The organism is Nocardia sp. 348MFTsu5.1 (genome assembly GCF_000383535.1).
Classification (GTDB): Bacteria; Actinomycetota; Actinomycetes; order Mycobacteriales; family Mycobacteriaceae; genus Williamsia; species Williamsia faeni.
Genome location: NZ_KB911520.1, coordinates 1 through 57671 on the forward strand (window position 1 = coordinate 1; position 57671 = coordinate 57671).

50 protein-coding genes, 1 pseudogene and 1 riboswitch (1 of these 52 running past the window's edge) are annotated in these 57671 nt (G+C 63.7%); of the genes and pseudogenes, 26 read left to right on the forward strand and 25 right to left on the reverse strand.

The window, feature by feature from the left end; genetic code table 11:
* The 3 genes and pseudogenes from H290_RS29340 to H290_RS0120310 form a co-directional block, all read right to left on the reverse strand.
* Positions 1 to 296: pseudogene (locus H290_RS29340) on the reverse strand (hypothetical protein); the annotation flags it as partial.
* Positions 297 to 360: 64 nt separating this feature from the next.
* Positions 361 to 1536 carry a PLP-dependent aminotransferase family protein gene (locus H290_RS0120305; RefSeq protein ID WP_020108669.1) on the reverse strand — a complete coding sequence of 392 codons (1176 nt, stop codon included), beginning with the start codon at positions 1534 to 1536 and terminating at the stop codon, positions 361 to 363.
* 144 nt (positions 1537 to 1680) lie between these two features.
* Positions 1681 to 3099: an NAD(P)H-quinone dehydrogenase gene (locus H290_RS0120310; protein WP_020108670.1), complete on the reverse strand. Its 1419-nt coding sequence runs from the start codon at positions 3097 to 3099 to the stop codon at positions 1681 to 1683.
* A gap of 120 nt (positions 3100 to 3219) precedes the next feature.
* Here H290_RS0120310 and H290_RS0120315 point away from each other — a divergent pair, with 120 nt between their 5' ends.
* Positions 3220 to 3708, forward strand: a complete 489-nt coding sequence (locus tag H290_RS0120315; RefSeq protein WP_020108671.1) for a gamma-glutamylcyclotransferase — start codon at positions 3220 to 3222, stop codon at positions 3706 to 3708.
* On the opposite strand, the gene H290_RS0120320 is transcribed toward H290_RS0120315, so the two are convergent.
* The 3 genes from H290_RS0120320 to H290_RS0120330 are packed head-to-tail and all read right to left on the reverse strand — an operon-like array spanning position 3705 to position 6852.
* A complete protein-coding gene (locus tag H290_RS0120320) occupies positions 3705 to 4901 on the reverse strand; it encodes a M20 family metallopeptidase (RefSeq protein WP_036519726.1) in 1197 nt (398 codons plus the stop codon). The genes H290_RS0120315 and H290_RS0120320 overlap by 4 nt on opposite strands.
* A 14-nt stretch (positions 4902 to 4915) precedes the next feature.
* Complete coding sequence (locus tag H290_RS0120325; RefSeq protein WP_020108673.1) at positions 4916 to 6121, reverse strand: amidohydrolase; 1206 nt, start codon at positions 6119 to 6121, stop codon at positions 4916 to 4918.
* A 41-nt stretch (positions 6122 to 6162) separates the two neighbouring features.
* On the reverse strand, positions 6163 to 6852 hold the full coding sequence (locus H290_RS0120330; RefSeq protein WP_020108674.1) for an enoyl-CoA hydratase/isomerase family protein: 690 nt from the start codon (positions 6850 to 6852) through the stop codon (positions 6163 to 6165).
* Positions 6853 to 6941: 89 nt separating this feature from the next.
* On the opposite strand from H290_RS0120330, the gene H290_RS0120335 reads away from it, so the two are divergent.
* From H290_RS0120335 to H290_RS0120350, 4 genes are read left to right on the forward strand one after another with little or no spacing between them, the layout of a single operon-like run.
* Positions 6942 to 7781, forward strand: a complete 840-nt coding sequence (locus H290_RS0120335) for a purine-nucleoside phosphorylase (protein WP_020108675.1) — start codon at positions 6942 to 6944, stop codon at positions 7779 to 7781.
* Positions 7782 to 7788: 7 nt separating this feature from the next.
* Positions 7789 to 9420, forward strand: a complete 1632-nt coding sequence (locus H290_RS0120340) for a phospho-sugar mutase (protein ID WP_020108676.1) — start codon at positions 7789 to 7791, stop codon at positions 9418 to 9420.
* 9 nt (positions 9421 to 9429) lie between these two features.
* Positions 9430 to 10032 carry a hypothetical protein gene (locus H290_RS0120345; protein WP_028463447.1) on the forward strand — a complete coding sequence of 201 codons (603 nt, stop codon included), beginning with the start codon at positions 9430 to 9432 and terminating at the stop codon, positions 10030 to 10032.
* 32 nt (positions 10033 to 10064) lie between these two features.
* Positions 10065 to 10844, forward strand: coding sequence for an ABC transporter ATP-binding protein (locus tag H290_RS0120350; protein ID WP_028463448.1), 780 nt, complete (start codon positions 10065 to 10067; stop codon positions 10842 to 10844).
* Positions 10845 to 10855: 11 nt separating this feature from the next.
* Here the strand turns inward: H290_RS0120350 and upp are convergent, their stop codons facing one another.
* Entirely contained in the window at positions 10856 to 11479 is a 624-nt protein-coding gene (gene upp / locus H290_RS0120355) for a uracil phosphoribosyltransferase (protein WP_028463449.1), read from the reverse strand.
* Between the two features lie 52 nt (positions 11480 to 11531).
* Here upp and H290_RS29345 point away from each other — a divergent pair, with 52 nt between their 5' ends.
* The 3 genes from H290_RS29345 (at position 11532) to H290_RS0120370 (ending at position 14314) form a co-directional block, all read left to right on the forward strand.
* The gene (locus H290_RS29345) at positions 11532 to 11849 is read left to right on the forward strand and encodes a type VII secretion target (RefSeq protein WP_020108680.1); all 318 of its coding nucleotides are present in this window, start codon (positions 11532 to 11534) and stop codon (positions 11847 to 11849) included.
* Positions 11850 to 12938: a C40 family peptidase gene (locus H290_RS0120365; protein ID WP_020108681.1), complete on the forward strand. Its 1089-nt coding sequence runs from the start codon at positions 11850 to 11852 to the stop codon at positions 12936 to 12938.
* A gap of 89 nt (positions 12939 to 13027) precedes the next feature.
* Positions 13028 to 14314 carry a hypothetical protein gene (locus H290_RS0120370; RefSeq protein WP_020108682.1) on the forward strand — a complete coding sequence of 429 codons (1287 nt, stop codon included), beginning with the start codon at positions 13028 to 13030 and terminating at the stop codon, positions 14312 to 14314.
* 147 nt (positions 14315 to 14461) lie between these two features.
* On the opposite strand, the gene H290_RS0120375 is transcribed toward H290_RS0120370, so the two are convergent.
* From H290_RS0120375 to H290_RS0120385, 3 genes are read right to left on the reverse strand one after another with little or no spacing between them, the layout of a single operon-like run.
* Positions 14462 to 15577, reverse strand: coding sequence for an adenosine deaminase (locus H290_RS0120375; protein ID WP_020108683.1), 1116 nt, complete (start codon positions 15575 to 15577; stop codon positions 14462 to 14464).
* On the reverse strand, positions 15574 to 16884 hold the full coding sequence (locus H290_RS0120380) for a thymidine phosphorylase (protein WP_196809602.1): 1311 nt from the start codon (positions 16882 to 16884) through the stop codon (positions 15574 to 15576). The genes H290_RS0120375 and H290_RS0120380 overlap by 4 nt, the downstream gene beginning before the upstream one ends.
* Positions 16874 to 17296 carry a cytidine deaminase gene (locus tag H290_RS0120385; protein WP_028463450.1) on the reverse strand — a complete coding sequence of 141 codons (423 nt, stop codon included), beginning with the start codon at positions 17294 to 17296 and terminating at the stop codon, positions 16874 to 16876. Before H290_RS0120385 ends, H290_RS0120380 begins: the two co-directional genes overlap by 11 nt.
* A 223-nt stretch (positions 17297 to 17519) precedes the next feature.
* Between H290_RS0120385 and sdhC the strand changes: the two genes are divergently transcribed.
* From sdhC to H290_RS0120405, 4 genes are read left to right on the forward strand one after another with little or no spacing between them, the layout of a single operon-like run.
* Entirely contained in the window at positions 17520 to 17924 is a 405-nt protein-coding gene (gene sdhC / locus H290_RS0120390) for a succinate dehydrogenase, cytochrome b556 subunit (protein WP_081631666.1), read from the forward strand.
* A 13-nt stretch (positions 17925 to 17937) separates the two neighbouring features.
* Positions 17938 to 18390, forward strand: coding sequence for a succinate dehydrogenase hydrophobic membrane anchor subunit (locus tag H290_RS0120395; RefSeq protein WP_020108687.1), 453 nt, complete (start codon positions 17938 to 17940; stop codon positions 18388 to 18390).
* A 28-nt stretch (positions 18391 to 18418) separates the two neighbouring features.
* Positions 18419 to 20173, forward strand: coding sequence for a succinate dehydrogenase flavoprotein subunit (gene sdhA / locus H290_RS0120400; protein ID WP_020108688.1), 1755 nt, complete (start codon positions 18419 to 18421; stop codon positions 20171 to 20173).
* Positions 20173 to 20958, forward strand: a complete 786-nt coding sequence (locus H290_RS0120405) for a succinate dehydrogenase iron-sulfur subunit (protein WP_020108689.1) — start codon at positions 20173 to 20175, stop codon at positions 20956 to 20958. The genes sdhA and H290_RS0120405 overlap by 1 nt, the downstream gene beginning before the upstream one ends.
* Before the next feature lie 79 nt (positions 20959 to 21037).
* Here H290_RS0120405 and H290_RS0120410 read toward each other — a convergent pair whose 3' ends face one another.
* Genes H290_RS0120410 through H290_RS0120420 form a run of 3 tightly spaced genes read right to left on the reverse strand, consistent with a single transcriptional unit; the run spans position 21038 to position 24748 of the window.
* Complete coding sequence (locus H290_RS0120410; RefSeq protein WP_020108690.1) at positions 21038 to 21958, reverse strand: CoA ester lyase; 921 nt, start codon at positions 21956 to 21958, stop codon at positions 21038 to 21040.
* Positions 21959 to 21974: 16 nt separating this feature from the next.
* Complete coding sequence (locus H290_RS0120415; RefSeq protein WP_020108691.1) at positions 21975 to 23402, reverse strand: acyl-CoA reductase; 1428 nt, start codon at positions 23400 to 23402, stop codon at positions 21975 to 21977.
* A complete protein-coding gene (locus tag H290_RS0120420) occupies positions 23399 to 24748 on the reverse strand; it encodes a hypothetical protein (RefSeq protein WP_020108692.1) in 1350 nt (449 codons plus the stop codon). The genes H290_RS0120415 and H290_RS0120420 overlap by 4 nt, the downstream gene beginning before the upstream one ends.
* Positions 24749 to 24829: 81 nt before the next feature.
* Between H290_RS0120420 and H290_RS0120425 the strand changes: the two genes are divergently transcribed.
* The gene (locus H290_RS0120425) at positions 24830 to 25507 is read left to right on the forward strand and encodes a TetR/AcrR family transcriptional regulator (RefSeq protein ID WP_231373783.1); all 678 of its coding nucleotides are present in this window, start codon (positions 24830 to 24832) and stop codon (positions 25505 to 25507) included.
* Positions 25508 to 25527: 20 nt separating this feature from the next.
* The gene (locus H290_RS0120430; RefSeq protein WP_028463453.1) at positions 25528 to 26406 is read left to right on the forward strand and encodes an SDR family NAD(P)-dependent oxidoreductase; all 879 of its coding nucleotides are present in this window, start codon (positions 25528 to 25530) and stop codon (positions 26404 to 26406) included.
* Between the two features lie 19 nt (positions 26407 to 26425).
* On the opposite strand, the gene H290_RS30350 is transcribed toward H290_RS0120430, so the two are convergent.
* Entirely contained in the window at positions 26426 to 28336 is a 1911-nt protein-coding gene (locus tag H290_RS30350; RefSeq protein ID WP_231373784.1) for an HNH endonuclease signature motif containing protein, read from the reverse strand.
* Between the two features lie 333 nt (positions 28337 to 28669).
* Between H290_RS30350 and H290_RS0120440 the strand changes: the two genes are divergently transcribed.
* Together H290_RS0120440 and H290_RS0120445 are read left to right on the forward strand one after the other, a co-directional pair.
* Positions 28670 to 30178 carry an APC family permease gene (locus tag H290_RS0120440; protein ID WP_020108696.1) on the forward strand — a complete coding sequence of 503 codons (1509 nt, stop codon included), beginning with the start codon at positions 28670 to 28672 and terminating at the stop codon, positions 30176 to 30178.
* Entirely contained in the window at positions 30168 to 31049 is an 882-nt protein-coding gene (locus H290_RS0120445) for a universal stress protein (protein WP_028463455.1), read from the forward strand. Before H290_RS0120440 ends, H290_RS0120445 begins: the two co-directional genes overlap by 11 nt.
* A 16-nt stretch (positions 31050 to 31065) precedes the next feature.
* On the opposite strand, the gene H290_RS0120450 is transcribed toward H290_RS0120445, so the two are convergent.
* Positions 31066 to 32502, reverse strand: coding sequence for an FAD-binding oxidoreductase (locus H290_RS0120450; protein ID WP_020108698.1), 1437 nt, complete (start codon positions 32500 to 32502; stop codon positions 31066 to 31068).
* The gene (locus H290_RS0120455) at positions 32499 to 33992 is read right to left on the reverse strand and encodes a gamma-aminobutyraldehyde dehydrogenase (RefSeq protein WP_020108699.1); all 1494 of its coding nucleotides are present in this window, start codon (positions 33990 to 33992) and stop codon (positions 32499 to 32501) included. Before H290_RS0120455 ends, H290_RS0120450 begins: the two co-directional genes overlap by 4 nt.
* A gap of 189 nt (positions 33993 to 34181) precedes the next feature.
* Here H290_RS0120455 and H290_RS0120460 point away from each other — a divergent pair, with 189 nt between their 5' ends.
* The 7 genes from H290_RS0120460 to H290_RS0120490 all read left to right on the forward strand — a co-directional run bounded on the left by H290_RS0120460 (position 34182) and on the right by H290_RS0120490 (position 43879).
* Positions 34182 to 34643 carry an Lrp/AsnC family transcriptional regulator gene (locus H290_RS0120460; protein ID WP_020108700.1) on the forward strand — a complete coding sequence of 154 codons (462 nt, stop codon included), beginning with the start codon at positions 34182 to 34184 and terminating at the stop codon, positions 34641 to 34643.
* Positions 34640 to 36010 (forward strand): aspartate aminotransferase family protein, encoded by a 1371-nt coding sequence (locus H290_RS0120465; protein WP_020108701.1) that lies wholly within the window; start codon positions 34640 to 34642, stop codon positions 36008 to 36010. Before H290_RS0120460 ends, H290_RS0120465 begins: the two co-directional genes overlap by 4 nt.
* Before the next feature lie 83 nt (positions 36011 to 36093).
* Positions 36094 to 37077: a TauD/TfdA family dioxygenase gene (locus tag H290_RS0120470; protein WP_051122157.1), complete on the forward strand. Its 984-nt coding sequence runs from the start codon at positions 36094 to 36096 to the stop codon at positions 37075 to 37077.
* A gap of 130 nt (positions 37078 to 37207) precedes the next feature.
* A complete protein-coding gene (locus H290_RS29360) occupies positions 37208 to 39172 on the forward strand; it encodes a hypothetical protein (protein WP_036519730.1) in 1965 nt (654 codons plus the stop codon).
* A gap of 3 nt (positions 39173 to 39175) precedes the next feature.
* Positions 39176 to 40663: a hypothetical protein gene (locus H290_RS0120480; RefSeq protein ID WP_020108704.1), complete on the forward strand. Its 1488-nt coding sequence runs from the start codon at positions 39176 to 39178 to the stop codon at positions 40661 to 40663.
* A 38-nt stretch (positions 40664 to 40701) separates the two neighbouring features.
* Positions 40702 to 42192, forward strand: a complete 1491-nt coding sequence (locus H290_RS0120485; protein WP_028463456.1) for a glycosyltransferase — start codon at positions 40702 to 40704, stop codon at positions 42190 to 42192.
* Positions 42182 to 43879: a glycosyltransferase family 39 protein gene (locus tag H290_RS0120490; RefSeq protein WP_020108706.1), complete on the forward strand. Its 1698-nt coding sequence runs from the start codon at positions 42182 to 42184 to the stop codon at positions 43877 to 43879. Before H290_RS0120485 ends, H290_RS0120490 begins: the two co-directional genes overlap by 11 nt.
* On the opposite strand, the gene H290_RS0120495 is transcribed toward H290_RS0120490, so the two are convergent.
* The gene (locus H290_RS0120495; protein WP_020108707.1) at positions 43849 to 45030 is read right to left on the reverse strand and encodes a hypothetical protein; all 1182 of its coding nucleotides are present in this window, start codon (positions 45028 to 45030) and stop codon (positions 43849 to 43851) included. The two genes, H290_RS0120490 and H290_RS0120495, sit on opposite strands and share 31 nt — an antisense overlap.
* A 118-nt stretch (positions 45031 to 45148) precedes the next feature.
* Between H290_RS0120495 and H290_RS0120500 the strand changes: the two genes are divergently transcribed.
* Positions 45149 to 46474 carry a D-alanyl-D-alanine carboxypeptidase family protein gene (locus H290_RS0120500; protein WP_231373785.1) on the forward strand — a complete coding sequence of 442 codons (1326 nt, stop codon included), beginning with the start codon at positions 45149 to 45151 and terminating at the stop codon, positions 46472 to 46474.
* Positions 46475 to 46502: 28 nt separating this feature from the next.
* Here H290_RS0120500 and yhjD read toward each other — a convergent pair whose 3' ends face one another.
* The 5 genes from yhjD to H290_RS30355 form a co-directional block, all read right to left on the reverse strand.
* The gene (gene yhjD / locus H290_RS0120505) at positions 46503 to 47531 is read right to left on the reverse strand and encodes an inner membrane protein YhjD (RefSeq protein ID WP_036519757.1); all 1029 of its coding nucleotides are present in this window, start codon (positions 47529 to 47531) and stop codon (positions 46503 to 46505) included.
* A gap of 49 nt (positions 47532 to 47580) precedes the next feature.
* Complete coding sequence (gene trpS, locus H290_RS0120510; protein ID WP_020108710.1) at positions 47581 to 48627, reverse strand: tryptophan--tRNA ligase; 1047 nt, start codon at positions 48625 to 48627, stop codon at positions 47581 to 47583.
* Between the two features lie 70 nt (positions 48628 to 48697).
* Positions 48698 to 49504, reverse strand: a complete 807-nt coding sequence (locus tag H290_RS0120515; protein ID WP_020108711.1) for an exodeoxyribonuclease III — start codon at positions 49502 to 49504, stop codon at positions 48698 to 48700.
* A gap of 11 nt (positions 49505 to 49515) precedes the next feature.
* On the reverse strand, positions 49516 to 50733 hold the full coding sequence (locus H290_RS0120520) for an MFS transporter (RefSeq protein ID WP_020108712.1): 1218 nt from the start codon (positions 50731 to 50733) through the stop codon (positions 49516 to 49518).
* Positions 50734 to 51001: 268 nt separating this feature from the next.
* Positions 51002 to 52450, reverse strand: a complete 1449-nt coding sequence (locus H290_RS30355; protein ID WP_081631662.1) for a PE-PPE domain-containing protein — start codon at positions 52448 to 52450, stop codon at positions 51002 to 51004.
* Between the two features lie 256 nt (positions 52451 to 52706).
* Positions 52707 to 52816: riboswitch (SAM riboswitch) on the forward strand.
* A gap of 56 nt (positions 52817 to 52872) precedes the next feature.
* On the opposite strand from H290_RS30355, the gene H290_RS0120530 reads away from it, so the two are divergent.
* Positions 52873 to 54189, forward strand: coding sequence for a bifunctional o-acetylhomoserine/o-acetylserine sulfhydrylase (locus H290_RS0120530; RefSeq protein WP_020108714.1), 1317 nt, complete (start codon positions 52873 to 52875; stop codon positions 54187 to 54189).
* A 1-nt stretch (position 54190) separates the two neighbouring features.
* Positions 54191 to 55333 (forward strand): homoserine O-acetyltransferase, encoded by a 1143-nt coding sequence (locus H290_RS0120535; RefSeq protein WP_020108715.1) that lies wholly within the window; start codon positions 54191 to 54193, stop codon positions 55331 to 55333.
* A gap of 5 nt (positions 55334 to 55338) precedes the next feature.
* On the opposite strand, the gene H290_RS0120540 is transcribed toward H290_RS0120535, so the two are convergent.
* From H290_RS0120540 to H290_RS0120550, 3 genes are all read right to left on the reverse strand, one after another.
* Positions 55339 to 56799, reverse strand: a complete 1461-nt coding sequence (locus H290_RS0120540; RefSeq protein ID WP_231373786.1) for an Hsp70 family protein — start codon at positions 56797 to 56799, stop codon at positions 55339 to 55341.
* Positions 56800 to 56974: 175 nt separating this feature from the next.
* Positions 56975 to 57331, reverse strand: a complete 357-nt coding sequence (locus tag H290_RS0120545) for a DUF3017 domain-containing protein (protein ID WP_051122142.1) — start codon at positions 57329 to 57331, stop codon at positions 56975 to 56977.
* 6 nt (positions 57332 to 57337) lie between these two features.
* Positions 57338 to 57671, reverse strand: partial view of a bifunctional methylenetetrahydrofolate dehydrogenase/methenyltetrahydrofolate cyclohydrolase gene (locus H290_RS0120550; protein ID WP_196809601.1) — the final stretch only. It continues 539 nt past the right edge of the window; the window shows 334 of its 873 coding nt (coding positions 540–873); the start codon falls outside the window, past its right edge — the gene reads right to left on this strand; its stop codon occupies positions 57338 to 57340.

Genomic DNA, 57671 nt, shown 5'->3' on the forward strand with positions numbered 1-57671 from the left:
CCTTTGGTCAACCGCAACTCTTTGCGCGTGAAACCAAACAAGGAGGAATACCCGGCCTTGGTATACGACGACCGGTCCGACACCTCCAACAACCGACCCAAACCCGCGAACTCCACCTTGCGGGCGACCCTTTCATGCACCCGCACAAGCTCATTCACCTCGGCATCAGACATATCCGACGACGAACAATCCGCAATATCAGCCAGCAGCACCTCCAACTCGAGGTACTTACCCACCAACACCGAAACCGACGAAACATCCCCACCAACATCGTCAACCATCATGCCCCCCAGCACATCTGATCGAAACCTTTCAACCAGCCTACCCGGAGAATCGCGTCTTGTCGAACATTCTTTCGAACTATTTGGAATCGTTTTTCACAGCCACAGCCAATCTCCGAACCGCCTCGTGTAATCCATCCGGCGCCAGCGCAGAGAAACTGAGTCGCAGGCAATCACTGAAGTCGGCATCCACGCCAAAAGCCGTTCCCGGCACAAATGCCACTCCCGCATTCACCGCGTCAACCAGCAACCGCGAGGTATCGATGCCAGGCATCCGGACCCAGCAGAACATGCCACCTTCAGGTTCCGTGAACTGAACCTTGTCGCCCAGTTCGTGGCGAAGCGCACCAGCCAAAGTAGTTGCACGCAAGCGATACTCAGATCGAACGTGATCAACATGAGAATCCAGCCAGGCGCCGTCGTCGAGCAACTCGGCGACGATCAACTGGCTGAAGGTCGATCCACAGAGGTCGGCACCCTGGCGCAGCAGTTCCACCATCTCGATCACTTCTTTCGGACCGCTCATCCAACCAACCCTTAGCGCGGGTGCCAGAATCTTCGATGCCGAGCCCAGGCGAACAACTCGATCACCATGCGCCGCAATCGGCTCGATGTCAGTGCCGGAGAACCGCAATCGTCCATATGGGTCGTCCTCGACAACGATGAATCCGTATCGATCGGCCAACCGCGCGAGTTCGATCCGGGTTGCCGCAGTGGCCGTCACTCCGGCAGGATTGTGAAAGTTGCTGACGGTATGGACTATCCGTGGACGCTCGCCCGCTTCGAGCAATTCTCGCAATGCGTCAACATCGAGCCCAGCTGCGGTGATCGGCAACGCCCGCACTCGCGCCCGCACCGACTGGAATACCTGTAGCGCACCCACGTACACCGGATCGTCGACGACCACCAGGTCGCCGGGATTCACCAGCGTATGGGCCAACAGGAACAACGCCTGTTGCGAACCATGCGTCAACAAGACCCCCACCGGGTCATCGACACCGAGATACCGAGCCACTGCTTCACGGCAGGTGTACACACCCGCACTCACCGTGTACTGCAACGCCTCGGGGTCCGCACTGATTCGAGCGGCCGATTCCGAAATACGCTCAGCGGGAATCAGTTCGGTCGCCGGCAATCCGCCTGCCAAGCTCAACACGTCGGGCTTCTCGGTCAGCTTCAACAGGTCACGGATCGCCGACCCGCGGACATTCGCCAACGCGTGCGACGGTTTGTAAGAGTTTTCGACAACAGACATGGGCAACACTCTCCACAGCAGCAGGAATCAACATGTGTGGTGATGAGAGTGGTCACCAAATCAGGCGCGCCAGTGTGAGTCGCAATGCCCACGCTAACGCGCCTGATGTGAAATATGAAGTTGATTTCCCAAATAATGGGATGATTAGTCCAGATCGTCGTGGCGAACCAGCTGCCGAGCAGCCTCCGTGATCGACCCGGACAGCGACGGATAGACCGAGAACGTCTGAGCCAAGTCGCTGACCATCAGTTTGTTCTGCACCGCGATCGCGATCGGAAGGATCAGCTCAGATGCATTGGGGGCCACCACAACTCCACCGATGACCACACCCGTTGCCGGTCGGCAGAAGATCTTCACGAAGCCACGACGCAAACCGCTCATCTTGGCGCGCGGGTTGGTCGCAAGCGGCAACATGATCGTTCGGGCCGGGTACTCACCGGAGTCGATGGCCTGCTGACTGACGCCGACCGTGGCAATCTCGGGCCGGGTGAAGATCGCGGATGCCACGGTCTTGAGGCGAATCGGTGACACACCTTCGCCCAGCGAGTGATACATCGCAATTCGGCCCTGCATCGCAGCGACCGATGCCAGCGGCAACAGGCCGGTGCAGTCGCCTGCGGCGTAGATCCCGGGCACCGCCGTCCGGGAGACCCGGTCGACTTTCAGGTACCCACCGCGGTCGAGCTCCAGCCCGACATGCTCGAGTCCGAGATCGTTTGTGTTCGGAACCGATCCCACCGTCATCAGGCAATGCGAGCCCTCGACGGTGCGGCCGTCGGCAAGACTGACCTTCACCCCATCGGCGGTGCGCTCGACCTTGTCGGCCCGCGCATGCTTCACCAGGTTCACGCCGCGTTCTGCCAACACATCCTCGAGGACCAGCGCCGCATCCTCGTCCTCGCCGGGCAGCACGCGGTCGCGGCTCGACACCATTGTCACCGGCACACCGAGCTCGGTGTACGCGTGCACGAACTCGGCACCGGTCACGCCGGATCCGACAACGATCAGATGTTCGGGCGATTCGTTGAGGTCGTACATCTGTCGCCACGTCAGGATCCGCTCACCGTCGGGCTGTGCGGCGGGAAGGACGCGGGGCGACGCGCCGGTTGCGACCAACACCACATCGGCGTCGAGAATCTCCACTTCCCCGTCGCTGCCGTCGGCCTCGATGGGTGTTGCGACAACCTTGTGACGGGCGAATCCGACCTCGGGATCAGCAAGACGCCCACGGCCGTGAATGATCCGGACACCCTCGGTCAGAAGCCTCGAGCGGATGTCGGAGGACTGCGCGAAGGCGAGATCTTTGACACGGTCGTGGATCTGCGGCAACGACACGACCGCATCGTCGTATTTCAGGTTGATTCCCAGGTCAACGGCGCGGCGGACGTCGGTCCTGATCCCGGTGGAGGCAATGAAGGTCTTCGAAGGCACACAGTCCCACAGCACACAGGCACCACCCATGCCGTCGCTGTCGACAATGGTGATGTGGGCACCGTAGGTCGATGCAGCAAGGGCTGCTTCGTAGCCGGCGGGTCCTCCACCGAGGATCACAATCTTTGTCATTTTCAGGTCAACTCCCAGGGATGTCGGACGGGCCTGCCGGCGGGGTGGCGCCACTTGAGAATCTAGTCGATCACCCCTCGCACTTTCCCGATGGGGAGCTGACCATCTAGGCTCCTCTCCGTGCCTATCTACGCGGCCTACGGCTCAAACATGCACCCAGAGCAGATGCTCATGCGTGCCCCCCACTCTCCGATGGCGGGCACCGGATGGCTGTACGGGTGGCGACTCACGTTCGGTGGCGGCGACATCGGTTGGGAAGGCGCACTCGCAACTGTCACCGAAGATCGTGACGACCCCGAGGCCCGCGTGTTCGTCGTTTTGTACGACGTGACCGAGGACGATGAATCCAGCCTCGATCGCTGGGAGGGCTCCGAACTCGGGATCCACCGCAAGATCCGGGCCCGCATCACCACGCCCAACGGGCCGAACCTGGCCTGGCTGTACGTCCTGGACGCGTTCGAAGGCGGTCTACCGTCGGCGCGTTACCTCGGCGTCATGGCCGAGGCAGCCGAAATCGCCGGGGCACCAGCCGATTACGTACATCAGCTACGGCTCCGCGAGTCACGCAACGTCGGACCCGGACCGGATAGCCCGGGGCCCGACCACTAGCGGTTGCGCAGGCTCGCCTGCAGAACGACCCCGGCCAGCGTCCGCACGCCCACCGCGAGCGCACGCTCGTCGAGGTCGAAGTTCGGCTGATGCAGATCCACCTGCTGGCCGTGCCCGGACCAGACGCCGAGCCGCGCCATCGCACCGGGGACGTTCTCGAGGTACCACGAAAAGTCTTCTCCACCACCGGATTGCGCGGTGTCTGCCAGCGCGTCGGGGCTCACCGACAAGATCGCGTCGCGGAAGATCTCGGTGGAGATCGAATCGTTGACGACGGGTGGGACGCCGCGCTTGTAGATCATGTCGTAGCGCACGCTCAGTGGCGCCAAGAGTCCCTCGATGATCTCGCGCACCAACGGTTCGAGCAACGCCCAGGTGGCGTGATCACCCGTGCGGACGGTGCCCCGCAGGCGCCCCTCCTGAGGAATCGCATTGGGCGCATCGCCGGCATGGACCGATCCCCACACCATCACCGTGCTGGTCCGCGGATCGATGCGCCGCGACAGTATGCCCGGCAGACCGGTGATCACGGACCCCATCGCATAGACGAGGTCCGCGGTCAGGTGCGGCCGTGAGGTGTGGCCACCGGGTGAGTGCAGGACGAGTTCGACGTGGTCGGCCGCCGACGTGATCGGCCCACGCCGCAAGCCCACTTTGCCGACCTCGAGCTTCGGATCGCAGTGTAGGGCGTAGATCTGCGACACGCCTCGCGTCACACCGGCGGTGACGGCGTCAAGGGCGCCACCGGGCATCACTTCCTCGGCCGCCTGGAATATCAGTCGCACACCGATCGGCAGGTCCTCCATCGACGCCAGCGCCTTGCCCACGCCCAACAGCACCGCCGTGTGCCCGTCGTGCCCACAAGCGTGCGAGACACCCTCTGCGGTGGACGAAAACGGCAGCCCGGTCAGCTCGGCGATCGGCAGCGCGTCCATGTCGGCACGCAGCGCCACCAGCGGTCCGGCCGGGCCGATGTCGCACACCACACCAACACCCTGCGGCAGGATCCGCGGCGACAGTCCGGCCTTCGTCAGTTCGTCGACAACGATGCCGGTGGTACGCAGCTCACTGCGCGACAGTTCCGGATGGCTATGAAAATCCCGGCGCCAGGCCACCAACTGCGCGGTGTTGGCCGCCAGCCAGTCGTCCAGGTCAGTCAGGAAACGTTCCGCATCCACGTGTTGCCCAGTCATGTTTCGTTACACACTCATCGTCTTCTGCCCGCGTCACGCGGGACTGTACCTGTTCGTTTCTCCTGCTGTTGCAGGAGATCTTCACGCCACTGCGGGTCGGCCGCGGCGCGCGCGGCGGTTGCCGTGAGAGCAACCGCTCCGTCGACCACCGCCTGATCCGCCGACGGCGACGCAGCTGCCGCGGCGAACTCGATCTCATGGGTGCCGGCGCCGTTGCTCTCGATGCCGATCGTCGGGTGGATGGAAGGCAACATCTGGCTGATGTTGCCCATGTCGGTACTGCCTAGCGGCCGCAACCCCTCGAGGGCGGTCGGCATCACCTCGCGACCGAGGTCGGCGATCGCACCGCGGTATGCCTCGAGCAGGCGCTGATCGTGCCGGAGTTCGACGTACGTCGGCGATACCGTCGAGATCTCGTACGTACAACCCGCGGCCAGCGCTCCCGCCGCAAAGCAGGCTTCCGCTCGCTCACGCAGTTCGCTCAGCGACGACTCGTCAACGGCCCGCAGATAATAGAGGAGCTCGCTGTGCGCGCTGACGATGTTCGGGGCACTGCCGCCGTTGCTGACGATTCCGTGCATCTGCTGCCCGGACTTCAGGTACTGACGCAACAACCCGAGCGAGACCTGCGCGATGGTGGCCGCATCGGCGGCGTTGCGTCCACGTTCGGGCGAGGCCGCGGCATGGGCTTCGACACCGGTGTACCGGATGGCCAGATCGTCCAAAGCCAACGAGCTGCTGGCGATCTCGTCCATCCGCCCCGGGTGGACCATCAGTGCCATCGCGACCGGATCAAAAACCCCGGCCTGCGCCATCACGATCTTTCCGCCACCGGTTTCCTCGGCGGGGGTGCCGAGCACCAGGACGGTGATGCCGAGTTCATCGGCGACCTCGGCGAGTCCACGCGCGGCACCGACAGCGCTGGCGGCAATCATGTTGTGGCCACAGGCATGCCCCAGCCCGGGCAACGCGTCGTACTCGGCGCACAGACCGACCACGAGGTCTCCCGAGCCGTATGTCGCGGTGAACGCCGTCGGCAGGTCCGCCACGCCGGTGGTGACCTCGAAGCCATAACCGTCGAGCAGGCTGGTCACCTTGGCGACGCTACGGTGTTCCCCGAACGCCAGCTCTGGTTCGGCATGGATTGAATGAGACAACTCGATCAGGTCACCGGCCACCGCCTGGACGGCATGCGAGCCCCGCTGCCCGATCGTTGTCATCGGCTCATTCTCTCACCATCGCGATAGCGAACTGAATCGAGTTAGCCAACCAGGCTGGCCGGCGTCGGGTCATCGAGATCGGCAAGCAGGGGCGCACGCAGCCCCTTCTTGATCAATTCCAGCGCCGGACCGGTCAGAGAGCTTCGGGAGGCCGCGATGTCGGTGGCCGTGGTTGTCAGCACATCGATGTCGACGGCTTGCTCCACGATGCCGGCAGCCACCGAATCCAGGCCGCCATACCTACGCCCCGTGGTCATGGCCTCGGTGGCGGTGGCGTCGGTCAGGCGGGTCCGGAGCAGCGTCGCCATACCTTTGGTGAACGGCATACCGAGCTGCACTTCAGGAAGCGACCAGAATCCACGCTCGGTCCGCATGATCCGATGATCAGCACACAGTGCCAGCATGGCGGCCGCACCGAACGCGTGGCCGTTGATCGCGGCGACAGTGGGCTGCGGGAACGTCAGAATCCGCGTGTACAGCGCATGGACGCGATCGAGGTAAGCCGGAAGCTTGTCTCCGTTGGCGCCGATGTACTCCACGTCGAGCCCGTTGGAAAAGAACTTGCCGGTCGCGGTGATGACAAGTGCGCCCGGCTTCGCGTCGACGACCTCATCGAGGCACGCATTGATCGCGTCGAGCCAATCGATTCCGAACCTGTTGTCGGTGTCACTCTCACCCTCGATGCCCAGATAGAGCGTGTGCACGGCGTCATGTGTGGTCACGTACGGCATGCCGCGAGCCTAGCGGTCCGGAAGGAACGCGATGTGACGGCCACAGCGAACCTGCGAGCGCGAACCGTTTTCGCCTTAGGGTTGGTTCCATGGCAATCGAAGGACCCGACGTGGTTTCCCCCAGTTCCGATCCGACGATCGACCCCATCGGCGCAGCGCAGGCCGCAGCCGACGCGATCGCCACGGCAACAGGAAAGCCGAGCCACGATGTCGCCGTGGTTCTCGGTTCTGGCTGGGCCCCGGCCGCCGCCGCGTTGGGTACCGCTGACACGAGCATTCCGATGGCCGACCTGCCGGGCTTCACGCCGCCGAGCGCGGCCGGGCACTCCGGCACCGTGCATTCACTGCGTATCGGCAACCGTTCGGTTCTCGTGTTGTTGGGCAGAACCCATGCGTACGAAGGACATCCACTGGCCAGTGTTGTCCACGCGGTGCGAACTGCGGCCAGGTGTGGCGTCGAGACGATGGTCCTCACCAACGCGGCCGGCGGGCTGCGTCATGACATGACGGTCGGCCAGCCGGTCCTGATCAGCGACCACCTGAACCTCACCGCCCGCTCCCCTCTCATCGGCGCTCAATTTGTCGACCTGGTCGACGCCTATGCACCTCGACTTCGGAAGATCGCCCAGTCCGTCGACCCCTCGTTGGCCGAGGGTGTCTACGCGGGACTGCCTGGCCCCCACTACGAAACACCCGCCGAGATCAACATGCTGCGCGTCCTCGGCGCCGACCTGGTGGGCATGTCCACCGTGCACGAGACCATCGCCGCCCGCGCCGAGAAGATGTCCGTCCTCGGCATCTCATTGGTGACCAACCTCGCGGCAGGTATCACCGGCGAACCGCTCAACCACGAAGAAGTTCTCGAGGTCGGCCGCGCGTCGGCCACCCGGATGGGTCACCTGCTGGCCCAGGTGATCGAACAGATCTGAGATACCGATGACCACGCCCGATGCCGTTGCGGCCTGGATCGACGCCGATCCCGACCCTCGTACCCGAGCCGAACTCGCCACGCTGGACTCCGCCGCATTGAACGAAAGATTCTCTGACACCCTGCATTTCGGAACCGCCGGCCTGCGGGGGCCGGTCCGGGGTGGCCCACTGGGGATGAACGTCGCCGTGGTCACCAAGGCGACCTCCGGCGTCGCGCAGTGGCTGATCGATAACGGCCACACCGGCGGTACCGTGGTCGTCGGCCGCGACGCCCGTCACGGTTCCGAAGACTTTTTCGCCGCCACGACGGAAGTTCTTGCGGCGCAGGGGTTCGACGTCGTGGCATTGCCCGAACCGGGACCGACCCCGCTGGTCGCGTTCGCGGTCCGGCACGTGGGTGCCGTCGCCGGAATCCAGATCACCGCATCGCACAATCCTCCGGCCGACAACGGCTACAAGGTCTACCTCGAGCACGGCGCGCAACTGGTTCCACCGGCCGACGCGGAGATAGAGGCATTGATCGCCGGCACCGGACCTGCGATCGACATCCCACGGACAGCGGTGGCGCCGGATGACCGGGCGCGCAACAACATCGGACACTATCTGGCGCGCATCGTCACCCGGTTCGGTCACCGCGAACATCGAACGATCAGGATCGCCCTGACAGCGATGCACGGTGTCGGCGGCGACCTCGCCGTACAAGCCCTGCGCGAGTGCGGTTTCCACAACGTCACCGTGGTCGGATTGCAGCACGCCCCCGATCCGGACTTCCCGACGGCCGCGTTCCCGAATCCCGAAGAGCCGGGCGCCTCGGATCTCCTGCTCGCATTGGCGGACGACATCGACGCCGACCTCGCCATCGCCCTGGATCCCGACGCGGACCGTTGCGCCGTCGGCGCGCGGATCGACGGCGTCTGGCGGATGCTCACCGGCGACGAGACCGGTGCGCTGCTCGGTGCCCAGATCGTCTCCGCACACGTCGGCCAAGACGTATTGGTGGCCAACACCATCGTCTCCGGCAGCTTGCTCGGCAAGATCGCAGCGGCCGGCGGCGTCCGCTACGCCGCCACCCTGACCGGTTTCAAATGGCTGGTCCGCGCCGGAGAAGGCCTGGTCTACGCCTACGAGGAAGCCATCGGCCACTGCGTCGACCCGGACGGTGTGCGCGACAAAGACGGCATCAGCGCCGCGGTCGCACTGGGTGTCCTGACCCAGGAGCTCGCCGATTCCGACCGCGACCTCGCCGACCGTCTCGACGAGATCGCAGTGGAGCACGGTGTCCACCTGACCGGTCAATACGCGTTGCGCGTCGACGACCTCGCACAGATCACCGAGATCATGGCCGACCTGCGAACGAATCCACCGACGCAACTGGACGGGATCGTCGTCGACGCCGAGGACCTGCTCGAACGTGCACCAGGCGCGTCGACCGACGCTGTGCAGCTCACCGGCAACTCGGATACCGGCCAGGTCAGGGTCATCGCCAGACCATCGGGTACCGAGCCGAAGCTCAAGTTCTATCTGGAGGTTGCCGAGGCCCCCGGTCCACCATTGCCGACAGCACGATCCAGGGCGCAGGCGCGGTTGTCCGCGATCACCGCGCAGATTGCCGAGTTCTGTGCCGAAGGTCGCCGGTAGGGTGAGCGCGTGAGCGGAATCCATTACCCGACACCACCACCGAGATCTCCGTGGTCGTCACCGATCGTGATCGGTGCGATCGTGGCCGGTGTACTCGTGCTGGCACTGGCCATCCTCCTCGGCTTTCTCCTGATTCCGGCCGATGAATCCACGCCCAAAGCCGAGGACAGCAGTACTACGACCAGCCAACCGGTGTCGACGCTCACCGTGACTGCCGAGCCGTCGACCGTGACTGCGACGACCACCACGTCCACGCCGACCACGACAACCTCGACGTCGGTCGGTCCGCTCCCAGATGTGCCCGGCGCAGACCAGCAAGGCTTTGTCAGCGGTCCACGCTGCAACACGACGGAGGACCAAGCGATCATGGTCGGCCAGACTGGTGTCTCGAAAATTGTTGTCTGCCAGGTGGGCAACCAGAGCGGTCGATACTATTACAAGGGCGAGGCCAACGGTTTGGGCGTCGAGATCCCGGATCCGACGCGTTCCGGAAACCGGTTTGTGGCATTGAACCGCGATACCGTCTACGAGATGACACCGTCGTCGCTCACCATCACCACCAATGGCGTGGTCGTCTCGCGGGAACCTATGCTCGCCTACTGGACCGATTGACCGTGACACCAACCGAATCGAACAACGCCGCCATGCCCGCGGTTCTGCACGCCGCCGGAATCGACGTGGTGCGCGGTGGGCGATATCTGTTGCGGGACATCAATTTCACGGTTCACCCCGGTGAGCACTGGGCTCTCCTGGGTCCCAACGGGGCAGGAAAATCGACACTCCTGCATATCCTCGGCGCGTTCGGGCACCCGACGCACGGAACGGTCGACGTCCTCGGCCACCGACTGGGCCGAGTCGACATGCGCGAATTGCGCACGCATATCGGACATGTCGACCCGCGACATCGCCTCGACCTTCCACTGAAGGCACACGACGTCGTACTGACCGGACTGACCAACACGCCAGAACTCGATCCTCGCCGCAGGTACACCGGCGCCGAACATCGTCACGCCGACGAACTCCTCGAATTGCTCGGCATGTCGCAGCGCCGGGATTCGGCGTGGACCACGATGAGCCAAGGCGAACGCGGCCGAACCCTCATTGCCCGAGCGCTGATGCCCAAGCCCTCGCTGCTCCTGCTCGACGAACCCGCCACCGGCCTCGATCTCGCCGCGCGGGAACAGTTGCTGACCAGCATCGACCAGCTACGAAACGAGGTCGGCGACCTGGCGAGTGTCCTGGTCACCCACCACCTCGAAGACCTGCCGACGAGCACCAGCCATGCGCTGCTGCTGCGCGACGGCAAGTCGGTCATCCAGGGTGCGGTCGAGTTGTCCCTCACCTCGGCAACCATCACCAAATGTTTCGACCACTCGGTGCTGGTGACGCGAGACCGCGGCCGCTGGGCGGCGCGCAGCAGCTAGACCCGTTTGATCTACCGGGGTCCGAACTGGCGGTCGCCGGCATCTCCCAGACCCGGGGTGATGTAGGCGACGTCGTTGAGCCCGTCATCGATCGCGGCCACCACCAGACGAACTGGAAGTCCCGAATTCTCTAGTGCTGCAACACCTTCAGGAGCCGCCACCACACACACGGCGGTGATGTCGGACGCTTTGCGCGTCACCAGCAACTCGATCGTGTGGATCATCGAACCACCGGTGGCCAGCATCGGGTCGAGGACGAACACGGGCTGACCGGACAGGTCGTCGGGCAAGGATTCGAGATACGGCACCGGCTGATGGGTGTCCTCATTGCGGGCAATACCCACGAAACCGACATTGGCCTCGGGCACCATCGCGTGTGCCTGCTCGACCATGCCCAGGCCGGCCCGCAAGACGGGAACAAGCAATGGAGGGGTCGCCAGCCGGACACCCGTGGTCTCGGACACCGGCGTGGACACGGGGATCTCCGCAACCGGCGCACCGATTAGTGCCTCGTAGATCAACATCTGGGTCAGGTCTGACAAAGCCCCCCGGAACGCCGCGTTATCGGTGTTCTTGTCGCGCAAGGTGGTCAGTCTTGCCGCGGCCAAAGGATGGTCAACAGTCCGGATCTGCATGGCATAACCATACGAGGGGAACCAGACCACCCGCTCGTCGCGTCGTAAACCCATGACCTCGGTATCAGTTGAACCCGCCGCCCTGACCACCGCGGCCGCCCGAACCCGATCGGTGGGTGCCCAGATCGCGGCGTATGCGACTGCCGGTCGCGTCCAGGCGGCCACCCTCATGTCCGCATTCGGCCTGATGGGCGCAGAGTTCGCGGCAGCCGCGGTGATGGTCACCGATCGGCACAGTTCTGAACTCACCGACCTCGCAACCCGGATCGATGCCATCGCCGACGGCCTTCAGCAGTCCGCCGCCACATACTCGGGGGCCGATGACGGCAGCGCACAACAGATCAGCGCCCAGCAGACCAAGGCGCTCTAGATGATCCCCGTCGAGATCCTGATCGCGCCGCTGCAGACATTGCTGACCACCCTCGGGACCGGCGTTCTGCCCGGTGGTGCGCCGACCACGCAATTACGAACTATTGCAACGATTCTCGACGATTCCCGCGCATCCCAGGTCCGGACGAACGAGGAACTCAAACCCCAGTGGTCGGGAGTGGGAGCCAACTCGGCGATCGCGGTCCTCGAAGAGGCGGTCGTCGCTGCGGCGGGCTACTCCGACGACAGCCTCGCCATAGCGGACGTCATCGACTCGGCCGCTGACAAGGTCCGTCGGGCGGCGCTCGAACTCGAAGGCATCCTCGATGCTTTCGTGACGATCGCTGCCGCGATGGGACCAACTCTTTTCTCACCGGCAGGCATCGCCGCGATCCTGCCCGTCGCAATGGACCATGTGCAGCGCGGCATCGATGTTGTCGAACGCACCCGCACCGAATTGAGCGCCGATACCGACCGTCTCCTGCAGATCGGGCGGACACCGGCTCCGGCCGATACCGATTCCGTCGTCTCTCAACTCGCCCGCGTCGGCACCGAACTCGGCAACCTCTCCAATGCCGCGTTCGGCCCCATCGAGGCGGGCACCCAAGAGGCCGCGACCCAATCGGACGCCGTCCAGAATTCCGGCGCTGCACAGACACTGCCGGCAGGGTTGTCCGCGACAAATACCAACGGCACCGGTGTTGCGATCACGCTGCCGGACGGGTCGGTCGCGTACGCCCCCAACGAGCGCGCCGCCAAGGCGGTGCGGGCCGCGCTGAGCCAGCAAGGCGTTCCCTATGTGTGGGGTGGCACCACGCCCGGCGTGGGCCTCGACTGCAGCGGCCTGACGCAGTGGGCGTACCGCGAAGCCGGCGTCGAACTCCCCCGCCTCGCACAAGATCAAGACACCGCCGGAGTCGCGGTCTCACAGGCCGACCTCCAGCCCGGTGATCTCGCGGTGTGGTCCGGCCATGTCGCGATGTACGTCGGCAACGGTCAAATGGTCGAAGCCGGCGATCCGGTCAGCGTTTCAGCCGTCCGAACAACCAACCTGGATCAGACTTTCGAGGGGTTTTACCGGCCGACCTGAGCCTCGAAGACAAATTCATGGCAAAGCCACAGCTGTAATGGCGAGGCGAGGTAGCCCACGGTCAGCATCGGTGACTAGGCTCTGTCCCCATGGCCGGAGACATCGTCCCAATCGAACTCGTGATCACCGAAGGCAACACCTTTACGCTGTGGGCTCCCCGCTGGCGCGAGGGTGATGACGAGTGGGAAGCGTTCCTGGGTCTCGACGAAGACTTGTACGGATTCAGCTCGGTCGCCGAGCTTGTCGCATTCATCCGCTCGGGCGCCGAGAACGATCTCGATGAGCACCCCGCGTGGCAGACGGTCGTCGGGCTCAAGGCCGACGAGTTCGAACCGGCCGACGACAAGTCCTACGACCTCATCGCAGTCCCGGAACTGGCCGCCGAAGACCCCACCCCCGAGGTCATCGCCAAGCTCGAGGACGTCCTCGAAATCGTGCGGATCATCGGCGAGGTCTGCGAACTGGCGCCGATCACCAAGTTTTTCAACGGCAACCCCATCCTGGGCGCCGTCACCACCGGTACCCGCAACTTCATCGGACGCGATGGCGCCGAATTGTGGGAACGGATCGGCACCCTCATCGACAAGCGCTGGGACGATGTCATCGACGCCATCGATGAGGTCATCAGCATGCCGGAGGTCGACGCGGATGCCGTGACGGTGGCCGACGACGAACTCCTCGCTGCCGCCAGCGCAGAAGAAGAGGACGAACTCGACGACGACGTCGTCATCGTCGACAACGAAGACGACGACGATTCCGATGACGACGATGACGATGACCTCGAAGAAGAAGACGACGAGGACTACGACGAGATCGACGAAGACGATTTCTGGGCATCCGTCGGCATCGACCCGATCCAGATCATCACCGCCGAAGGTGAGTTCTACTCGCTCCGTTGCTATCTGGGCGACGACCCGGTCTTCCTCGGCAAGAACGGCAAGATTTTCGCCTTCAACTCCAAGCGAGCCCTGGAGCGGTATCTCGCCGACGACAACGAGCACGACCTCTCGCCGATCGGCACCTTCGAAGACATCCAGGTTGCCGCCACCGATGGTTCCCTCGAGATCGACGTCTACGAAGACAACGTCTACGTTCTGCCGGGGCTGACCGACGACATCATCGACGGCCCCCGTCGCATCGACCGCAAGCAACTCGAATTGGCTGTCGAACTGCTCACGGACGCAGCGGATTATGCCGACGACGATACGGTGGCCGACGCGTTGGGATCCACCACACCGCTCGGCTGGTTTGTGGACTACACCCTCAACCCCGACCCGAAGCGCATGGCACCGAGCCCGCCCTTCGACAACGAGTCCGAAGCCTGGCGGGCACTCGAGCACGACTTCGACGCACGCCTGGAAAAGAAGCGCGGCTGAAACACCCGACCCAGCGCCGATTTCGGCACGCTCGGCGGTGATATCAGCACGCTCGGCGGTGATATCAGCACGCTCGACCGTCGTTGGGGCACGCTCGACGGTCGTTGCGGCACGGTCGACGGTCGGGCGTCAGTTCAGCCGGTCAGCTCAGCCGATCAGGACGGCGTAACCCGGTTTGATGACGTCGTCGATGATGGACAGGCGCTCGTCGAAGTGGATGAACGCCGATTTCATGGCGTTGACCGTGAAGCGTTCCAGGTCGGACCATCCGTAGCCGAATTGGTCGACCAGCACCTTGCATTCACGGCTCATGGTGGTGTCGCTCATCAACCGGTTGTCCGTGTTGACCGTCACCCGGAACCGCAGTCGGGCAAGCACATTGAACGGATGCTCGGCCAGTCCTGCCACGGCTCCGGTCTGCACGTTGGAACTCGGACACAACTCGAGCGGGATCCGCTTGTCGCGGACGTAGTTTGCGATGAGCCCCAGCTCGGCGCCGTCGAAGGCGTCCGCGGCGAGGTCGGCACCGTCGGGCAACGTGATGTCGTCGATGACCCGCACGCCATGACCGAGACGATCGGCACCGCAGAAGCTGATGGCCTCGTGGATCGACGGTAGGCCGAACGCCTCACCGGCGTGAATCGTGAACGGTGCGTTCGACGCCCGCATGTACTCGAAGGCGTCCAGATGCCGGCTCGGCGGGTAACCGGCCTCGGCGCCGGCGATGTCGAAGCCGGCAACACCCTGGTCCCGGAATCGGACGGCCAGCTCTGCGATCTCCCGGGACCGGGCCGCATGGCGCATCGCGGTGACCAGGGTGCGCACCTGGATCCGGCGGCCCCGCGACGCAGCCTCGGCCGTGCCATCGGTGAAGCCTCGCAGCACCGCTTCGACAACCTCGTCGAGCGTCAGTCCGGCCTCGAGGTGCTGTTCCGGTGCAAACCGCACCTCGGCGTAGACAACACCGTCGTCGGCCAGATCCTCGGCACACTCCCGAGCCACGCGCTCGAGAGCCGGAGCGGTCTGCATCACGGCGACCGTGTGCTCGAACGTCTCGAGATACCGGACCAGGGAACCGCTGTCGGCAGCCTGCCGGAACCACGCCCCGAGATCGGCATCGTTGTCGGCGGGCAGGCCTTCGTATCCGACTTCGTGGGCGAGCTCGAGCACCGTTCGCGGACGCAGGCCACCATCGAGGTGATCGTGGAGCAGCACCTTGGGAGCGAGTGCGATGGAGGTCAGATCCAGCGGCATGGATGTCATGCGTCGACGGTAACCCGACCGATCACCCGGGACCCGGATTGCGGCGCTGCCGAACCGATCACAGCAGCGTCGGCAAGTGCGTGAGCTCCCGCCGCAAAACGGTCAGGGGTCTGGGTGTACATCGTGAACAGCGGGTCACCGGCAACGACTTTCTCCCCCGCCCGAACATGCCATCGCACACCGGCTTCGGCTTGCACCGCTTCGCCCTGCCGTTCGCGGCCCGCGCCCAAGCGCCAGGCCGCGACCCCGACCGCCATCGCGTCGATCGACCCCACCACGCCCGATTTGTCAGCTTTGATGACCTCTTCGTGATCCGCCTGCGGCAGACTTGCTCTCGGATCGCCGCCCTGTCCGGCGATCATTGCCTCCCAGACATCCATTGCCTTGCCGTTGCGGAGATTCTCGGCGGGATCGACGCCCGTGATCCCACCGGCGGCCAGCATCTCGCGGGCCAGTGCCAGGGTCAGCTCCACCACGTCGGCGGGACCACCACCGGCGAGGACCTCCAGCGACTCGGCGACCTCGAGCGCATTGCCCGCCGTCAGGCCGATGGGTTCGCTCATCGACGTCAACAGCGCAGAGGTCCGAACACCCGCGTCATTACCTATCTCGACCATGATCTGGGCGAGCTCGCGCGCATCGGCCTCCGACTTCATGAATGCACCGGAACCGACCTTCACATCGAGCACCAGCGCACTGGTTCCCTCGGCGATCTTCTTGCTCATGATGGAACTGGCGATGAGCGGTATCGATTCGACCGTCCCGGTGACGTCGCGCAGCGCATAGAGTTTCTTGTCCGCGGGCGCCAACGCCGCACCGGCCGCACAGATCACGGCGCCGACCGATTCGAGTAAATCGGTGATCTCAGCGTTGGTGAGGTCGCACCGCCATCCCGGAATTGCCTCGAGTTTGTCGAGTGTCCCACCAGTGTGACCCAGGCCACGTCCCGACAACTGCGGCACCGCAAGACCATAGGACGCGACCAACGGCGCCAACGGCAACGTGATCTTGTCTCCCACACCACCGGTCGAGTGTTTGTCCACGGTCACCAACGGCTTGCCGCCACGATGCAGATGAGTGAATTCCATTCGCTCACCCGTATTGATCATCGCTTCGGTCCAGCGCGCGATCTCGCGACGCTCCATGCCGCGCAACAGGATCGCCATCGCCAACGCCGACATCTGCTCGTCGTGCACCAGGCCGGCGGTGTAGGCGCTGACCACCCAGTCGATCTGGCCGTCACTCAGCGCCTGGCCGTCCCGCTTGGTCCGGATGACCGACACCGCATCGAAAACCTCAGCCACGATGCCCTCCCGACACTCGTCCGGCCGCCAGGTCCGAGGGGCCGAAATGGTCCGGGAGCAACTCGCCCAAGGGCTTCGGACCGCCCGGGTGGTCGATCAACATCTCCGGTCCGCCGTGCTCGAGCAACACCTGCCGACAGCGCCCGCAGGGCATGAGGATCTCTCCCCGGCTGTCCGTGCAACTGAGGGCGACCAGACGTCCACCGCCGGTGGCGTGGAGGTTGCCGGCAAGTGTGCACTCGGCGCACAGCCCCAAACCATATGAGACATTTTCCACATTGCAACCAGTCACAAGACGACCATCGTCGACTAATGCGGCCGCACCCACCGGAAAGGCCGAATAGGGTGCATATGCCCTCCCCATAGACTCAAAAGCATTGTCCCGCAATAGTTTCCAGTCAATTTCCGGCGTCACAGAGCAGCCCTTTCGCTATTGACACCCACAAAAGCGGACATCACGTACCCGCAAAAACCTTGGTAAGGCAAACCTAATTCGAGTTGTGTTGCAGCTCATATCCACTCGGGCAGGATTCTTTCTCACAACAGCTTAGGTTTATGGTTTGTGACGTGGGTCCACGATCGAGCAGCCGGAACCGCGCTCGACGCGTCCATCAACGATGTTGGAGGCCAAATTCTCGATGAGCATTCCTACCGAGACCGCGCCCGTTCCGGTGCGCAAGCGCTCGTTGTACCGGGGCGACCCAGGCATGTGGTCCTGGGTGCTGCACCGGATTACCGGCGTATCTATTTTCTTCTTCCTCTTTGTACACGTACTCGATACGGCAGTGATCCGGATTGATCCGGACAAGTACTCCGAAATCATCGAGACGTACAAGAACCCGATCATCGGTCTGATGGAGATCGGCCTCGTTGCCTGCGTGCTCTACCACGCGCTCAACGGCGTCCGGATCATCCTCATCGACTTCTGGTCAAAGGGTCCGAAGTTCCAGCGACAGATGCTCTGGACGATCTTGACCTTGTTCGTCATCATCTTCGGCGCAGCGGCCATCCGCCTGCTGCAGCTGCTCGTGGAACACATTTAGGAAGGCGCCGCAGATGACCGCATCGCAAGCACCTCGGATCGCCAAAACCTTCGGCACCGACCACGATCGTCCGGCCAGCCTCGACAACCCGCGCTCACCGCGCCGGCCCAAGGGTGGAAACTTCGAGAAGAACGCATGGCTGTTCATGCGCTTCTCCGGTATTGCTCTGATCATCCTGACCATCGGTCACATGTTCATCATGCTGGCGTGGGACAACGGCGTGCACCGCATCGACGCCTCCTTCGTCGCAGCCCGGTGGAACGAGCCGTTCTGGCAGGTCTGGGACCTCTCCATGCTGTGGCTGGCTCAGCTGCACGGCGGCAACGGTGTGCGCACCGTGATCGCCGACTACTCCCGCAAGGACTCGACCCGGTTCTGGCTGAACGTTCTGCTCGGCCTGTCGATGATCCTGGTGCTGCTCACCGGCACCTACGCCCTGCTTACCTTCGACGTGAACAGCGTCTAGACCCGGCCCGAATCGGAGCAATAAACACATGCAGGAACATCGTTACGACGTAGTCATCATCGGCGCCGGCGGCGCCGGGATGCGCGCGGCCATCGAGGCCGGACCCCGTGCCCGCACCGCGGTGCTGACGAAGCTCTACCCGACCCGCAGCCACACCGGCGCGGCACAGGGTGGAATGTGCGCAGCACTGGCAAACGTCGAAGAAGACAACTGGGAATGGCACACGTTCGACACCGTCAAGGGTGGCGACTACCTCGCCGACCAGGACGCAGTCGAGATCATGGCCAAAGAGGCCATCGACGCCGTGCTCGATCTGGAGAAGATGGGGCTGCCGTTCAACCGCACCCCTGAAGGCAAGATCGATCAGCGCCGCTTCGGTGGACACACCCGCGATCACGGCAAGAGCCCGGTTCGCCGCGCGTGCTACGCCGCCGACCGCACCGGCCACATGATCCTGCAGACGCTGTACCAGAACTGCGTCAAGCATGACGTCGAGTTCTTCAACGAGTTCTACGCACTCGACATCTGCCTCACCGAGAACGAGCAGGGTGAGCAGGTGGCCACCGGTGTGGTCGCCTACGAACTCGCCACCGGTGAGATCCACGTCTTCCACGCCAAGTCGATCGTCTTCGCCACCGGCGGTAGCGGCCGGATGTACAAGACCACATCCAACGCCCACACCCTCACCGGCGACGGCATGGGCATCGTCTTCCGCAAGGGCCTGCCGCTCGAGGACATGGAGTTCCACCAGTTCCACCCGACGGGTCTGGCCGGCCTCGGCATCCTGATCTCCGAAGCCGTCCGAGGCGAAGGCGGAATCCTTCGCAACGTCGATGGTGAACGCTTCATGGAGCGCTACGCACCGACCATCAAGGACCTCGCACCCCGCGACATCGTTGCCCGTTCGATGGTGCTCGAGGTCCTCGAAGGCCGTGGCGCCGGACCGAACAAGGATTACGTCTACATCGACGTGACCCACCTCGGCGAGGAAGTCCTCAACGAGAAGCTCCCGGACATCACCGAGTTCGCCCGTACCTACCTCGGTGTCGACCCTGTCACCGAGTACGTGCCGGTGTTCCCCACCTGCCATTACGTCATGGGCGGTATCCCCACCAAGATCAACGGTGAGGTGCTGCGCAACAACGACGAGATCGTCCACGGTCTGTACGCCGCCGGCGAATGTGCCTGCGTCTCGGTTCATGGCGCCAACCGTCTCGGCACCAACTCGCTCCTCGACATCAACGTGTTCGGCCGTCGCGCCGGCATCGCGGCCGCCGAGTACGCGCTGTCCACCGACTTCACCCCGCTCCCCGAGGCACCGACCGCCATGGTCGATGACTGGCTCGAGACGATCCTGTCCGAGCACGGACACGAGCGCGTCGCGGACATCCGCTCCGAACTGCAGGCCACGATGGACGCGAACGCATCGGTGTTCCGCACCGACGCGACGCTCACCAAGGTCCTGGGCGACATCCACGGCTTCAAGGAGCGCTACAACAGCATCCGCGTGCACGACAAGGGCAAGCGCTTCAACAGCGACCTGCTCGAGGCCATCGAGCTGGGCTTCCTGCTCGAGATGGCCGAGGTCACCGTTGTCGGTGCGCTGAACCGCAAGGAAACCCGTGGTGGGCATGCGCGTGAGGACTTCCCGACCCGCGACGACGTCAACTACATGCAGCACACGATGGCCTACAAGAAGGGCGACGGACTGATCGCCCCGATTGAATTGGACTACAAGCCCGTGGTCCAGACCCGCTACGAACCGATGGAGCGGAAGTACTGATGACTGCCACCACTGATACCGCTGTCCGGCACGACGATCCGCCGTTGCCCCCGGTCCCTGAAGAGGCGACCATGGTCACGCTCAAGATCAGCCGGTTCAACCCGGAAGATCCTGACGCCCAGGGCTTCGAGAGCTTCCGGGTCCCGGCTCTGCCGACCGACCGCCTGCTCAACCTGCTGCTGTACGTGAAGGGTTACCTCGACGGCACGCTGACGTTCCGTCGGTCGTGCGCCCACGGCGTCTGCGGCAGCGATGCCATGCGGATCAACGGCGTCAACCGGCTTGCCTGCAAACTGCTGATGAAGGACATGCTCCCCAAGGACAAGTCCAAGGAGATCACCATCACGGTCGAGCCCATCAAGGGCCTGCCCGTCGAGAAGGATCTCGTCGTCGACATGGAACCGTTCTTCGACGCATTCCGCGCCGTGAAGCCGTTCCTGATGACCAGTGGCAACGAGCCGACCCGCGAGCGCATCCAGAGCCAGACCGACCGCGCCCGCTTCGACGACACCACCAAGTGCATCCTGTGTGCGTGCTGCACCACGAGCTGCCCGGTGTACTGGAACGAAGGCAGCTACTTCGGTCCGGCCGCGATCGTCAACGCTCACCGGTTCATCTTCGACAGCCGTGACGAAGGTGCCGCCGAACGTCTCGACATCCTCAACGACGTCGACGGCGTGTGGCGTTGCCGCACCACCTTCAACTGCACCGACGCCTGCCCGCGTGGCATCCAGGTGACCCAGGCGATCCAGGAAGTCAAGCGCGCGTTGATGTTTGCTCGCTAGATCGCACTGATCTGATCTGACAAAAAATGGTCGCCGCCCTTTCGAGGGCGGCGACCATTTTTTGTGGTCGAACCGGCGATCAGTAGTGGTAGGTATCCGACGGTGCCGGCATGTGGTCCGGATCGTCGAACTCCTCGCTGAACTCGATGCCGTATGCGCGGGCCAGATCCAGGATCTTCGTACCGCGGGCGATGCGCGGCAGATCCGATCCGTTGCGGATCTCACCACCATCGCGCTCGTATTCGGCGAAAAACTCCAGGGCCCAGGCGATCTCTTCATGCGACGGCGACAGTCCCTCGTTCACCGCGGCGCACTGATCGGGTGTCAGGCAGATCTTTCCGGTCATGCCGAACTCCGCACTGACCGCAGTGGCCTCGCTGAGCTTCAGTGCCGACGAGCCGACCGTCGGCCCGTCGATCGCGCTCGGCAGGTGTGCCGCCTTGGCCGCGATCGTGAACCGCGACCGGGCGTAGGCCAGCGTCGCCGGCTGATCACCGAATCCAGTGTCTCGACGGAAGTCGCCGATCCCGAAGGCCAGCCGGAAAGTTCCCTTGGCCGAGGCGATCTCGCTGATCCGTTCGAGGCCGCGCGCGGTTTCGACCAATGCCACGATCGGCACACCCGGCAACCGCTTGGCCGTTTCGGTGACATGGTCCACCGACTCGACCATCGCCAGCATCACGCCACCGACCTTGACTTCGCTCAGAGCGGCCAGATCCTCGGCCCACCACTGGGTTCCGAAACCGTTGACCCGCACCCAGTCACGATTGCCCGCGGCCAGCCACTCGGTGACGTGGTCGCGTGCGGCAACCTTGTCCTTCGGGGCCACCGCATCCTCGATGTCCAGAACGATGATGTCGGCACGCGAATCAGCGGCCAGTTGGAAGCGTTCACTCTGCAAACCGTGGACCAGGAGCCAACTGCGAGCCAGCACCGGATCGATGCGTGTCCCGATGTCGTCGGGGTTGCCCGCCGGGGCAGGGATCTTGGAGTCATTCACAAATGACCATGATCCCCTACTGACCGAGGTCGACGCCATCCTCATGGGCCATCCAATGCACCAGGCGATGCAACGGGTACATCGCATCGTGTGGATTGCCGATCGTGCTCGGACCCGCCTCGCCCAGGTGAACGATGCGCTGTGCACCGCCGCTGGCGAGCCGATCGCGGTAGTCGGACATCCGGTCGAACGGGTAGAACCCGACGGTCTGGGTTGCGACGTTGACGTACTTCATCGCGTCGTCGAGGGAGTCGACCCGCACCACGTTGGCGGTCTTGTTGATCGGATGGAAGTCAACCGGCTCGTCCGAACGGATCACCAGGCCGGTGCCGTCGGTCTTGCCCCACACCCGGAACTCGTCGTCGAGCATCATCAAGGTGTCGACCTGTTCGCGCAGGTCCATCTCCAGCGGCCGACTGTCCCCGGACTCCGCCGCCTTGGCGACGATCCGTGCATGGAGGCGATCACAGAACCGGTCGGCGTCTTCCTGGTTCGCCTCGACATGCACAAAGCGGCTGGCCACGCACGCTTCCTGATTCAGGATCATGACGTCGGTCGCAGCCAACTCGGCAGCGAGGTCCAGCGACTCATCGGAGGCAAATGCTTCCTTGCCGACCATCGAGATCGAGGTCTTGGGGTCGAACGACACCAGCTGGAACCCCGGGCCGAGGTATTTGATCACGTTGTTGATCGCGTCGCCGCCACCCCACGCCACGATCTTGTCGTAGTACTGCGGGCGATAGAGCACTCGCTCCACCTCGTCGTCGCCACCGCGCCAGTAGACCGCCGACATGGACTTCACGATCGCGTGGTCCGGATCGATCTCGGCCATGGTCCGCAGGATCGCGACGGTGGTGAACGGATCACTCGATGACATCTTGAACAGGTTGACTGCCTTGACCATCGCACCCTGGGCGATGGACTTCACGGCGACACCGGGCGAGTTGCCCGGCAGGACATGAACCAGGCGCGGAGCGAACGCACGGACAAAACTCTTTCGACCGGTGAAGTCCCCCTTCGGGATCCACTCGTCGAGTGCTTTGGGGTCGGGGAAGTTCTGCTCCACGACGGTCTCGAGCACCCGCTTGTCGAGATAGGCGGCAGCGCCCTGGACCTGTGCCTCGAGTACCCCGCGCGGCAGAACGTGCGTGGAGGCCATCCGGTCGATGCAGTCCTGCACAAACGGGTTGCAGGGATCCTTGATGCGCCGGCCGGTCTCGACGAGGAAGTCGATGATCTCGGCGAGCGGCACGTTGAGCAATGGTGGCAGTTCGGTGCGCGGGTGCACCACCTTGTCCATCGCGATCCGTGGAGTGGTGAACGTGACCCCGAGATCGCGCGACCGGTGCGCGACCTCCCGGCCCTCGAACAGTTCGCCGCGCAGGAAGAATGGCGCCGAGACCGCGGTGTCCACTGCCGCCCGGTCGGTATCGATCGTTGTCATGACAGACCTCTCACATATGCGTCGACGGTGCCTGCACAGCCGATCTTGTCGTCGCCCTTGATATCCGCATAGCGGGCGATGTTGTCGCGGATCGATGCGCCCTTGCAGCCACAGGCACACGGACTGAAGTCGAGCGAGATCTTATCGCCGGTGATGACCCCACCCCACCGGCCGTCCAGTGACAGATCGAAAAAGGCTGCCCGCCCTTCGATCTCACCGGTCTCGTGTGGAAGCAAAGTGTCACCGGACTCGTCCAGGACGAAGGGAACAATCCACGGCGGTACGTGATAACGCTCCCCCGCTTGGCATTTGGGCATTCCGGAGTTGAGCTCCTGCATCGAGTAGTTCTGGAAATCCCGGTTCGCCGGAATGTTGAACGTTTGGTGGACGAACTCCTGATAGTCGGGTGGCAGCTGCGCCCGCTTGAGTCCGCCGCCGACGTAGATGCAGTTGTCGGGATGAAAGTCCTTCGCGGAGAAGCCCATGTCTCGCACGAGCTTGGCCAGCTGATACAGCGAGTTCCACATTCCCGAGATGTAGAGCTTTTCGTGGCGATACTCGATGAGCGCCTCGGCGCCACTGATCATCGCCTTGTCGAGGCCTTCCTGACGCTCCAGGGAGGTCCGCTCGAAGTCGGCAAGTTCTTCGGGTCGGGCGGTGCCATCGGCGATCTTCTTGCGCAGCACCACCATCCGGGTCAGCGAACCGACTGTGATCGGTGGGATCGGCAACCGAAACCGCTCCCGGGCCGGATCGCCGAATGCCGCGAGCTGAGCCCCCGCGATGACCTCGTTCTTGGGGACGGACGCCGTGGGCGCCAAACCCATGATCCGCCGGTCCGCGGCCGGTTCGACGCCCGACCCCCACGAGAAGACGTTGACCGTGTCGATCCGCGACCACGCCATGTCTTTCTCGGTGGCCGGCAACATCGCCGATTTCCCGGTGGTACCGCTGGAGCAGGACACATAGTGCCCGGCTGCCGCGAGGCGCCCGATCCACTCGTCGATGTCACCGATGTCGGCGGTCTCGATCGGGCTGATGGGATACGGGGAGACCGTCCCGAGCCATTTACCGAGCCGGTCCCACCTCTCCTCGATCAGGAAGCTCTCGGGATAGCTCTTGTACGCGGTGTGCGGAAACAGCAACGCCACCATGTCCTCGCGGCTGCGGACCTCGGTGATACCGGCCTCGCGGGCCCGGTGACCGAGCAGTTTGATGCGATCTCTTCGTTCCGCGAAGCGCTCCTCGAGCGCTTCGATCTGGGTCGGCAGCAGGTCAGCAGGCGAATGGTCGAAGCGGTCCTTGGCATCAACCAAACTCACCAGCTTCTCGGTGGCTGAAGTCACTAGGTCAACCTTTCAACTATGTCGAGCTGATTCCGTTTAATGGCACCTTATGCGTATCATTACTACTCGTAAGCGATGCTCATGGCAAGAGGCAACTTCGGCGAGGGTGCGATGACGAACACGGATCCATCGGTTCACCGTGGGGCAGGCCGCCCCACGCGCGAGCAGGCAGAAGCACGCCACCAAGAGCTACTCGACGGAGCGCTCGACCTGTTTCTCGAACACGGATACGAACTCGCGACGATCGAGATGATCGCCGCGAGGGTTCACATGACAAAGCGCACCGTCTATGCGCGCCACCCCGACAAGGCCTCCCTGTTCCATGCCGCCACGCAGCGTGCCATCGAACGGCAGGTCGTGCCCGACGACGCACTCGCAGATGCCGACAAAGGTGACCTCGCCGAAACCCTCGAGACGATCGCCCGGCTGCGTATCCGCCAGGTGATGACACCCAATGGTGTTCGGCTGCAACGCATCATCAACACCGAGAGCTACCGGTTCCCCGAGCTGTTCGCATCGAACTACCGGCAGAGCGCAAAACCGGTGATCGACTTCGTCGCCGGCCTGTTCGACCGTGCGGTCATCGCCGGACACATCGCCCCCACCGACTCCGACCTCGCCGCTCGGGCGTTCTTGAGTCTGGTGGTCGGCGGCTGGGTGCGTGCCATTGTCGCCGGCCGAGAACCGACCCCGGCAGAGCTGGACGAGCAGGTTCATTTCACCGTCGGCCTTCTACTCAACGGCCTACGAGCACGATGACGACACACGAGGAGACAACCATGGAACTCGATGCGAATAGTCCGGTCGCTGTCGTCACCGGAGCCAGCGCAGGAATCGGGAAGTCGACCGCCGGCAAACTGGTGGCGATGGGCTGGCAGGTGATCGGTGTGGGCCGCGACCCCGGTCGTTGTGCGATCGCCGAGGCCGAGATCGCCGAATCAGCGGGCGCCGGCGGGAGATTCAGCATGCTGCGCGGCAACTTCGACCTGATGGCCGACGTTCAACGCGTGGCCACCGAGATCACCGAATTGACGAACCGCGTCCAAGTGCTCATCAACAATGCCGGCGGTGTACGGGATCAACGGATAGTCACCACCGAAGGCACCGAGGCCACCTTCGCCGCCAACCATCTCGCCCCCTTCGTGCTGACCAGAGAATTGATGCCGCTGCTCGTGGCGAATACCGACGGTTCGGTTCCTGGTTCGACACGAGTGGTCGCGGTGTCTTCCAATGCCCACAAGATGAGCCGCGGGATCGATTGGGACGACATGCAAAGCCTCACCGGGTTTCGTTCTGCCGCGGCCGCATACGGGCAGGCCAAGCTCGCCAACATCTTGTTCACCCGCGAACTGGCGCGGCGGGTGGCCGCCGATGGGATCATCGCCCAGGTCATGCACCCAGGCGTGGTTGCCAGCAACTTCGCCTCGCACGGAGACGAATACATGCAGGCGCACATGGCTTCTGCCGACACCGTCTCCCCCGATGAACCCGCCGAGACACTCTGCTGGCTGGCCACCGACCCCGAAGGCGGACACGACAGCGGACGCTACTTTCATCGCAAACACGAAGAACAGCCCACCGCGGTCGCCCTCGACGATGTCGCGGCGGCCCGTCTGTGGATCGAGAGCGAAAAACTATTGGCCGCCCTAGGTATATAGACCTGGCCAGCTGAGTGGCCTAGAAGGGTGGCGGCTTATCGTCGACTTCGATGGGGATCTCGTGGGTCTGTTGCACGGGCTCCACCGCTGGTTCTTCGAGCCTTCGACGATTGCGTTTCCGTTCAGCTTGTCGCCGAGCGTGTTTGCGGGCCAGACGAGTGCGCGTGCGGACCTGGGTATCGCCAGCCGCAGATCTCGATCTCGTGCCGGTCCATGTCATGGCGGTCAGTGCGGGGAACAAGTCCTCCCCTGTCCACGCCGGGCCTTCGAAGCGCTCACCTTCCGGGCTGACGAAGACGACCCTGCTTCGCCCGTCTTCGTCGAGCTCCTGAACGTCAATCCACTCACCAAACGACTTCAGCAGGTGGTGGAACTTGCATAGGCACTTGGTGTCTTCCGGGCAGGTCTGTCCCCCGGCATCGGGGTTCTCATGGTCGTATTCCTCGGTGTGGTCGATCTCGGATCGCCATGCCGGTCGATTGCAGCCGGGAAAGACGCAGTACGCATCGCGAATACGCACGAACGCGCCCAAGGCTGTTGATAGCCGATAAGGATTCGACCGCATGGTCATCGGCATGGGCGATGAACCGGTGCCGCGAATGTAGACGCGTTCACTCCCTGCGGTGCAACACTGCCGCCTTGGTCTCATCTCTGTATCGGGACAAGGCGACGGCCGCGGCTTGGCAGGTGGAGCCTCACAGCCGGCAACGATCGGACCGTTCTTGGTCCTCGGCGTGGCTGCGGATTCAGCGTTCGCCGGGCCGGTCTCCGCATCAACTGGTTCGGGTTCGACAGCCACCTCCGATCCGTCATCGACTGCTTCGCTGGGAGCGAGGCTCAAATACTGCGTCGCAGCAGAATCCTTCGCATTGCTGTCACCGAACTTGGTCAACCGTTTCCATTCGGCGAGTCGTTCAGCTGTTGTCGTCTCCGGAGCACGGTCGGGAACCTTGGGCGCAGACGCACTCACATTCGCCCTCGACGCATTGTTGCCGGCCACGTCTTCAGATGCCCGATTCTTGACCAACTCGCCGCCGAGTGGCCGAATCCGCGCATCGCGACGGCGAGCGATATCACCGGCGTGATCACCTGAGACCACTCCGTGGCCATCGATGAATCCAGGGTTACTCGCCCGTCCTTCTGCAGTCGCCTGATCCATCACCACATGAACAATGAATCGTGTCGACCCATCCGCGTCATCGCTGGAATCACGAAATGCGTACTCACACTCCTCATTGCCGCATTCACAGGCGAAATCGACACCCATAGTCGCGCAAAAAAGCGCATCAGAAAGTCGTTGCGGCTTGGTTCTGGGGTCAGCATTGCACACCTGGACCGCCAGCTCTTGAACTCGCTTATCCAACAACAACGCATTCTCGGCTGTCATGGAAGCGACAATGTCGGCCATGCCGTCTTGGGTGGGATATCGCCGGAAGCTCCGGCCATCCTTGGCTCTTTCGCGACGTTCTCGAACGCCTTCTGGATCATGCCGAAACACGATCTGATCGACCATGTTCCGCATCCGATCGATCGACCACGACCCGTCGCGCCACAACATCTCGGCAATCTCAGCATCAATCGCCGCTGCCCACGGCATACCCTCGACAAGCTCTGTGCGCGAGATGATGTCGGAAATATGATGCGGTGCAACTCTGCCCGATTTCAATGCATGGTTGACGAGCGGCAACCGGTCGCGCAACGCCAGTGCACGCCGGAGTACCCCATCAGCGGACCCCGGAGTCAGGTTCAGGCACGCGGCGATTCGCGCGGAGCATTGCGCCCATCCATCAAGTTGACGGAGATCCTCCGTCTCGGCAGGCTTGGCAAGCTGCCGATGAATCTCCGCCGCAGTGGAGTATTCCGCCCATGCCGCATAGCCTTTCGCGTGAGCAACCTTCCGTAGCGATCGCACCAACTCCTGCGGACTCAACAGAGACGGGGACGACACACCCAGGTCCCCGAACGCTGCTTCCACTTCATTCTCGAACATGTGTTCTACTATGCCACGGGCCTACGACAGCACCTACGACAGCACGACTGCGTCGAACCCAAATCTGTGGATAGCTGTCGGGACTGTGGATAGACCCCGACGATCAACGGGACACCCGCAGTTCGTCGCCGATTCCGTCTGCCGATCGCCATACCTACGACTGATTTAGTCGAAATGTTACCGATTTGGAAATCATTCCATCGTTGCTCAGCGCCAACACTACGAAAATCGTAGTGTGAGCGTGTTCGAATCCCTCACCCTCGGGAGACAACCATGGCCATTACGGAAGTACCGGGTCCGACCGTTCCGGACAAAGGCCTGCGCGCCGGGGCCCTCGGACTCTTCGGCAACGTCGTCATCGGACTCTCGGCGGTCGCACCCGCCTACAGCCTGGCGGCCACACTCGGATTCGTCGTCGCAGCCGTGCACGAGAAGGCGCCGGCGATGTTCGTCCTGGCCTTCATACCCATGTTGCTGATCGCCTTCGCCTACCGGGAACTCGGCGACGACACCCCGGATTGTGGCACCACCTTCACCTGGGGCACCAAGGCTTTCGGTCCGTGGGTCGGCTGGATCGGCGGCTGGGGTCTGGCCGTATCGGCGATCATCGTTCTCGCCAACGTGGCCGAGATCGCCGGCGTCTACCTGCTGAAATTCCTGAACCTCGACTCATGGGCGGAGACGCTCTGGATCAAGGTCCTTCTCGGGTCCGTCCTCATCGTGATGATGACGTGGGTCAGCATCCGCGGCATCCTGATCAGTGAGCGAATGCAGAACGTGCTCATCATCATCCAGTTCGGCGTTCTGATCATCGCCAGCGTCATCGCACTGTTCAAGGTCGGATTCGACAAGGCCGGTCCGCAGGCCATCGACCCGAGCCTGTCGTGGCTGTGGCCCAGTGGGCTGTCCGCCTCGTCCATCGCCGAGGCGGTAATCCTGTGCATCTTCATCTACTGGGGCTGGGATGCCTGCCTGGCCATCGGCGAGGAGACGAAGGACTCCGCCAAGACACCGGGCCGCGCCGCGGTCATCACCACGATCATCCTCGTGTGCACGTACGTCCTGGTTGCCTACGCCATTCAGTCCTTCGCCGGATTCGGTGAGGAGGGAATCGGTTTGAACAACCCCGACAATACCGATGACGTCCTCACCATCCTCGGCGATCCCGTGGCCGGTTCGGTGATGGCATCGCTGTTGCTGCTGACGGTCTCGATCTCCGCCCTGTCATCGACCCAGTCGACAATTCTGCCCACCGCCCGCGGAACGTTGTCGATGGCCGTATATGGCGCCATCCCGAAACGCTTCGCGAGTATCCACCCTCGATACATGACACCGGCATTCGGCACAGCGGTCATGGGCGCCTCGGCACTGATGTTCTACGTGGTGCTCTCCCTCGTCAGCGAAGACACACTCGGCGACTCCATTGCGTCCCTCGGCCTCGCCGTCGCGTTCTACTACGGCATCACCGCATTTGCCTGTGTCTGGTACTTCCGGCGGACACTTTTGCAGTCGGCCCGCAATCTGTTCTTCCGCGGAATCTTCCCGCTGATCGGCGCGCTCGCCATGACGTGGGCATTCATCCAGAGCGCGATCGACATGTATGCCGTGGACTACGGATCCACATCGGTCGGCAACGTCGGCGGTGTGTTCATCATGGGCGTGGGCATGCTGGTCCTCGGTATCCCATTGATGTTGCTGTGCTTCGCTTTCGGACCCAAGGACTTCTGGAAAGGGAAGACCCTCAATGCCGACACCGAAGTCAAGGTGCCCGATGTCTACTGAGACCATGAGGCTGACAGTGGGTTACCTCTACACCGACACCGGAGACGACGGGGTCAACCTGGCGATCGCGATCGCGACATCGACCGGCGCCGCCATCGACCTGGTCTGCGTGGTCCGCGCAATCGAGCCCGACGGCACACCGGGCCGCACCGGATTCCAGGAAGCCCTGGTCAACAAGGCACAGAAGTGGCTCGAAGAAGGCGCAGAAGACATTCCCGACGACATCGAGGTCACCTTGCACACCCCGGTGGGCGAGTCATTTCCGCAGGCGCTCATCGACTTTGCGGTGCAGTCCGAAGCCACGATGATCGTTGTCGGTGGAACCAGCGACGGCATCTTGGGCAAACACACACTCGGCAGCATCTCCTCGGCGCTCACCCATGCCTCCCCGGTACCGGTGGCACTGGCTCCTCGGGGCTACACGGTTTCCGGGCGCCCGGTCATCCCCACCCTGACAGTCGCCATCCCTACCACCGAGTCCAAGGACAGCCCACTTCCCTTCGCCCTGGATGTGGCAAAGAAGGCGGGCCTGAATCTTCGACTGCTGTCACTGGTTTCACACGATGACGTACCCGGTGAGGACGAGGAGTCGATGGCTGTCCGGCAACGTCATATCGCAGCGGCAACCGAGAATCTCGAACTCGCCATGAAGAGCTGCGGTGACACCATCGAGATCGAATCCCTTGTTGCCGAAGGCAATACCGTCGAAGAAGCTCTCGAACAACTGAACTGGTCCCGCGGCGATGCCCTGGTCATCGGATCCGGACACCTGGCCCCGCCCCGGCGTGCGTTCCTGGGATCCATGTCGGCGCGCATCCTCAAGAACACCAACGCACCCATCGTCGTCGTGCCCAAGGACTACACCCCCTGACCCCCGACACCCGGGCCTAGGAGTCGAATCCGAGGCCGACGGCGTCCATTGCCTTGAGCCACAGACCGCGGCGACCCTGATTCCGGTCGGCGCGGGCGAACGCACGACGCGTCATGGTGATCCCGAACCAGCGCAGCGGCTCCGGCGGGAACGGGATCGGTGTGGACCGCACCATGTTCAAACGTGTGCGTTCGGTGTCACGTCCATCGACGAGGTCGAGTGCGGTTCGGGCGCCGAAATGTGCCGCCCCCACGCCGAGTCCGGTGAATCCCAGCACCGAGCAGACCTTGCCACCCATGCTGACGTCCCAGAAGTTGTTGAACCGCGAACACGTATCGATGACGCCACCCCACGTATGGGTCGCGGTGATGCCTTCGAGTTGTGGGAACACCTGCAGCAGGTGTTCGGCGAGCAGACCGAATTCGCTGGGCTTCTGGGCACGACGCGGATCGGTGTCACCGCCGTAGTAGTAGACCGCATCCCAGCCACCGAACAGGATCCGGTTGTCGGCAGTGAGACGGAAGTAATGGAAGCGATTCCCCGAGTCCGCCAGCCCCTGACGTCCGGACCAGCCGATGTCGGACAGTTGTTTGTCGGACAGTGGTTCGGTCATGAGGGCGTAGTCCCACACCGGCACCATCAGATAACCGAGCCTGCGCCGCAACGGCTTCGAGGCCGACGTGGCCACCACCACCCGTGTCGCATCCACACTCCCGTATCCGGTCCGGACCGCTACCCGATCCCCCACCGAGGTCAACGACGTCACCTTGCTGTGCTCGAAGACCCGGACCCCGAGACGCTCCGCCGCCGCGGCCAACCCCCATGCCAGTTTCGCCGGGTCGATGATCATTACGTCCGGGTCGTACATCGCGCCGTGTGCCAGGGGGCTGCTCACATGCTTGGCGAGTTCGTCGCGGCCGAGGAAGCGCAGCGGCTGGTCGAGCCGGCGCCCTTGATCCACAACCTCTTTGAGTCCGGACACCTGCCATTCGAAACTCGCCAGGTTGAGCTCGCCGGTTCGCTCGGCATCAGCGTCGATACCGAGCCGGCTGATCGTATCGGAGATCGCATCGAGCGTCTCGACTCCCATCCGAAGCAGGTCCGGGAGTTCGTCTTCGTAGCGCTCCATGCCGTTGACCAGCCCATGGGTCAGGCTCGCCGAGCAGAACCCACCGTTGCGACCGGATGCACCCTCCGCGATCCGATCTCCTTCGAGGAGAACAACCGACCGCTGCGGGTTCGCCTCCGCGGCCTGGACCGCAGCCCACAGGCCGGTGAAACCACCTCCGACAACAACGAGGTCGGCGCTGCGCCGCCCCGACAGACGAGCCCGCGCGGCCGGGCGCTCCGGCCTGTCGAGCCAGTACGGAGCCGGGGTCGCACCGGCCACCATCGCAACCCCACGCGCGGTGGGCTGCAGTGCCCACTTCGCCTCCGATCCCGCGGTGTTCATCGGGGAAGCGTGAAAATCGTTCGGTGCCATGGCTTCTGCGTCACTCCCGTGATGTCGCTCATCACATGTTTGATGGTGAGGTATTCATCGAGCGAGTAGGTCGACATGTCTTTACCGAAGCCCGATGCGCCCATGCCGCCGTGCGGCATCTCGCTGATGATCGGGATGTGATCGTTGATCCACACACATCCGGCACGGATGTCTCGGGAAGCCCGTTGTGCGCGATACACATCGCGTGTCCACGCCGATGCGGCCAATCCGTAGACGGTGTCGTTGGCCCTGCGTAGTGCATCGTCGTCGTCGTCAAAAGCACTGACGGTCAGGACCGGTCCGAAGATCTCGTCCCGGTACACCTCCGCGTCTTCGGGTACATCGGCGAGAAGGGTTGGGGGGTAAAAGGCACCCGGGCACTCGGGCGCCCGGCCACCGGTGACCACCCGGATCCCGGCCCCACGTGCGCGGTCGACCATCGCGGCTACCTTGTCCCGATGTCGCAGCGAGATCAGCGGTCCCATGTCGGTCGCCGGATCGGTGGGATCACCGACCCGCACCTTCGACATCAGTTCGCCGACACCGGAAACGAAGTCGTCGTAGAGCGCACGGGCGACGATGGCCCTGGTCGCCGCGGTGCAGTCCTGGCCGGAGTTGATCAGCGCGCCCGCCACGGCACCGTGGATCGCGGCCTCGAGGTCGGCATCGTCGAACACCACAAACGGCGCCTTGCCACCGAGTTCGAGCTGAACCCTGGTGCCGTGGGCGGCGGCCTGCGACATCACCTGCCGCCCAACGCCGGTGGACCCGGTGAACGTGACAAGATCCACCCCGGCGTGACCGGCTATCGCGGCACCCACCTCGGCGCCGGTTCCGGTGAGCACGTTGAAGACACCGTCTGGGATACCCGCCTCCGCGGCGAGCCGGGCCAGGGTGAGGGTGGTCAAGGGGGTCAGCTCGGCGGGCTTGAGTACCACCGTGCAGCCCGCGGCCAACGCCGGGATCACTTTCCACACCGCCATCTGCAGCGGGTAGTTCCATGGCGTGATCGATCCGACCACACCCACAGCCTCTCTTCGAATCGACGACGTGTGGTCGCCCGAGTACTCGGCACTCGCCTTACCCTCGAGATTGCGGGCCAGTCCGGCGAAGAACTCGGTGTTGTCGACGGAGCCCGGGACGTCGAACTCGGTGGCCAAGCGGGTCGGCTTGCCGGTCTGACGCACCTCCTCGGCGGCGAGTTGATCAGCAGCGGCCGACATCGCGGACGCCAATGACGACAGTGCCGCACTCCGCTCGACGGGCGTTGCACTCGACCACTGCCCCAGTGCATTTCGCGCAACGCCGACGGCGTGGTTCACATCCGCGGCGGTGGCCAGCGTGGTGGATGCGACGGCGACACCGGTCGCCGGATCGACGACATCGTGAGCACCACCGGCACCGGACAACTCGCGTCCGTTCACCCATCCGGCGGCAAAAGTTGTTGAACCGGTCGTCATATCAGTCCTCGCGGGCGATCGTCTTCGGTAAGGGGTTCGGCACCACCCTACCGAGTGACTGCGCATTTCGCGATCAATACCGTCCTTCGACAGCGAATTTCCTCCGAATCGGTTGCAGACTATTGCGGATTCCGTAGCATGTGAAGCGCAACAATCGAACCGGACAGCGCATCGAGAAGAATCGGGGCCATGACCGAGCAACCAATAGTCCTGGACAACATCTCGAAAAAGATCATCGAAGAGCTACAGGCCGACGGCCGTCGCTCCTACGCCTCGGTGGGCAAGGCGGTCGGACTCTCGGAAGCAGCGGTGCGCAACCGGGTTCAGCGCCTGAGCGAGGCGGGCGTCCTCCAGATCGTGGCGGTGACCGATCCGATGCAGGTGGGCTTTGCCCGGCAGGCGATGATCGGAATCCGTTGCACCGGAGACACAGCCGCGCTGGGCGAGGCACTGGCAGAGGTCGACGAGATCGACTACGTGGTTCTCACAGCCGGATCATTCGATGTGGTCATCGAAGTGGTCTGCGAGAACGACGAGCATCTGCTCGAAGTACTGAACAAGAAGGTGCGATCGCAGCCCGGCGTGACCGGGACAGAGACGCTGGTCTACCTGAAATTGGTCAAACAACAATACAATTGGGGTACCCGATGACCGAAGTCGAGAACACCACCACTCTCGGCGCCCGCTCGGCGCGCCATCTGTGGGGTCACTTCTCCAGGCACGGAGACAGGACCACACCCCCGGTCATCACTCGCGGCGAGGGCGCCCGGATTTTTGACGACCGTGGCCGCAGCTACCTCGACGGACTGTCGGGACTTTTTGTGGTGCAGGCCGGACACGGCCGCGTCGAGCTGGCCGAGGCAGCGGCCAAGCAGGCCAAGGAGCTCGCCTTCTTCCCGCTCTGGTCCTATGCGACACCGCCGGCCATCGAATTGGCCGAACGCCTGGCCCACCACGCACCGGGAGACCTCAACCGGGTCTTCTTCACCACCGGCGGCGGCGAGGCCGTCGAAAGCGCGTGGAAGCTGGCGAAGCAATACTTCAAGCTGACCGGAAAGCCCGGCAAGCACAAGGTCATCTCGCGGTCGATCGCCTATCACGGCACACCGCAGGGCGCCCTGGCGATCACCGGCATCCCCGCACTGAAGGAAGCCTTCGAGCCACTCACACCGGGCGCATTCCGAGTCCCGAACACCAACTTCTACCGCGCCGGTGAACACGGCGACGACCCCAAAGAATTCGGTCTCTGGGCGGCCAATCGCATCGCCGAGGCCATTGAATTCGAGGGACCGGACACGGTCGCGGCGGTCTTCCTCGAACCCGTGCAGAATGCCGGAGGCTGTTTCCCGCCGCCGCCCGGTTACTTCCAGCGAGTCCGCGAGATCTGCGACAAGTACGACGTCCTCCTGGTCTCCGATGAGGTGATCTGTGCGTTCGGCCGGATCGGTTCGATGTTCGCCTGCAACGACTTCGGCTACGTCCCCGACATCATCACCTGCGCGAAGGGCATGACCTCGGGCTACTCCCCGATCGGCGCGATGATCGCGACGGACCGACTCTTCGAGCCCTTCGACGACAACACCACATCGTTTGCCCACGGTTACACGTTTGGCGGACACCCGGTTTCGGCGGCTGTCGCGCTGGCCAACCTCGACATCTTCGAGCGTGAGGGTCTCAACGACCGCGTCAAGGAACTCGCGCCGGACTTCCGGCAGACGCTCGAACGCCTGCACGACCTGCCGATAGTCGGCGACGTGCGAGGCGAGGGTTACTTTTACGGCATCGAATTGGTGAAAGACAAAACCACCAAGGAAACATTCACACCCGACGAGTCCGAGCGGGTCCTGCGCAATTTTCTGTCGACGGCCTTGTTCGACGCCGGCCTGTATTGCCGTGCCGACGATCGGGGAGATCCGGTGGTGCAACTTGCACCTCCATTGACCTGTGGGCAGACCGAGTTCGACGAAATCGAAGAAATCCTGCGGTCGGTATTGACCGAGGCGTACACAAAGATCTGATTCCGGGCCGAGCAGTTATCGTGTTGCGATCAGACTGAATTCAAACGGTGGCCACCTGGTCACGCCAGGGCACACTCGATCCCATGACAGAACTGATTGACTCCCCGGCCACATCGACGAACCACCACGCGCTGGCGGTGACGAAACTCGGCGAACATCTCGGCGCCCGGGTGGACGGTGTCCGACTGTCCGGTGACCTCGACGACGCGACCGTGCAGGCGATCCGCACTGTCCTCGCGACCCACAAGGCCGTGATCTTCACCGGTCAGCATCATCTCGATGACAACAGCCAATATGAGTTCGCGTCGCTGCTGGGGACGCCCACCAAGGCGCACCCGACCGTTCTGTCCCGCGGTGCGGATCTGCTCCCCATCGAGGGCGCCGCCAACTCGTGGCACACAGACGTCTCGTTTGTCGACCGGATCCCCAAGTTCTCCATGCTGCGCTCCACCGACCGGCCCGCATACGGCGGCGCCACGATCTGGGCGTCGACGGTGGCCGCCTACGCCGGGCTTCCCACGCCGCTGCGCGTGCTGGCCGACCAATTGCGGGGCGTGCACACCAACAACTACGACTACGCCGAACATCTGACCACCGGAGTCGGCTCCGACCCCGCCTATCGCGCAGAGTTCGTCCAGAATGCTTTCCAGACCGAACACCCCGTCGTACGGGTACATCCCGAAACGGGCGAGCGAGCCCTGACACTGGGACATTTCGTGAAGTCGTTCGCCGGTTTGAAGACCTCGGAATCCACGGATCTACTGCGATTGTTCCAGGCCCGGATCGAGCGTCCTGACAACACTTTCCGCTGGAACTGGAACGACGGGGACGTGGCGATCTGGGACAACCGTTCCACCCAGCATTACGGCGTGGCCGATTTCGGCGATCAATTCCGTCGGGTGAACCGCGTTACGGTTGCCGGCGACATCCCTATCGGCATACATCATGATCGGTCGACGATCATCGAAGGCGATGCGACCGAATACTCGGTTGTCGAAACGCCACAGCCGCTGGTCGGATGGGTGCCGGCAAGCACGGCGAGTATTCGCGGTTTTGCCGACGAGTAATCGAACAGCTATTCAACCCGGATAATTGTCTTCGGCACAACTGAACGAGTAAGCACCAACTCGGTAACACCGAAAGTCCAGACACGCGTTCATCTGCGGATAATTGTTCTGAACGCATACGATTGCCGGGATGACTACGGCATACAGACGATCCATTCGCGCATTTGCCGTGGTCACCACGGCAGCGCTTGTCGCAATTCCGGCGTTTCTGATTCCCGCGGCCACTGCGGCACCGGGCGATGGCGGGGCACTCGCGCAGGCGCCCGTGGTGGCCTTTCCCACCCTCGGCCGGGATTCGACGGTGGCGATATACGGCGAGCAGGGTGAGACTTCTCTGACCCTTCCGGTCCCGCCCGGTCTCACTCCGGCCGCAATACAGGCCACGGCGGCGGTGCCTCCGAACCTGCAGCGAGCAACCCTCACCGCGATGCAGGGCACCGACACCCTCACCCGCGTCGAACTGCCGGTGGGGGCACCTGCACCCGTCACGATCGGACTGACCGGCGCGAAGATCGTCGACAACGCCATTGCGCTCACACTGCGAACCGATCTGGTTCCGATCGAGGGCACATGCGTCGTCGACACGGATGTGCCGGTCGCCCTGACGGACGCCGCGGTCAACTTCGTCGCCACTGAGTCCAGACCACAAACCATTGCCGACTTCTTGCCGCCGGTGCTCGAGAAACTCACCATTGCCATTCCGGCCGCACCCACCCAGGCAGAATCCGACGCCGCCGTTGCCTTGACCGCGTCTGTGGTGTCCCGATACGGCTCACAACCGATCGATGTTGCGGTGCAACAACTCCCCGATGGCCAAGAGGCCCTGGCCGGACTGTCGGCGGCATTCGAGCGCCGCATCACCATTCTCGAACGTCCGGAGAGTGCCGTGACGCTCCTGGGTTCTGTCGGGGTTCCGACCCTGCTGATCAGCGGGCCGGCCACCGATCTGACCAATCAGACCAACCTGCTCACCAGCAACCTGTCGGAACTTGCAGTCAGTTCCAAGGCCGTCGCCGGCCCACTGCAGGTCACCCCCCAGTTACCTCCTTCATCGACCACACTGCTCGCCATCGGTGAACCAGGTCAAAGCGCCACGGCAATAACCAATCCCCAGGTCACCATCGGAATCGATCAGACGCGACTCGGCCGCAGCGCGAAGGGCATCAGGGTCAACCTGAAAGGCTCGTACACCCCGTTGCCACCGAATTACGGAGGGCAGGTGGTGATCTCGGTCGGAGACACCGTGATCAGCCGATGGGCCACCGAAGCAGACGGTGTCATCGATACGTGGGTCGACCTACCCGATGACCTTCTCCAGCGTTTCACGGATCTGACCGTGGCCGTCGATGCCGCCGGAAACACCGGCGGTTGTGGCCAGAGTGCCCCTCTCACCCTGACCATCGACGGAGACAGCCCGGTCCAGAGCACGAACGCGGACCCGCCGCTTCCGACCGGCTTCCAATCGATCCCGCAGGCGATGATGCCGCAGATCGAGGTGGGAATCGGTCCCGACTCCTTCGCGGACACGAGCCGAGCAGTGACCATCGTCGAAGGTCTGCAGCGCCTGAGCGCGGTACCGATCAGCACCACGGTGATGCCGTTGGAGCAGGCACAGAACTCGTCGAATCCGGCGATCCTGATCTCCGCGGACAGCTGGGATGACGACGACCTGGTCCTTCCGGTGAGCAAGACCTCCTCCGGTCCGATCGAGCTGACCGGAGTCGACGGCAACAACACCCCGACGACACTGACCCTGGAACCAGGTGTGAATTTCGGCTCCTTGCAGACGGTGTTCGACGGCACCCGCACCGCGCTGGTCGCCACCTCGACCGACGCACCCGGACAGTTGGATGCCTTGCTGGACTGGCTCGACGAAGATGAGGACCGCTGGGCCACCCTGCACGGCGATGCGATTGTGCAGGTACCGGACCGCGACCCGATCACGGTGATCGCCGACGGCGCGGCAGCACCGCAGCAGTCCGACGACAACAACGATTCGGTGATCCGCTGGATCGCCGGGGGCGTACTCGTGGCCATCGCCATTGTGGTCGCGATCATCGTGTTGCGAAACCGCCGCCGCGAACCGGGGAGCTGATCGATGCCGGCCGCAGGATCGGAACTGCTGCCCAATCTTCCCCCGGTCTACCGAGTTGCCTTCCGCTGGACAGTGATCGGCGTGCTCACGCTGGTTGCCTTCTGGCCGAGCTTCGACAGTCTCATGGAGGAGACCTTCTCCGGTGCCATCGTCGGCTACGTCCTGGCCATCCCGTTCTTGACCTTGGTCGCCGCGCAAGGTGTGGCGAGGCGACGTGACGCCGAGTTGCCCATCCACGATCGTCAGACCGATCTCATCGTCGGATTCATGGGAATGGTCCTGGCGCTGCTCGTCAAAGGCGTACTGCTCGAACGGTATGCCGACCAATACCACTTGCTGCGGCTCGACATGCTGGCGATGTGGTTGTTCGTGGTCAGTGCTTCGGTGACGATGTTCGGTCTGCGCCCGGTCGCCCGGTTCGCCTGGGTGTGGCTGTTGCTCCTCGCAGCTTTCCCGATCGGGTTCCGCATCCTGGTGATATCGCTCGGTGGAACCCGGTACGCGGCAGGATTTGTCATGGTCTTATTGGCCGCTGCAGCCACCGCGCTCGCGGTCGGCCGGACCCGCCGCCGAGGATTCGTGGGCGCCGCCGCCACCGCTGTTCTCGGCAGCGCGATCGTGCTCGGGATGATGCTGCTCTTTCCGGACGCACGGGTCATAGCCTATGAACTGATCCCTTCGTTGACGGCAACAAGTGTGGTGTGTTCGGTGATGTACCTGAGTTCACGCCGAGGTGAGACCAAGGCACCGTTCAATGGGCCCATCAACTCGTTGTCGGCGAAGACCATTCAGCTGGCCGGCGCCCTGGTTCTGGTGTTCGCCGTGTTGTTGGCACTGATCAGCCCTCCCACCTCCTCCGCACCGCCGGTCTATCGCGAAGATGCGCTCGAGTTCGGCACGCCGCTGATCGCACCGACCGGATGGCAGACCACCGACACCAGCGAATTCGACTTCGTCAAACGGTTCTTCGGACGCGACTCAACCCTGATTCGCCAATACATGACGGCCGAGGAAGGAAATCCGGCGTGGGACAAGCTGTCCCGCCCGCGCACCGTGGTCGTCGACAGTGTCACCTCACCCTCGCCTGTCAGCTTCACCGTCTATCCCGACAGCGTCATCTACGACATGAAGGCAGTCCGTACCAGCGAGGGCCGCGAGGTCGACCTCGGAAACGGCGTCGTCGGTGAGATGTTCACCGTCATCGACGACACCCTGCACGTGACCTGGACGAAGTTGACGTGGACGTGGCGCAACAAGAGCCAGGCCCAACGTGTCACCCTGCTGACGGTCGACAACCACGATCCCGGCGCGCCTTTCCCCGAACCCGAAGACGCGCTGGTGTCCAACCTCAACACCGTGTTCATGGTCCTCATCCGCGGCAATTCCGTGGCGACCGACGACGACCCCGACTTCAAGGACGCCGGACTGCTGACCGTGTTCGGCCGGGATCTGGTGGCCACACAACTCGCCGCGGCGACGGAATCATCATGATCGAGTGGGGCGGATCCGGACAACCGCACAACGTCGGAATGACCACGGAGGGCATGGATCCCGACAGCGACGAGTTCAAGGAAGCGGCGCTGTTCGACGCCATCGAAGGTCTAAGGACCGTCGATCCACTGCGATCGGCATCCACCGCAATCGTCGGATGGCAAAAGGCTGTCCTGATCGTGTTCTGTGTGGTGGTGATCGGATGTGCCGTCTGGCAACCGATCGCCACCGTGACAGTCCTGATCGGACTGTGCACGCTGCTATACGTCTGGTCAATGGCCGACCGGTTGGTGCTCTTCCGGCGTGGACTCGCCTCGGGGCCGATCACGATCAGCGATGAACGTGCCCGCGCCGTACCTGATTCCGAACTCCCGGCGTACACGATCCTGGTGCCTGCCTACAACGAACCGGAAGTGGTCGCCGATCTCATCGGGGCGATGGGCGCACTCGAATATCCCGCCGAAAAGCTTCAAGTCCTGTTGCTCCTCGAAGCCGACGACGACGTGACGATCAATGCGGCGCAAGCCTGCGGCGACGTCGACACGATCACGATTGTCCTGGTCCCGCCCGCCGACCCGCGTACCAAACCGAAGGCGTGCAACTACGGACTTCACCTGGCGACCGGTGACATCGTCACGATCTACGATGCCGAGGATCTGCCGGACCCATTGCAACTGCGCCGAGTTGTGGTCGCCTTCGCCGAAGGTGACGACACAATCGCCTGCGTGCAGGCAAAACTGGCGTTCCACAACGGCAGACAGAATCTGCTCTGCGGCTGGTTCACCGCCGACTACGGTCTGTGGTTCGGATATCTGCTTCCCGGACTGATGAGGAGCAAGTCTCCGATCCCCCTCGGCGGCACCTCGAATCACCTGCGGCGTTCGGTTCTGCGCGAGATCGGCGCCTGGGATCCGTTCAATGTCACCGAAGACGCTGACCTCGGCGTCCGGATCGCCGAAACCGGTTACCGCACAGCGGTGATCGACTCGGTGACGCTGGAAGAGGCGAACAGTGACCACATCAACTGGATCCGGCAGCGTTCGCGCTGGTACAAGGGGTACCTCCAGACCTGGCTGGTGCACGTACGGCGGCCCGTCACGCTCTGGAAGGCCATTGGTACCGTCGGGTTCATCCGATTCACGCTGCTGCTCATGGGCACACCCATCATCGCCTGTCTGAACCTGATCTTCTGGTTGATCACGGTGATGTGGTTTCTCGGACAGCCGGCTTTCATCGAAGAAGTGTTCCCCTGGTACATCTACTTCCCGGCGCTGATCTCGCTCATCTTCGGCAACGGTGCCACCATCTACATGAATCTGATCGCCATCCGGGAAGACGACCGTCCCGATCTGCTGGTCCCGGTCCTCACCGTTCCCGTCTACTGGGTGATGATGAGCATCGCCTCGGCCAAGGGCTGCTATCAGCTGATCCGCAATCCGTCATACTGGGAGAAGACTTTCCACGGCCTGTCGGTCAAGACCGATGTGAACCCGGACGATCCGGCGACAGAGGCGGGCAATGCTCAGTAGCCGTCGCCTGAGCGTAATCATCTACCTCGTCACCGCAGTGGTCTACCTGGGCGTCGGATATTTCCTGGGCGTCCACCACGGATTTCTTCTGGGTGATGCATTGTCGCGGGTGTCCGCGGCCCAATCGGTCCTCTTCAGTCGCGATCCGCACGTCGCCGCCATCGGTTTCATCTTCACGCCGCTGACCGCCCTGGTACAGCTCCCCACTGTCGCGCTCAGCGGGATCTGGCAGCCGATGACCGAGTTCGCCTATTCCGGCTCGATCATGTCCTCGCTGTTCATGGCGGGCGCGGCGGTTCAGATCTTCGGAATCGGTTCGGACCGTGCACTTCCACGCACTTTCACCCTTTTCATCACAGCGGTGTTCGCGTTCAACCCGATGATCCTGTTCTACGCGTCGAACGGAATGAGCGAAGCTCCGTTCATCTTCTTCACATGCTGGGCGGTCCGACGCCTGATCGCCTGGGCCACAGACGACGACGTCCACCACCTCGCCGCCGCCGGAATCGCTTTGGCACTGGGCTATCTCACCCGCTACGACGCCGTCGCCGCGATCGCCGCTGCGTCCATCCTGGTCGGTGCGATCACGGCGGCTCGCAGTGCCAAGCACCTACGCTGGAAGCGAGCAATGCTCGACGGTGGTTTGATCGTCCTGCCCGGGTTCTTCGCCTTCCTCGGCTGGGCCGTCACGAGTTGGCTGATCACCGGCCAGGCGTTTGCCCAATTCAGCTCGCAGTACGGTAATTCGGCGATCTTGCAGCAATCAGGTACACAGACACCCACGGAGTTCATCCCCGGCCTCGAGTTCGCGTTGACCTCGACCGTGATGCTGGCGCCGACGTTGATCCCACTCGCGATCCTGTCGGGTGTGGCCGGATGGTGGCGCCATGACTGGGTCCCATTGCTGTTCCCGCTCTTTGTGTTCGGCGCGGTCCTCACCTTCCAGGCATACAGCTACGCCAGTGGTTCGACGTTCGGATTCCTGCGGTTCTACATCCTCGCCCTCCCGATGGCGGCGACCATGGCAGTGCTCCTCCTGCCGCCGAGGGCCTGCACCATCACCAAACGGCGCGGCAAATATGCCCCCCGGCAATCACTCTCACCCGACCGTTTTCCGGGGTCGCCAAACCGGACCGGCCGGCTCCGGGTATGGTCCGCATTCACGGCCTCGGCACTTCTCCTTGCGGTGACCGTTCCGAGCTCGGCCTGGGCGATGAGCAATCCCGAACACGCGCCGCAGGAATACGGCCTCGGAGCCATCCTGGCGCCGGAGCCCGACAACGTCTCCGAGCGCAAAGCAACCGAACACCGGATCGCCGCCACTTTCTCCACCGAACGAGGGATGGCGGAATACCTCGATGGCCTCGACCTGCCCGAGGGCTCGGTCCTCGCCGACACGGTGTACGGATTCGCGGTGGTGGTCGCGTCGACGAAACCCAAAACCTTTGTGGTGCCCTCAGATCAGGACTTCACCGCGATCCTCAACGATCCGGCGGCGAACAATGTCCAGTATCTCCTGGCGGTGCCCAATTCCGGACGCGGCGAATCGGACGCGCTCAACATTCGGTATCCGACGCTCTACGAGACCGGCGCCGACATCGCCACACTCGCCCTCGAAGTCCCCAATGACGGTGAAAACCAACCGGAATGGCGCATCTACCGAGTGCTTGCCGAGGTCGAGGACTGATCCGGCAGCTTCCCGAGGAGACCGAACAGCGGGTCACCGGGCCCGATGTCGAGGGTGCACTCGTCGGTACGCGGGTCCGGCACAAATGACCAGAACAGGGCGCCGGCCGTGCCGGCGGTCCGCTGTGCGTCGACCTTTGCCTTGAGGTCGGCGGCGCGCGCGGACAATGTCCGACACGACCCGGCCTCCTCGCCGATCTCGGCAACGATCAGCGGCTTCCCCACGGCCCTGGCCTGTGCGATTCGCCGCGCCAGTCCGTTGTCGGGATCACCGGGAAGCGGCACACCCACCGGCCCGTAGTCGTGGTAGTCGAGCACGTCGATACCGTCCGACCGGGCGACGAACTCGTACTCCTGTCCCTGCGCACCGCACTGACCTCCCCCGGCCAAGCCGGCCCAGATGGGCGTGTCCGGGTCCAGTGCCCGCAACCGGGCACCGGCCGCGTCGAAAAAGGTCCGCAACACTGCGGCGGCATCGTCCGGACAGACGCGGTCCTGCCACGCGCACGAGTCGTTGCCGCAGTAACTGGTCTCGGGCTCACCCATCAACTCCCATCCGGCCAGCGAACTCCGGCCGCCCCAACGAACAACAGCGGTGTCGAGCCACTGTGCATAGGACATCGACTTCGCATCGGCCCCGGTGGCGACGGCGCCAGGCTCGTCCCAGTGCTGCTCATACCAGTCGCGATCCTTGAATGTGAGGTCCTCACAAGCACCTTCACCCGATGCCAGTACCGGGACCAGAAGTTGATCGTGGCGCTGCGCCGCATCGAAGACGGCGTCGAGTGGACCGAAATCGAGTTGTCCGGTGTCCTTGTCGACCGCCATCGACGAATAGAGATCGAACCTGGTGATCGACGAGTCCGGAAGCGCCTTGAAGTACGCATCCAGATCGACCTGCGCTCCGCACCCCTCGTTGACCGACCAGTCGGTGCCCAATTGGTAGGCGTTCAAACCGGTTGGCCACCAGGGATCTCCGTCGAGAAGGAATCCGTCGCCGGTGGTCTCGACCCGCACACCACTCGGCGGGGGTGTGTCGGTGGAACCGCAGGAGGCGATCAGGACCACCGAGACCATCGACGCGACCACGAGCTTGGGCACCGGTCCACGCACACTCGGCACGTACCGACCGAAGGCTCGTGCGCGGCTCATCACCGCATCCTAGTGCCGGGTGAACGGAAGTCGAGAAGGTCAATTCGACAGTATTCTCGCGGCTCGGAGGTACCGCCGCGCCCCGGCGGCGGTAATGTCCGGTGCGATGATCCGACCCATGACACGCGCCGCGGCACTATTGGCGGCGTCACTCCTGCTCACCGGTATCGGCGGCACCGCATTGTCCACGGCCGATCCCGTGACCACCACGTCGCCGGTGGGCGCCTCGCCGGCGCCTGAAACGGTGACCGACGCGTGCCCATACCAGACCACACCTGTTCCGCCGGTTGACGAATCCGAGGTCGTTCCCGCCGGAGACACCACGCCGGCCCCGCTGCCGGTTCCCGATCCGCCGATCGGTGGAGATGAACTCGGCGCCTGTGGTGTTGTCCTCGCCGCGGGTGCCGCGCCGGCGCCCGAGGGGCTGACCTCGGCCGCCTGGTTGATCGCGGACCTGACCTCGGGGACGGTGCTGGCCGCCAAGGACCCACACGGGCGCTACCGACCGGCCAGCACCATCAAAGTGCTACTGGCCCTCGTGGTGCTCGACGAACTGGATCTCGACGACACCGTCCTGGGTACACAGGCGGACGACGAGGTGGAAGGTGACGCCGCCGGAGTCGGACCCGGTGGCACGTACACCGTGCACGACCTGCTCACCGGGCTGATGCTGGTGTCCGGAAATGATTGTGCGAATGCGTTGGCGCGCAAGCTCGGTGGCACCGAGGCGACGCTGGAGAAGATGAATGCGATGGCTGCGCACCTCGGCGCCCAAGACACCAGGGCCGCATCCGCGTCGGGTCTTGATGCACCGGGGATGAGCACGTCCCCGTATGACGAGGCCGTGATCTTCCGGGCAGCCATGCAGAATCCTGATTTCGTCGAGATCTCGGAGCAAGATCAGGCCCGCTTCCCCGGCTACCCGGGCATGCCCACCGAAACACCGTCGGCGTCCGACGGCGGCAATTCCACCGAGACCGTCCCGGAGACCACACCCACGGGCGATCGTGGCATCGACCTCTACAACATGAACCAATTGCTCTACGACTACGAGGGAACGGTCGCCGGCAAGACCGGCTATACCGACGATGCGCGCAAGACATTTGTCGGTGTGGCCGAACGCGACGGGAGGCAAATTCTGGTGGTCCAGATGTATGGCCTCAACGACAGCTACGGTTCGTACTGGCGTCAGGCCGAGGCGCTGCTCGACTACGGCTTCGCACAGCCGGCCGATCAGAACATCGGGGTCCTGATCGACGGACCCGACGACCTGATCGAGGAATTGTCGGAATCAGACCCTCCGGGCACGGGCGACAACGCATCGGCCGACGACCTGACCTCTGACGGCTTGTCGGGGACGGCCAAGCTGACCATCGGTCTCATCGGCACGCTGATCGTGGTGGCGCTGGTCTACGCCGGGCTACGGCTGGGCAAGCGATCCTGAATCGCCCTGTTCGACCGTCGGGTTCACGTCAGCGTTTGCGTCGCGCGGCCGCCGAAATGCCCAATGCCGCAACCACACCGGCACCGACGGCCGCGGCGGCTCCGCGCCCGGACAGTCCGTCGCGGACCTCGACGCGCGGGCTGATGACCACCCGATCCGGAACCGGTGTGGCCTCGTACTTGCGGTTGCGCGGATCGGTGGCCGCCCAAGCGGTGGCGAACAGGACGATCCGGGTGGTGATGTAGGCGAAGACCATGATGCCCAGGATCGGACCGAATGTGGCACCCGCGGGACCGTTCACGACTGCCTGCAGGTAGATGTTCCCGACCTGTTTGAAGATCTCGAACGCCACCGCGGTGAGCAAACCGGCCTTCCACGCGTTGCGCAGGGGTAGCGCCACTCGCGGCAGTTTGGCGATCACCCAGGTGAACAGGAGCCACGACGCAATGATCGAGAGCACGAGGGATACGCCGCGCAGCGCCCACGACACACCGGGGAGATCGTCGGCGTGCAGCCACTCCAGGACCTGATGAGCAAAGCTGCTGCTGGACAACGCCGACAGCGAGAAGGTGACGAGCATGGCCAGGAACAGCCCGAGGAGCGCGCCGAGGTCGGCGAGCTTGGTTTTCACCACGCCGGCCTTTTCCGGTTCCGGCCCCCATTGGACGGTGAGCGCCATCCGGAGATTGGCCATCCACCCGAGTCCGGCATAGAGGGCGATCAGGAGACCGAGGACCCCGATCGTGGCGCGGGACGCGATGGCCTGGTCCATCAGGTCGGTGAGCTCTTTCCCCATGCTGCCGTCGACCGAGTCTGCGATCTTGTCCTGCGCCTTGTCGAGCAGCTCCGGGTTGTTGGCGAACACGAAGCCGGCCGCGGCGAACCCGATCATCAACAGCGGGAACAGCGCAAAGACACTGAAGTACGTCGTCCCGGCGGCAAAATAGTCGCCTTTGGAACCCTGATATCGCGTCGCAGCTTCCATGATGTGGTCAAACCACCGATACCGGACCCGCTGCTTCTCGAGAAACGACGGCTTGTCCACACCATCAGGCATACGGTTCTCGCGCCCGCCGGCTTGTGACATCTGGTTCCCCGTTCGGTGTTCAGTCGAGCGGTACAGGAGCTACAAATCCCACCTTGTCATAGACAGTTGCCAGGGTTCGTGCGGCCACTTCACGAGCCTTCTGCGCGCCCGCGGCCAGAATCTGGTCGAGCTGCGCCGGATCCGTCATCAGTTCGTCGAAACGGGCCCGCAACGGGATGACGAACTCACTGAGCGCCTCGGCGGTGTCGACCTTGAGCTGTCCGTAGCCCTGACCGTCATAGCCGGCGACGATGTCGTCCACCGACTTACCGGTCAACGCGGACTGGATGGTCAGCAGATTGCTGACACCGGGTTTGTTCTCGCGGTCGAAAACGATCTCGCGACCGTTGTCGGTGACCGCCGAACGAAGCTTCTTCGCCGACCGTTTCGGTTCGTCGAGCAGGTTGATCAGACCGGCATCGGACTCCGCCGACTTGCTCATCTTCGCCGACGGGTTCTGCAGGTCGTAGATCTTCGCGGTCTCGGCGACGATGTAGGCCTCCGGAACGATGAATGTCTTGCCGAAGCGAGAGTTGAAGCGCTGGGCCAGATTACGGGTCAGCTCGAGATGCTGGCGCTGATCTTCGCCGACCGGGACCTGATCGACCTGGAACGTCAGGATGTCGGCGGCCATCAGGATCGGGTAGGTGAACAACCCGACGCTCGATTGATCCGCACCCTGCTTGGCCGACTTGTCCTTGAACTGCGTCATCCGGCTGGCCTCACCGAAACCGGTGATACACGAGAGCACCCAGGTCAATTGAGCGATCTGCGGTACGTGTGACTGCAGGTAGATGGTCGAGCGGGCCGGATCGACACCCAGCGCCAGCAATTGGGCGACGCTGCGGCGCGAACGATCCCGGAGGGCCTTGGGGTCGTGCGCGGTGGTGATCGCATGCATGTCCGGGATGAAGTAGAACGCCTGCTCGAACTCATCCTGCAACGTCACCCACTGCTGGACCGCACCCAGATAGTTCCCCAGATGGAACGAGTCGCTGGTGGGCTGGATACCCGACAGGACTCTCTTGCGCCGGGCGGGCTTGGTTTCGGTTGCCGATTCACTCACGTTCGAATTCTCTCATCCGCCCGCCACCGCATTTCATCGCACCGCACCCGGTACCCGGCGCACTCGATCCTCAGGCGTACTCGACGGTGACCGGCGCGTGGTCTGACCACCGCAGATCGTAGGCTCCGGCGCGATCGACCCAGGACTTCGTCGCAGTCGCGGCCATCGCCTTGTTCGCGAGCTGATAGTCGATCCGCCAGCCGGAATCGTTGTCGAATGCCTTGCCCCGCCAGCTCCACCAGCTGTACGGCCCGGCGACCTCACCGGCGAGATCCCGGGCGACATCACGCCATCCGGAGTCGAGGACCCCGGCCACCCAGGCGCGTTCCTCCGGCAGGAAGCCGGGGCTCTTCACATTGCCCTTGGCGTTCTTCAGATCCAGGGCGGTGGGCGCGATGTTCCAGTCGCCGCCGACCACCACACCCCGGCGTTTTCGGCCGAGAGTGGCCAAGTGCTCACCGAACTCGTCGAGGAAGCGGAACTTCGCGTCGCGTTTGTCGCCGTCGGCGGCGCCTTTGGGCAGATACAGGCTCGCCACGGTCAGAGAGCCGAAATCGGCTTCGATGTAGCGCCCGGTGTCGTCGAATTCGCTGCTGCCGAAACCGACTCGCACCTTGTCCGGTTGGCTGCGCGACAGGATCGCCACGCCCGCGTGCCCCTTGACCGACGACTCGTTGAGGCTCAGGAACCAGCCGTCGTCGAGAATCGGGGCCAATGCCTCGGCCACTTGATCTTCGCTCGCCCGCGTCTCCTGCATCAGCACGTGGTCCGAGTTGGTATCCCGCAGCCACGGGATCAGACCCAGGTTGCGTTCGGAGCGGTGTTTCACCGCTGCGCGAATGCCGTTCACGTTGATCGTCGTCACGATTGTGGTCACGTCGGGCGAGCCTACGTGCGCCCTGCGACAGTGGATCTGCGGGCATAGAGCACGGCCAGCCCGAGCACGGCGAGTCCGGCGAGCGCCAGCCCCGCACCGAGCAACGACGGCGCCCGGTACCCGTAGCCGGCCGCGATCACGAGCCCGCCCATCCACGCCCCACTCGCGTTCGCGACGTTGAGGGCCGAGTGGTTCAGCGCCGCGGCCAGGGTCTGCGCATCCTCGGCGACATCCATCAGGCGGATCTGCAATGCGGGCGTCAACGCGACCCCGGTCAACCCGATGAAGAAGGTCAGGATCAGCGCTGCCCATGGGTTGGCCGCCAGCAATGCGAACGCGATCAGTACCACCATGATGGCGACGAGACAGATGAATATCGCCCTCACCACGCCACGATCGGCGAGAGCTCCGCCGAGGATGTTGCCGGCCACCATGCCCAGGCCGAACAGCATCAGGGCGAACGGGACAAACGATTCGGGTACACCGGACACGCTGGTCAATGCGGTGCTGATGTAGGTGTAAAAGGCGAACATGCCGCCGAATCCGACGATGCCGATGAGGAGTGCAAACCAGACCTGCGGACGTTTCAGCGCCCCGAGTTCGGTCATCGGATTGGTGATCTTCATATCGGACAGTGCCGGCAAGAACATGTACAGGGCCACAATCGTCAGCAGCCCGATCACCACCACGACCACAAACGCCGACCGCCAGCCGAGCGCACTACCGAGCCAGGTCGCCACCGGTACCCCGACGACATTGGCGACGCTCAGGCCGACCATCACCTGCCCCACCGCTTTTGCCCGCGATTCGGGACCCGCCAGATGCGCGGCAACGAGGGCGGCCACGCCGAAGTAGGCGCCGTGCGGCAGTCCGGCGACGAACCGGGCGGCCATCAATGTGCCGTAGTTCTGGGCGAGCACGGTGGCGGCGTTGCCCACGGTGAACGCGACCATCAGTGCAATCAGCAACGTGCGCCGCGACATTCGGGCGGTGAGGGCGGCAATCATCGGAGCACCCACCACAACGCCGAGCGCGTAGGCCGAGATCACGTGCCCGGCCGTCGGCTCACTGGTCCCCAGCGAACCGGCGATGTACGGCAGCAGTCCCATCGCGACGAACTCGGTCGTACCGATACCGAACGCCCCCAGCGACAACGCCAGGATGACCGTGCGTCTACTGCCACGCATCGGCCCCGAGACTTCGGGGACGACAGTGCTGAGCGCAGACATGATTGAACCTCTCGGGCGTGATCGGGGTGCGACGGCGACATTGCCAACGTGACTACGGTGCCAACCCTAGGCAGTCCCGGGTCATTCCGGAAACGGACGTGAACTGACCCACAGCCCGGGAATCTCGAATCTACCCATCAGGGCTAAGGGCGACCGTCCACTTTCATCCCTCGCAGGTACCTCCGAGGGAACATTTCCCTCCGACCCTGCTCGAGGGGACGAAGATTGCGACCTCCACGATGGTGCCGAGAGCCGTGATGCAACCGCGTCAGGCCGCAGCGGGGTCCTCTGTGGCCGCATCCACATCGCCGAATGGCTCGTCTTCAGCCACCGGATCAACGTCCTGCTCGGCGCCGCCACCGGACCGCTCGACCGAGGCGGGATCGGGGGACGGAGATGGGGTGTTCGCGGGCTCGGCATCCCGGGCTTCGACACTCGGGGCCGGCTCGGTCGGGGCCGGCGTGGTCTCCGCAGGTTCCGCCTCAGGCCGGGTGGTCGGCGTCAGGTCATGCGGCTCGATCCACACCGACTCGGAGGCCGCTGAATCCGTGGTCCGCTGCGTCGCATTCGCCACCGTCGGCGCCGGTACGATCCCGAGGCGGGCGCCGTCGAGCTGGTCGAGTTGCCGATCGATCTCCGCGATCCAATCGCGGACGAAGTTCTCCGGGTACCGCAAGATGCTGATCGTGCTGTCGCCGATGGCCTGCCAGGCAGCCGGACTTCCCGACAGTGCGTCGCGAAGGACCCATAGGTCAGGAAGGTACGCGCCATGCCCGAGGTACGGCAGCGGTGGAAGGAACTGATTCACGGCATGGAAGAGCGGACGAAGGACTGCGAGGTCTGGAAACTGCAGAGGGTTGTCGACTGCGATGTATCGGAACGGCAATCCGAGGCTCTCGAGGATGACCCCGATCGCGGGATCGGACGGGATGAGTACGTCACGCGGCGAGTTCTCGCTGGCGTCGGGCCCCTTGGAGATGTCATCGTCATAGGTCAGATGTTTGACGAAGTAGCCGAGCAAGCCGTCGACGGCGCGGAGCGGGTAGTGCAACGGGTCCTGGAGATCGCAGATCGGATCGCCTTCGACGCAGAACTGCGTGACTTTCGCGGCACCGAAACCCTCGCGTGCACCATTCATCGTGATGCCGGGGATCACGGCCGGAAGGATCAGTTCGACCCCGCGGCCTTCGGCATCCCCCGTACGACGAGGATCTGAGTACAACTCACCGGTCACCTGAGTCGGGTCGATCGATACAGGGCTCTCGCCGCGGCCGATCTCGGACAACACATCGCCGGCGATGCGGGCGCCCTGGGAATAGCCGACGATCACGACAGGCTGGTCTGGACAAGCCTCGTGATAGACCGCCACCGCGGTCTCGAGGTTCTCTATACCCAATTCAACGCTTTGGTCGTAGGACGTCCCACCGAGAGGCCACAGGACACCTGGATAGTCGATGATCTCGATGCGGTAGTCCTTGCCTTCGGTTCCGTAGCGAGTCTCCAGTCCCGCTGTGTGGATGGAGTTGGGATCCGCGGTTCCGGGCACGACGAACACGCGCCCCTTCGCGCAGTCGACCGAATCCTCCGCTGCACCAGCCGGCTGAGCCAGGAATCCCAGAACAGGCAGGGTCACCGCCACAGTTGCCGTAGCGGCCATCGCACGACGCCGGGCCGCAGATCGGTCCCGGGCGCGAGCCCGCTTCGTATGCGAACCCATTTCCGAACCCCCTGGATTATCTGACGCGAAGAGCCGAGAGCTTCGAAAGAATGGTCGCTACTCCCGAGAAGCAATCGTAAAAGACAACACCTGTTCTCAGATATCCTCCGAACATGTGAATCCCGAAAACGGAACCCCAGGGCCCGGGGTTTCGGTGCAAGGACGATACGCGATCCATCGGCCCGGAAACGGGGAGCAATTGAGGTGCGCGAGAGGGTTCTCAGCGGCTCCGACGCGTGTTATATCCTTTTGGCCAGGTCCTGAGTGTCAGCGACAAGCCCCGGCTAGCTGACCGGCAACCCTCCATCCGCGGTGGGGTGCTCCGGGTGACGACCAGGTTGCGGTTCGCCGCGGCAAGCGCGGGTCCGGATGGTCGGACCCTCTAATTGGATGCCCTACCGACCAAGAAAGAGAAGTCCTACATGTCTGACACAGACGTCAATCCAGCTGACAACTGGAGCTTTGAAACCAAGCAGGTCCATGTTGGCCAGAGCCCGGATTCGGCGACTTCCGCCCGCGCCCTTCCGATCTACCAGACCACGTCGTACACGTTCCGCGACACCGAGCACGCCGCAAATCTTTTCGGCTTGGCCGAGCCGGGCAACATCTACACCCGCATCATGAACCCCACCCAGGACGCCGTCGAACAGCGCATCGCATCCCTCGAAGGCGGCGTCGCAGCACTGCTCGTCGCCTCGGGCCAGGCCGCCGAGACGTACTCGATCCTGAACATCGTCGAAAACGGTGGCCACGTGGTGTCGAGCCCCCGTCTCTACGGCGGCACATACAACCTCTTCCACTACACACTGCCCAAGCTCGGCATCCAGGTCAGCTTTGTCGATGACCCCGAGGACCTCGACAGCTGGCGCGCGGCAATCCAGCCCAACACCCGCGCGCTGTTCGGCGAGACCATCTCGAACCCGAACAACGAAATCCTCGACCTGCCCGGCATCTCTGCTGTCGCCCACGAGGCCGGTCTGCCCCTGATCGTCGACAACACCGTCGCCACCCCTTACCTGATCAACCCGTTGGCCCACGGCGCCGACATCGTGGTCCATTCGGCCACGAAATACCTTGGCGGACATGGCACTGCCATCGGCGGCGTCATCGTCGACGGCGGCACCTTCGACTGGCGCGGCCAGCGTGACGGTGTGGACCTGTTCCCCGGTTTCACCACCCCGGACCCGAGTTACCACGGCGCAGTGTTCGCCGATCTCGGCGCTCCGGCCTTCGCCCTCAAGGCCCGCGTGCAGTGGCTGCGCGACACCGGTGCCGCCATTTCGCCGTTCAACGCGTTCCTCATCGCGCAGGGCCTCGAAACCCTCAGCCTGCGGATCGAGCGCCACGTGTCGAATGCTCAGGCAGTGGCCAAGTACCTGTCCGAGCACCCGCAGGTGGAGTCGGTGGCCTACGCCGGCCTCGAGTCCTCACGCTGGTACAAGCGTGGCCAGGAATTGGCTCCGCGTGGTCAGGGCGCGATCATCGGCTTCGAGATCGTCGGAGGGGTGGACGCCGGCAAGCGGTTTGTCGACGCCCTCACGCTGCACAGCCATGTCGCCAACATCGGCGATGTGCGGTCGCTGGTCATCCACCCCGCATCGACCACCCACTCCCAGCTGATCGCCGAAGAGCAGCTCGCTGCCGGCGTGACCCCCGGACTGGTCCGGTTGGCGGTGGGTATCGAGAACGTCGTCGACATCATCGCCGACCTCGACTCGGGCTTCACTGCGGCCAAGTGAGGTGAGCATCGACCCGCACACGCCATCACGAACCCATCCGGACTGGGAATCCCTGCCTGATGGGCAGCTGACCAGTGTGCCGGTCGGCCCGATTTCGCTGGACAACGGTGGACAGATCGAGAATGTGACCCTGGCGTTCCAACGCTGGGGCACACTCTCGCCCACCCGCGACAATGTAGTTCTGGCACTGCATGCCCTGACCGGCGACTCCCATGCGACAGGACCCGCCGGTCCCGATCAGCCCTCCCCCGGTTGGTGGGATGGGCTGATCGGCCCGGGCGCCGCAGTCGACACCGACGAATGGTGTGTCGTGTCGGCCAACGTCCTCGGCGGGTGCCGCGGTTCGACCGGCCCGGCATCACTGGATTCCGAAGGGCAAGTGTGGGGTTCACGATTCCCGCACATCACCGTGCTCGACCAGGTCCGCGCCGAGGTGGCATTGCTCGATGCATTGCAGATCGATTCCGTCGCAGCCGTCCTCGGCGGCTCGATGGGTGGCGCGCGTGCCCTCGAATGGGTGGTCGGCTACCCCGAGCGCGTGCGTAGCGGCCTGATCCTCGCCGTCGGCGCTCGTGCTTCGGCAGACCAGATCGGTACGCAGACAACACAAATCGCGGCCATCAAGGCAGATGCCAACTGGCAGAACGGCGATTACCACGGTACCGGCCGGACTCCCACATCGGGGCTCGGTATCGCCCGCCGCATCGCGCACATGTATTACCGAAATGAACCCGAACTCGACCAGCGGTTCGAGAATCTCCCTCAGGGACAAGAGGATCCACTGCACGGTGGCCGCTACGCGGTGCAGAGCTACCTCGAGCACCAGGCCGACAAACTTGTACATCGGTTTGATCCGGGCAGCTATGTGGTGCTGTCCGAGGTCCTCAACCACCACGACGTCGGACGGGGTCGCGGTGGCGTCGAGGCCGCACTGCGGAGTTGCCACGTGCCCGTCGTGATCGGCGGAATCGACTCCGACCGGCTCTATCCCCTGCGCCAGCAGATCGAGTTGGCCGAATTCATGCCCGGCTGCGTCGACGGGTTGCAGGTGGTGCATTCCGACAACGGCCACGACGGATTCCTCACCGAATACGATGCGGTCTCAGAACTTCTCAAGAAGACTCTCGACCTCGCCCGAGGCTGACCGGTTCAGGTCGCGGGCGGCGAGGTCGGCACGGAATCCGACTGCGTGTCACCGGAACCCGGAATATCAGACGGTGCCGGTGGAGCGAAGGCCGGCGGTGGTGGCAGAGCGTCCGGCGATGAATTAGGTTCGGTCGTCGAAGGTTGTTCGGGCGCAAGCGATTCCGGCGGTGGAATGGACGGCGGCACCAGTCCGGGCGGCCATGTGATACTCGGCAACGGGAACGGGATCAGCGACGGATTCAGTGTCCTCGTCGGCGAATCCGACGGACCTGCCGCCGGCGGCAATTCCGTTGTCGCCCAGCCCAGATCCTCTTTTCCGCGACTGGTCGGCGGCACCGCCACCTCACCGGTTGTGGTGGTCGGCGTCGGTGTCAGGGTGACCTGCGAACGGATCGGCGAGGTCGTGGTCTGCGGTGGCGCCGCCGTGGTGGCGGACGGCACCGTCGGAGATGCCGACTGCGTCGTCGGTGTCGACGGATTGCCCGCGAGCGACGATCCGACCGCGTAGACGGTCATCAGGGCACCGGCGAGCAACGCACCGAACATGGCGAGCGGCGCCGCAGACAACCAGTCCCGGCTGCGCCGTCCGCCGATGAAGGTGAGTCCGGCGAGTTTGGTGGTCGCCGCGGCCAGCCTGGCCGCACCGGTGGCCGCAACCGATTCCGGGCCGTGCGGAAGTACCGTCTCGGCACCCACCGCTTCTGAGATGAGAGCGCGCACCAGCGGGATGTTTGCGATGCCACCGATGAGGACGATCGCGTCAGCCCGGGACGCCGCCACGTAGTCGGCAACCGCTGTGGCAGCTGCCTGCGCCATCGGCCGGGCAAGGTTTTCGAACGATGATCGGGTGAGAGTTCCGAGATCTGCCGAGCCACCGATCACCAGTGACGTCGATACACTCACGGACAGTTCTTCTTTGGCGGTCCGGCAGCTGCTGAGCACTGACCTGCGACGCCCGCGTAGGCGACCGTTGTTGCTGTATTCCTGCACGAGCAGCGCGTCGAGGGCGGTGCCCGACATCGCCTGGCTCCGCTGCAGGCCTGAGGTCCGTCCGGTCCGCGGATCAAGCGTGTACATGCTCATTCCGGTGTCACCGAGATCCACGACAACCACCGAGGCGAACCGGCTGATCTCGCCGGTGGAACGCAATTGATGTGCGACAGCTTCTGTTTCGGCGATCAGTTGGATCTGCCGTTTGGCACCGGTTCCGCGGGAAGCTATTTCACGTGCCTGCTCGTCCGTGCGGTAGGCCACACCGATCGGCCCGACCCTGCCACCACGGTCCTGCGCGTTACCCAGCATCAGGTCGATGCCTGAGTTCACACGGCCGGCGCGGGTCAAGCCATCGGTGACATCGACGTCGATGACGCGGTTGATCGAACTCTGGCGGCCATTGTCATCGGTCGTCAGCAGGACACAGTGGATCATTCCACTTCCCGCAGACAAACCCAGTGACGTGCTCATGGTCCTCATTCCGATCGCGGATGGCTCGGTGGGGCCCAGTTGCTGTCTGATTCACACCCCCGACGTGCTCACTGCCGTTGCCGGACAGCCCCCTGCCGCATGATTCCGGTCGGCGTCAAGACATTTCGTCTTTACGATAGTCAACCGAAAAGTGCAGCAACGAGAACCATTGTAATCAATCTGTGCCCAAAGGGTCGATCGAGGTCGACAACCAGAGGATGGCGATGCCCAACGTCACCATCGTCGAGACGTCGGACATCCGTCCACGTACCTCGAGGAGACCGACACGCGAAGTCGGCAGAATCGCCCGCAGAAACGCCGCCAGCAGCGCTGCCGAACCGAGGACAAACGTTCCTCGACGCCAGCGGTCGAAGATCAGGAAAATCGCGGCCACCACGACCAGCGCCATCACGGCGACGAAAGGTATCTGGACCAGCACACCTCGCAACCGCCGGACCCGGTGGAGACGGCGGGCACGCGCACGACTGGCGCTTGTTGCTGCCCCCTCGCCCGCGGCCGACCTACTGCTCATACCGAATCAAATCCGCGGCAATGCGGATTCGGCGCGCTCGACGACATTGGCCATCAGGAAGGCGCGTGTGAGCGGGCCCACACCACCGGGGTTTGGTGAGACATGCCCGGCGACGTCCCAGACGCCGGGATCGACGTCGCCGACCAAACCTTCATCCGTCCGACTGACACCCACGTCGACCACGGCTGCACCGGGCTTGACCATGTCGGCAGTGATGAGGCCTGCCACGCCCGCGGCAGCGATCACGATGTCGGCCCGCGACACCTCCGCAGCGAGGTCTGCGGTGCCGGTGTGACACAGGGTGACGGTTGCGTTCTCGGTCCGGCGGGTCAGCAGGAGC

Coding starts and splice junctions, on each gene's coding strand:
- H290_RS0120430 (WP_028463453.1), top strand. CDS start 25,528: ATGGAACTCGATGCGAATAGTCCGGTCGCTGTCGTCACCGGAGCCAGC.
- H290_RS0120500 (WP_231373785.1), top strand. CDS start 45,149: ATGACACGCGCCGCGGCACTATTGGCGGCGTCACTCCTGCTCACCGGT.
- H290_RS0120485 (WP_028463456.1), top strand. CDS start 40,702: ATGACCACGGAGGGCATGGATCCCGACAGCGACGAGTTCAAGGAAGCG.
- H290_RS0120365 (WP_020108681.1), top strand. CDS start 11,850: ATGATCCCCGTCGAGATCCTGATCGCGCCGCTGCAGACATTGCTGACC.
- H290_RS0120450 (WP_020108698.1), bottom strand. CDS start 32,502: ATGAACACCGCGGGATCGGAGGCGAAGTGGGCACTGCAGCCCACCGCG.
- H290_RS0120520 (WP_020108712.1), bottom strand. CDS start 50,733: ATGTCTGCGCTCAGCACTGTCGTCCCCGAAGTCTCGGGGCCGATGCGT.
- H290_RS0120310 (WP_020108670.1), bottom strand. CDS start 3,099: ATGACAAAGATTGTGATCCTCGGTGGAGGACCCGCCGGCTACGAAGCA.
- H290_RS0120395 (WP_020108687.1), top strand. CDS start 17,938: ATGACCGCATCGCAAGCACCTCGGATCGCCAAAACCTTCGGCACCGAC.
- H290_RS0120495 (WP_020108707.1), bottom strand. CDS start 45,030: ATGAGCCGCGCACGAGCCTTCGGTCGGTACGTGCCGAGTGTGCGTGGA.
- H290_RS0120415 (WP_020108691.1), bottom strand. CDS start 23,402: ATGACAACGATCGATACCGACCGGGCGGCAGTGGACACCGCGGTCTCG.
- H290_RS0120320 (WP_036519726.1), bottom strand. CDS start 4,901: ATGACTGGGCAACACGTGGATGCGGAACGTTTCCTGACTGACCTGGAC.
- yhjD (WP_036519757.1), bottom strand. CDS start 47,531: ATGCCTGATGGTGTGGACAAGCCGTCGTTTCTCGAGAAGCAGCGGGTC.
- H290_RS0120480 (WP_020108704.1), top strand. CDS start 39,176: ATGCCGGCCGCAGGATCGGAACTGCTGCCCAATCTTCCCCCGGTCTAC.
- H290_RS0120370 (WP_020108682.1), top strand. CDS start 13,028: ATGGCCGGAGACATCGTCCCAATCGAACTCGTGATCACCGAAGGCAAC.
- H290_RS0120440 (WP_020108696.1), top strand. CDS start 28,670: ATGGCCATTACGGAAGTACCGGGTCCGACCGTTCCGGACAAAGGCCTG.
- H290_RS30355 (WP_081631662.1), bottom strand. CDS start 52,450: ATGGGTTCGCATACGAAGCGGGCTCGCGCCCGGGACCGATCTGCGGCC.
- sdhC (WP_081631666.1), top strand. CDS start 17,520: ATGAGCATTCCTACCGAGACCGCGCCCGTTCCGGTGCGCAAGCGCTCG.
- H290_RS0120375 (WP_020108683.1), bottom strand. CDS start 15,577: ATGACATCCATGCCGCTGGATCTGACCTCCATCGCACTCGCTCCCAAG.
- H290_RS0120455 (WP_020108699.1), bottom strand. CDS start 33,992: ATGACGACCGGTTCAACAACTTTTGCCGCCGGATGGGTGAACGGACGC.
- H290_RS0120530 (WP_020108714.1), top strand. CDS start 52,873: ATGTCTGACACAGACGTCAATCCAGCTGACAACTGGAGCTTTGAAACC.
- H290_RS29345 (WP_020108680.1), top strand. CDS start 11,532: ATGACCTCGGTATCAGTTGAACCCGCCGCCCTGACCACCGCGGCCGCC.
- H290_RS0120405 (WP_020108689.1), top strand. CDS start 20,173: ATGACTGCCACCACTGATACCGCTGTCCGGCACGACGATCCGCCGTTG.
- H290_RS29360 (WP_036519730.1), top strand. CDS start 37,208: ATGACTACGGCATACAGACGATCCATTCGCGCATTTGCCGTGGTCACC.
- upp (WP_028463449.1), bottom strand. CDS start 11,479: ATGCAGATCCGGACTGTTGACCATCCTTTGGCCGCGGCAAGACTGACC.
- H290_RS0120490 (WP_020108706.1), top strand. CDS start 42,182: ATGCTCAGTAGCCGTCGCCTGAGCGTAATCATCTACCTCGTCACCGCA.
- H290_RS0120540 (WP_231373786.1), bottom strand. CDS start 56,799: ATGAGCACGTCACTGGGTTTGTCTGCGGGAAGTGGAATGATCCACTGT.
- H290_RS0120545 (WP_051122142.1), bottom strand. CDS start 57,331: ATGAGCAGTAGGTCGGCCGCGGGCGAGGGGGCAGCAACAAGCGCCAGT.
- H290_RS0120470 (WP_051122157.1), top strand. CDS start 36,094: ATGACAGAACTGATTGACTCCCCGGCCACATCGACGAACCACCACGCG.
- H290_RS0120425 (WP_231373783.1), top strand. CDS start 24,830: ATGGCAAGAGGCAACTTCGGCGAGGGTGCGATGACGAACACGGATCCA.
- H290_RS0120335 (WP_020108675.1), top strand. CDS start 6,942: ATGGCAATCGAAGGACCCGACGTGGTTTCCCCCAGTTCCGATCCGACG.
- H290_RS0120305 (WP_020108669.1), bottom strand. CDS start 1,536: ATGTCTGTTGTCGAAAACTCTTACAAACCGTCGCACGCGTTGGCGAAT.
- H290_RS0120350 (WP_028463448.1), top strand. CDS start 10,065: ATGCCCGCGGTTCTGCACGCCGCCGGAATCGACGTGGTGCGCGGTGGG.
- sdhA (WP_020108688.1), top strand. CDS start 18,419: ATGCAGGAACATCGTTACGACGTAGTCATCATCGGCGCCGGCGGCGCC.
- H290_RS0120460 (WP_020108700.1), top strand. CDS start 34,182: ATGACCGAGCAACCAATAGTCCTGGACAACATCTCGAAAAAGATCATC.
- H290_RS0120340 (WP_020108676.1), top strand. CDS start 7,789: ATGACCACGCCCGATGCCGTTGCGGCCTGGATCGACGCCGATCCCGAC.
- H290_RS0120325 (WP_020108673.1), bottom strand. CDS start 6,121: ATGACAACGATCGGGCAGCGGGGCTCGCATGCCGTCCAGGCGGTGGCC.
- H290_RS0120330 (WP_020108674.1), bottom strand. CDS start 6,852: ATGCCGTACGTGACCACACATGACGCCGTGCACACGCTCTATCTGGGC.
- H290_RS0120465 (WP_020108701.1), top strand. CDS start 34,640: ATGACCGAAGTCGAGAACACCACCACTCTCGGCGCCCGCTCGGCGCGC.
- H290_RS0120445 (WP_028463455.1), top strand. CDS start 30,168: ATGTCTACTGAGACCATGAGGCTGACAGTGGGTTACCTCTACACCGAC.